The organism is Acanthopleuribacter pedis, from assembly GCF_017377855.1.
Taxonomy (GTDB): Bacteria; Acidobacteriota; Holophagae; order Acanthopleuribacterales; family Acanthopleuribacteraceae; genus Acanthopleuribacter; species Acanthopleuribacter pedis.
The window spans coordinates 1-57,671 of record NZ_JAFREP010000045.1; the positions used below are offsets into that span (position 1 = coordinate 1).

At 58.7% G+C, this 57,671-nt stretch carries 35 protein-coding genes; 20 read left to right on the forward strand and 15 right to left on the reverse strand.

Going from position 1 to position 57,671, the window contains the following annotated elements; translation table 11 throughout:
* Positions 1-1,575: 1,575 nt before the first annotated feature.
* Positions 1,576-1,974, reverse strand: a complete 399-nt coding sequence (locus J3U88_RS30740) for a YybH family protein (RefSeq protein ID WP_207862852.1) — start codon at positions 1,972-1,974, stop codon at positions 1,576-1,578.
* Between the two features lie 157 nt (positions 1,975-2,131).
* Positions 2,132-2,926: an RNA polymerase sigma factor gene (locus tag J3U88_RS30745; RefSeq protein WP_207862853.1), complete on the reverse strand. Its 795-nt coding sequence runs from the start codon at positions 2,924-2,926 to the stop codon at positions 2,132-2,134.
* Positions 2,927-3,377: 451 nt separating this feature from the next.
* Between J3U88_RS30745 and J3U88_RS30750 the strand changes: the two genes are divergently transcribed.
* The 10 genes from J3U88_RS30750 (at position 3,378) to J3U88_RS30795 (ending at position 20,301) form a co-directional block, all read left to right on the forward strand.
* Complete coding sequence (locus J3U88_RS30750) at positions 3,378-5,837, forward strand: hypothetical protein (RefSeq protein ID WP_207862854.1); 2,460 nt, start codon at positions 3,378-3,380, stop codon at positions 5,835-5,837.
* On the forward strand, positions 5,818-7,014 hold the full coding sequence (locus J3U88_RS30755; RefSeq protein WP_207862855.1) for an AAA family ATPase: 1,197 nt from the start codon (positions 5,818-5,820) through the stop codon (positions 7,012-7,014). Before J3U88_RS30750 ends, J3U88_RS30755 begins: the two co-directional genes overlap by 20 nt.
* A complete protein-coding gene (locus J3U88_RS35135) occupies positions 7,011-9,956 on the forward strand; it encodes an SUMF1/EgtB/PvdO family nonheme iron enzyme (protein WP_207862856.1) in 2,946 nt (981 codons plus the stop codon). The genes J3U88_RS30755 and J3U88_RS35135 overlap by 4 nt, the downstream gene beginning before the upstream one ends.
* A gap of 151 nt (positions 9,957-10,107) precedes the next feature.
* On the forward strand, positions 10,108-10,911 hold the full coding sequence (locus tag J3U88_RS30765; RefSeq protein WP_243436246.1) for a formylglycine-generating enzyme family protein: 804 nt from the start codon (positions 10,108-10,110) through the stop codon (positions 10,909-10,911).
* 450 nt (positions 10,912-11,361) lie between these two features.
* Entirely contained in the window at positions 11,362-12,402 is a 1,041-nt protein-coding gene (locus J3U88_RS30770; RefSeq protein ID WP_243436243.1) for an extracellular solute-binding protein, read from the forward strand.
* Positions 12,403-13,512: 1,110 nt separating this feature from the next.
* On the forward strand, positions 13,513-15,519 hold the full coding sequence (locus tag J3U88_RS30775; protein ID WP_207862859.1) for a ferritin-like domain-containing protein: 2,007 nt from the start codon (positions 13,513-13,515) through the stop codon (positions 15,517-15,519).
* Positions 15,520-15,665: 146 nt separating this feature from the next.
* On the forward strand, positions 15,666-16,568 hold the full coding sequence (bufB, locus tag J3U88_RS30780; RefSeq protein WP_207862860.1) for an MNIO family bufferin maturase: 903 nt from the start codon (positions 15,666-15,668) through the stop codon (positions 16,566-16,568).
* Positions 16,565-17,413: an HvfC/BufC N-terminal domain-containing protein gene (locus tag J3U88_RS30785; protein WP_207862861.1), complete on the forward strand. Its 849-nt coding sequence runs from the start codon at positions 16,565-16,567 to the stop codon at positions 17,411-17,413. The genes bufB and J3U88_RS30785 overlap by 4 nt, the downstream gene beginning before the upstream one ends.
* A 162-nt stretch (positions 17,414-17,575) precedes the next feature.
* The gene (locus tag J3U88_RS30790) at positions 17,576-19,210 is read left to right on the forward strand and encodes an ABC transporter permease (protein WP_207862862.1); all 1,635 of its coding nucleotides are present in this window, start codon (positions 17,576-17,578) and stop codon (positions 19,208-19,210) included.
* A gap of 5 nt (positions 19,211-19,215) precedes the next feature.
* On the forward strand, positions 19,216-20,301 hold the full coding sequence (locus J3U88_RS30795; RefSeq protein WP_207862863.1) for an ABC transporter ATP-binding protein: 1,086 nt from the start codon (positions 19,216-19,218) through the stop codon (positions 20,299-20,301).
* An 821-nt stretch (positions 20,302-21,122) separates the two neighbouring features.
* Here the strand turns inward: J3U88_RS30795 and J3U88_RS30800 are convergent.
* Both J3U88_RS30800 and J3U88_RS30805 read right to left on the reverse strand, forming a co-directional pair.
* Positions 21,123-21,524: a hypothetical protein gene (locus J3U88_RS30800; protein ID WP_207862864.1), complete on the reverse strand. Its 402-nt coding sequence runs from the start codon at positions 21,522-21,524 to the stop codon at positions 21,123-21,125.
* A gap of 102 nt (positions 21,525-21,626) precedes the next feature.
* Positions 21,627-22,433, reverse strand: a complete 807-nt coding sequence (locus J3U88_RS30805) for an ATP-grasp domain-containing protein (protein WP_207862865.1) — start codon at positions 22,431-22,433, stop codon at positions 21,627-21,629.
* A 103-nt stretch (positions 22,434-22,536) separates the two neighbouring features.
* Between J3U88_RS30805 and J3U88_RS30810 the strand changes: the two genes are divergently transcribed.
* Positions 22,537-22,809 carry a hypothetical protein gene (locus J3U88_RS30810; protein WP_207862866.1) on the forward strand — a complete coding sequence of 91 codons (273 nt, stop codon included), beginning with the start codon at positions 22,537-22,539 and terminating at the stop codon, positions 22,807-22,809.
* A gap of 1,443 nt (positions 22,810-24,252) precedes the next feature.
* Here the strand turns inward: J3U88_RS30810 and J3U88_RS35140 are convergent.
* From J3U88_RS35140 to J3U88_RS30830, 4 genes are all read right to left on the reverse strand, one after another.
* Positions 24,253-29,985: an FG-GAP-like repeat-containing protein gene (locus tag J3U88_RS35140; RefSeq protein ID WP_207862867.1), complete on the reverse strand. Its 5,733-nt coding sequence runs from the start codon at positions 29,983-29,985 to the stop codon at positions 24,253-24,255.
* Between the two features lie 867 nt (positions 29,986-30,852).
* Complete coding sequence (gene ribD, locus J3U88_RS30820) at positions 30,853-32,007, reverse strand: bifunctional diaminohydroxyphosphoribosylaminopyrimidine deaminase/5-amino-6-(5-phosphoribosylamino)uracil reductase RibD (RefSeq protein WP_207862868.1); 1,155 nt, start codon at positions 32,005-32,007, stop codon at positions 30,853-30,855.
* A gap of 188 nt (positions 32,008-32,195) precedes the next feature.
* Entirely contained in the window at positions 32,196-33,905 is a 1,710-nt protein-coding gene (locus J3U88_RS30825) for a gluzincin family metallopeptidase (RefSeq protein ID WP_207862869.1), read from the reverse strand.
* A gap of 69 nt (positions 33,906-33,974) precedes the next feature.
* Positions 33,975-34,295, reverse strand: coding sequence for a hypothetical protein (locus J3U88_RS30830; protein WP_207862870.1), 321 nt, complete (start codon positions 34,293-34,295; stop codon positions 33,975-33,977).
* A gap of 129 nt (positions 34,296-34,424) precedes the next feature.
* On the opposite strand from J3U88_RS30830, the gene J3U88_RS30835 reads away from it, so the two are divergent.
* The 6 genes from J3U88_RS30835 (at position 34,425) to J3U88_RS30860 (ending at position 43,346) form a co-directional block, all read left to right on the forward strand.
* Positions 34,425-35,417 carry a hypothetical protein gene (locus J3U88_RS30835; protein WP_207862871.1) on the forward strand — a complete coding sequence of 331 codons (993 nt, stop codon included), beginning with the start codon at positions 34,425-34,427 and terminating at the stop codon, positions 35,415-35,417.
* A 373-nt stretch (positions 35,418-35,790) separates the two neighbouring features.
* Positions 35,791-37,251: a RimK family protein gene (locus J3U88_RS30840; protein WP_243436248.1), complete on the forward strand. Its 1,461-nt coding sequence runs from the start codon at positions 35,791-35,793 to the stop codon at positions 37,249-37,251.
* The gene (locus tag J3U88_RS30845) at positions 37,248-38,513 is read left to right on the forward strand and encodes a carboxylate-amine ligase (RefSeq protein WP_207862873.1); all 1,266 of its coding nucleotides are present in this window, start codon (positions 37,248-37,250) and stop codon (positions 38,511-38,513) included. Before J3U88_RS30840 ends, J3U88_RS30845 begins: the two co-directional genes overlap by 4 nt.
* A gap of 291 nt (positions 38,514-38,804) precedes the next feature.
* Complete coding sequence (locus J3U88_RS30850) at positions 38,805-40,964, forward strand: M20/M25/M40 family metallo-hydrolase (protein ID WP_207862874.1); 2,160 nt, start codon at positions 38,805-38,807, stop codon at positions 40,962-40,964.
* Entirely contained in the window at positions 40,961-42,580 is a 1,620-nt protein-coding gene (locus tag J3U88_RS30855) for a gamma-glutamyltransferase (RefSeq protein ID WP_207862875.1), read from the forward strand. Before J3U88_RS30850 ends, J3U88_RS30855 begins: the two co-directional genes overlap by 4 nt.
* Before the next feature lie 10 nt (positions 42,581-42,590).
* Positions 42,591-43,346: an N-formylglutamate amidohydrolase gene (locus J3U88_RS30860; RefSeq protein ID WP_207862876.1), complete on the forward strand. Its 756-nt coding sequence runs from the start codon at positions 42,591-42,593 to the stop codon at positions 43,344-43,346.
* A gap of 161 nt (positions 43,347-43,507) precedes the next feature.
* Here J3U88_RS30860 and J3U88_RS30865 read toward each other — a convergent pair whose 3' ends face one another.
* The 3 genes from J3U88_RS30865 to J3U88_RS35145 form a co-directional block, all read right to left on the reverse strand.
* Entirely contained in the window at positions 43,508-47,284 is a 3,777-nt protein-coding gene (locus J3U88_RS30865) for a serine/threonine-protein kinase (protein WP_207862877.1), read from the reverse strand.
* A 216-nt stretch (positions 47,285-47,500) separates the two neighbouring features.
* Positions 47,501-48,868, reverse strand: a complete 1,368-nt coding sequence (locus J3U88_RS30870; protein ID WP_207862878.1) for a sigma-54-dependent transcriptional regulator — start codon at positions 48,866-48,868, stop codon at positions 47,501-47,503.
* On the reverse strand, positions 48,865-50,103 hold the full coding sequence (locus J3U88_RS35145; RefSeq protein WP_207862879.1) for an ATP-binding protein: 1,239 nt from the start codon (positions 50,101-50,103) through the stop codon (positions 48,865-48,867). The genes J3U88_RS30870 and J3U88_RS35145 overlap by 4 nt, the downstream gene beginning before the upstream one ends.
* 421 nt (positions 50,104-50,524) lie before the next feature.
* Between J3U88_RS35145 and J3U88_RS30880 the strand changes: the two genes are divergently transcribed.
* The 3 genes from J3U88_RS30880 to J3U88_RS30890 all read left to right on the forward strand — a co-directional run bounded on the left by J3U88_RS30880 (position 50,525) and on the right by J3U88_RS30890 (position 54,013).
* Entirely contained in the window at positions 50,525-51,889 is a 1,365-nt protein-coding gene (locus J3U88_RS30880) for a BamA/TamA family outer membrane protein (protein WP_207862880.1), read from the forward strand.
* A gap of 190 nt (positions 51,890-52,079) precedes the next feature.
* Positions 52,080-53,411 carry a POTRA domain-containing protein gene (locus J3U88_RS30885; protein ID WP_207862881.1) on the forward strand — a complete coding sequence of 444 codons (1,332 nt, stop codon included), beginning with the start codon at positions 52,080-52,082 and terminating at the stop codon, positions 53,409-53,411.
* Complete coding sequence (locus J3U88_RS30890; RefSeq protein WP_207862882.1) at positions 53,411-54,013, forward strand: hypothetical protein; 603 nt, start codon at positions 53,411-53,413, stop codon at positions 54,011-54,013. Before J3U88_RS30885 ends, J3U88_RS30890 begins: the two co-directional genes overlap by 1 nt.
* Positions 54,014-54,027: 14 nt before the next feature.
* Here the strand turns inward: J3U88_RS30890 and J3U88_RS30895 are convergent, their stop codons facing one another.
* From J3U88_RS30895 to J3U88_RS30910, 4 genes are all read right to left on the reverse strand, one after another.
* Entirely contained in the window at positions 54,028-55,092 is a 1,065-nt protein-coding gene (locus J3U88_RS30895; RefSeq protein ID WP_207862883.1) for an EAL domain-containing protein, read from the reverse strand.
* Between the two features lie 320 nt (positions 55,093-55,412).
* A complete protein-coding gene (locus J3U88_RS30900; protein WP_207862884.1) occupies positions 55,413-56,252 on the reverse strand; it encodes an HNH endonuclease family protein in 840 nt (279 codons plus the stop codon).
* Positions 56,249-56,794, reverse strand: coding sequence for an AAA family ATPase (locus J3U88_RS30905; RefSeq protein WP_481124210.1), 546 nt, complete (start codon positions 56,792-56,794; stop codon positions 56,249-56,251). The genes J3U88_RS30900 and J3U88_RS30905 overlap by 4 nt, the downstream gene beginning before the upstream one ends.
* Before the next feature lie 23 nt (positions 56,795-56,817).
* On the reverse strand, positions 56,818-57,603 hold the full coding sequence (locus J3U88_RS30910) for an ATP-binding protein (RefSeq protein ID WP_207862885.1): 786 nt from the start codon (positions 57,601-57,603) through the stop codon (positions 56,818-56,820).
* Between the last annotated feature and the right edge of the window lie 68 nt (positions 57,604-57,671).

The following is a 57,671-nucleotide window of genomic DNA, read 5'->3' on the forward strand; positions in this document are numbered from 1 at the left end:
ACACGCATAATAAAACCAACGGCTTACGGGTGTCTGTCCCCGCGGCTGTTGGCAAGGTGAAGCCTTGCCGGATTTCAGCCCATGGTTGGGCAGCGGGGCGAAGCATCCGGTGGCCAACCATGGGTTAAGGGTTATTTCGAACCACGTGCGCAGAATGCGCACCGGAGCAAGGCCCAGCAATGGCGGTGAGTGATGGACCGGTGCGCCTTCAGCGCACGTGGGTATGTCGGCGGTGGACCCTGGGTTGGTCGGTGGCAGCTTCGCGCCCCCGTCCAACCCAGGGCTGAAATCCGGCACGGCGTTGCCGTGCCACCGGTAGGCACGCCGGCGTCCCACGGTAGCCGCCGGGTATCGGGCCAGGGGGTGGCGGGCCAAGTCGATGGGTTCCAAACACGCATAATAAAACCAACGGCTTACGGGTGTCTATCCCCGCGGCTTACGGGTGTCTGTCCCCGCAATTTGTCGGGCCAGGGGGTGGCGGGCCAAGCCGATGGGTTCCAAACACGCATAATAAAACCAACGGCTTACGGGTGTCTGTCCCCGAAATTTGTAAATAAGCACGAAGAGCGTCCGCAAAAGCAGCTTACGGGTGTCTGTCCCCGAAATCCCCCATAGGTTCATGGGAAAATCGGATTTCTGTCTCCGCAATCCGTTGATTCATTCACAGCCCTATCTCGGCAAGACACGAAAAAGGACACCGCGTCGGCGGTGCCCCTTCCTCATGTTTGCCCAGCGTAGCGGGCAAACCCGGCCGACCGAAAGAAGTCGGCGTCGCCCCGATCAGGGGGAAGACAATCCGAATCGCAAGGGCGTCGCCGGTAACAGCGGGGTCTGAAGGAAGCGATAGGAAGTGAACAGCACATAACGCAAGTGAACCTGATTCGGCCCGGTGGGTGGGTAAGCGTGCATGAGAACGTAAAGCCCAATGCCTGATCAAACCCACTGAGGTGACTGAGGATGGCGTTGTTCACAGGGAGCCTGAGGTAACTGGGGAAGCCTTGCACCGTCCCCAACGGGTAGGTGACATCAAGAGGAAACTCAAGACGATCTGATGCGGTGTGAGGTGGCAGATGAACCCGTAGTAGTGATGAAGTCTCGGCCGACGAAAGCCGGTAACGGTCTGGAGGGTAAAACCGAGACGAGTCCTGATCTGATTCAGGGCGACCGCTGTCAGCCAAAAGCTACGGCGGGATGCGAAGGGGGGAAGCGAGTTAGAAGTTCTTTGGAACGAAGCCGAAGCGAACGTCGAGCACGAACGATCCGGTGGGATCGTGTCCTCTCGAACCGGTGACCGGTGAAACGGAAGCTGGACGTGTAGACAGCTCAAGGGAGTACTCATTGGCAAGCCGGGTAGATTGCCCATAGGGATAGAAGGCCGGGCGGCGGTGAGGAAGAACCCGAGGCGGAACGACCAGGCAAAGGAAAGAAGATGCGAGGAAAGCGCGGCTTTGAACCGGCATCCTTGTGCCCGTCTAGGGCGGATTACTTGCAGGAGCCGTATACGAGGTCCGTACGTACGGTTCTGTGAGAGGGATGAGACAGGATTAACTACCCCGTCTCACCCTACTCGATTAATTAATGATTCGCGGCGGTTTCGAAGTGATCGCCGTAGGGATTGTCGACCACCATGTACCAGCGGCCGTCGTCACCGCGTTTCAACACGGCGACGGACAGCCCGCGCATGGTGATCGGCGCACCGTCGGGCCCGGTGCCGGTCATGGTCCAGGGGGCGATGTGGACCGCTGCATCACCGGATACCACGACCTGATGGCCGGCGTAGGTGAAGCTGGGTTTCATTTTGAAAAAACCCAAAAAGGCTTGTTCGATTTGGGCGCGGTCGCTCACCGGTTGGTTGGGTTCGAAACATACCACCGCACCTTCGGCGTAAGCCGCCATCACACCCTTGATATCGCGTTGGTGGAAGGCCTGGGTCATGCTAAGTACCGCGTTTAAAACGTTTTGTTGTTCGTTCATCGTGTTCTCTCCGTTAGGCGTACCTATGCCGAGGCACAGGTAAATCAGTGCAAGTGTCATCATTTCCTCGTTGTGTAGTCTTGGGTTGGGCCGGTCTTCACAAGCTCCGCGCAATGGGGTTAAACCCGTGCGCGAAAACCCCGGTTGCCCCGGCGGATTAAGGCGTGTCGACCAGTTCCCCGATCACCGCCGCGAAATCGCGGGGGCTGGCAAAACGACGGGTTGCCTGTTGCAAGGTCAAGGTGCGTAGCCCCGATTCCAGACGTTTGGTTCGGCGCAATACGGCCGCGTAGGCCGCCGCGTCGCCGCCGCCGAAGAAGGTTTGGCCCTCCTGGATCCGGCCGACCGCCATCGCCGCGGGCAGGCGGCGGGGACAGCTACAGGCCGCCCCCGAGTTGACCAGCCCACAGGCACGCTGGGTGAAGGCGTTGACCTTTTGGCGGGCGCGCGACAGGCGTTGGCGGTAGTTGGTTTTGCTGATCGCGAGGATCTCGGCGGCCTCGTCGTGGGCGATTTCGAGGATGAACCCTACGATGTAGGCCGCGCGATGGGCGCGATCCAGGCACAGGAGCATGGCCATGGTGCAGGAAACCCGCAGCTCGTTAAGCAGGACTGGATCTTCGATCCGTTTCTCGCCGAGGCCGTCGGCCAGGTCCTGTTCGAAGCCGTCGAAGCTGAGGCCGGGATCTCGGGCCAGGCTTTTTTTGGCGTTGAGCAGGTAGTTAAAGGACACGCGGTAAACCCAGGTTTTGAAGGCGCTGCGACCCGAGAAGGTCGACAGCTTGGTGATCACCAGGATCAGGATGTCCTGCACCGCATCCAGCGCATCGTCGGGGTTGACCAACATGCGCATGGCGAGGTGATGGACGTCGTCCTGAATCGCTTGAACCACGCCTTCCAGTGCGTCCTTGTCACCGTTTTGCGCCTTGCTCACCAATGTTTCCAGTTCCATGGATGCCTCCTGTTCGTCGTTCAGAAAGGTTAGACAACACCGGACCGCGCGGTGTGACGAAAAAAATGAATTTTCCTCAGTCTCTTAGCTAATTTGTTGGAATGGAGAAGGTTATGGGCGGAAGTCTAAAGTTTTGTTGGCAAGCTTCCATTTACCGGTGCTCGGTTTTGAGGAAGTCTGCCGGGGGCGGGTCAAGCTTGAATGTTCGGCTGGTGCGAAAAAAAGAGTTTTCGGAAAAAAGTGTGGACCTTTTTACCTCGCGTTTACGCATTGCATGGTGAGTTTCCAAATCATTTTATGCTAAACCCTGCAACCGCGTCCTCTCTTGGGCGACTCGGGTGGATTCCCACTTGGATTCCGTTCTGAGAATGGATCGTGCGAAATGCGACCCCGTTTCGGGTCTTTTGGGTTTGGTTCAGCGTCGCTTGGTTCCGGTTCGGCTGGGGGTGCCATGAAAAAGATTCTCGGATTTTTGCGCGATGAACGCTGGAAGGGTTTTTTGGCGGGGGCCGGCACCGTTTCTGACGCCGCGACCAAAGGCGCCGCGGTAGTCGCCGTGTTCGAACCCTTCGTGGGTATTCCCTTGACCATTGCCACCCATGTGGTGAGCTGTTCCGCCAAGGGTTTAAAAGTGGGCTGTGACAGCCTCAAAGATGATGCGTTGCTCGAAGAACGCTTTGCCGCCGCCTATTCGCTGATTTTGCTCAAGGCCTTCTGGGGCGCCGTCGCCGAGGTTATCGACAAAAACCAATTCCCCAGCTCGGACGAGGCGAAGCACCGAGACCATGTACTCGATGCGATGGAACTCAAAGCGGAAGCCGCTTACTTATTAAACTATGGTGAATTCAGCCAAGCGCCGGTTTACAAACTGTTGGAGAAACAGTTGGCGGTGCTGTTGGTTGGTTCGGATTTGAGTGACGATCCGGTGGCACTTGGCGAAGCACTGGCGCTGATTCGCAAAAAAACCGCAACCACCTTCAACCTGTTGGCGGCGGAGCAATCCGAATGGGTACATCGCTTTTTGACGACCTGCTCGGTGCATCGCATCGAGGGAAAAACGGACGCGGTTTTAGAAGGCGTCACCGTTGTAAGACGAAGCGTTACGGATGTGAAACACCACCTCGCGACGCTTACGAGGGAAGTGCGTGATGGGTTCGCGGGCAGGCGCGGTGCAACCGCGACCGCCGCCGCGACCGACGGTGTGGCCGGGCCCCTGGATGAACGATTGGCGCAGCTTTTTCGCACGGATGCGGGTCGGCCCGGTGGTGACGCGCTTGCCATCGCCTACGCCGTAACCCATGAATTATTGCTCACCGTCGCCGCGCCGGTGCTTGGCGAAGACGGTGGCGCACTACCCGATTTGGTCGCGCAATTTGAGCGCGCGGACGGCCGCGAACCGCGGCGGGTCGGCCTGAGCTTGGCTTGGTCCGGCGGCGGCATCGTTTTGTTGCGGCTTGCCGAACCGGTGACCTTCGCACGGGAGGATCATACACACTGGTTACTGCCGGGAGAGAACGCCGTGGCGGAACGACTTGATGTTGCTGCTTTCACGCCGGGTGATGCCGGCGCGCGCGTGCTGCTCAAATCGCAACTAAGCAAGGGTGCGGGAGCGGTCGCGGGTCACTTAGTTTTGCCTAAGTCCGCCCCTTTCACAGCGGCGGATTGGGCCCGATTCTCCGGGGCGCCTTGTTTCGCGGGAAATCGGTTGCTTGGGCTGTTGCGCGCCGGCGCCGATTTTGACGGCAAGCTTGCAACGGACGCGGCGCAGGATATCACCGACTTGATCCAGCAAGGGATTTACAGCGAGGAAAACCTGATGATTCCGCTCGACCCCTTGCTGATGGATACAGACTTCTGCCACAAGGTCAGCTTGGAACCCGGCAACCGGATGGGTCCGCATCACCAGGTTTTAACAAGCCCTTTTTCTCAGGATTCGCCGCGAAGGCGTGCCAACCGGGAACACCTCCACGAGCAACTTTCCAGCCTTAACGAGGCGACCCGGCAACACCTGGTTGCGACCATACAGGGTCTCTTTGCCGCGGAAGACGCGCCGGCCCGCCCCGGTGGGCAACCGCTTAGCGCCGACCCGGACGTGCTCGGCGACGGGTTGCTGGCGATGTTCCCGCCGGATGCGTTGGCTGCCTGTAAGCGGACGATTGTGTGGCAGGATAGCAGCGAAACGTCATTATCCCGCCAAAAAGCTCCCTGGCAAGGGGTCTTGCAGTGCCTCCTGCTCCACGATCTCAGCGATGATTGGGCGCGGCTCCTCGATCATTTGTTGACCCACGATCCTGCCAAAGCCGTTCCGAGGGCCGCGAGAGCGCAAAGTGAACCGCGGCGCCAGATTTACCTGCTCAAGGCCGCGCTGCTCCATGCCGCCAAAAACAACATCGACCTGAAATTGATGCTCACCCAAACCAAGGACAAAGGGGTTGTGGCCAAGGTGGTCAACGGCATTACCTTGTCCCATGTCACCTCGGAAGCGGTGGGCATCGTCGACAAGAACCTACCCCAACACAAGGCCTTGGATCAGTTGCTGTTCCAGCTTCGTTCCATGGTCAAGCCCGAGGACAGTTACGAGGATCGCGCGTTTTGGTATGTAAAAGAAGAAATGGAAGCCGAAGATTACACCATCGCGGCCGGTGCCTTTGCCGAAATCGCCAAGGACCTCAAACGCGACCAGCGCTTGGTTCCGTTTATTTTGTTTGATCTCGCCACCGAGGTTTTTGACTTTAACGGGCTGTGTATGCTCAAAAAAATGTTGCCGATGGTGCCGATTTACCAGGACGACGGCTTACTGCACCGCAACCCTGTCCTGAAAACCAATCCCGGCTCAATGGCCGATCGCATTGTCGAATTTCTGGCCGCGTTAAAACCCAAGGAGCAACGCCGTGAATCAGCCCATTCTTAAAACCATCCTTAACAATAGGAAGCCCGGCGACCGCCTGACACTCAAGCAAATGGGTACCTGGCCGGCCAACCAACACCTGTTCGACGAGGACTCACTTTGGGCGATTCAGGCGGCTTGGGCGGCGCGGCGCCCGCTGCTGATCCAGGGCGAACCGGGTTGCGGCAAAAGCCAATTGGCGCGCGCGGTGGCTCAGGCCGAGCAATGGGCCTTTATCCCCACAGTGATTCACCACCGCAGCGAATGCACCGATTTGCAATGGCACTTCGACGCGGTGGCCCGCCTCGGCAGTGCCCAGTTGTTGGGCTTTCAAGCGGCGACGGCGGGCCGCCCGCCCGCGCCGGATGAAGCGCGGCTCGCGCCGGATGAAGCGCGGCTCGCGCCGCATGAAGCGCGGCTCGCGCCGCATGAAGCGTCGCCCAGCTCGCAAGGCGGGTCGCCCGCGCCGGCGGGAACAAGCGCCGTGGATGCGGCCGGCGCGGCCGCGGGAGCGTCGCCGGTGCCGACGGGGGCGCTGGAACAACAACTCAACCCGATGCGCTTCCTGGCCCCCGGCCCGCTGTGGTGGACGGTGAACTGGCAATCAGCCGCCGCGCAAATCGCGCGTTGTGAGGCCGGTTTGCAATGCGTGCAGCCGATCACCAGCCATTTGAACCAACCCAAGGCCACCCCCGCCGGACGTGTCCTGTTGATCGACGAAATCGACAAGGCCCATGTCGACCTGCCCAACGGTTTGTTGGAAGTGCTCGACAACGGCGGATTCTCCGTGCCCTACCGCCGCGCCGGTTACGTGGGGGCCGATGATGTGCAACCGCTGGTGATCATCACCTCCAACGGCGAACGCGTCTTGCCGCAAGCGTTTTTGCGGCGCTGTTGCGTGTACACCATCCAGGTGCCGGAGGATGAGGGCGCCTTCAAAGCCTGGTTGGTGACCCGCGCCGCCGCCCATTTCGCGGTGGACCCGCGCTTTTTCCCCGATGTTGCCGCCGAGGCCGCCGACTTCCTGTGGATCGTGCGTGAGGCGGCCCGCAGGGATCAGCATCCCAAACCGGGCCAGGGTGAGTTTTTGGACCTGATGCGGGCCTTGCTGGGTTTGGCCGCGACCGAGGCGGAACAACGGGAGAAATTGGAAAAAATCGCACCCTACGTGGTCGACAAAACCCAACAGGTGTCGGGGTGAACGGGCCGCGCCTCGGGCGTTACGCCGGTCTCGCCGAATTGTTGCTGCTGGCCGAAACCTTCGACGAAACCACGGCCGCGCGAATGGCCGGAACCTTGGGTTTTGCGCGTCGCAAAGGAACCGCCGCGCCGGCCTCGGAACCCGAACAGACCTTTGTGATCAACCTGGCCACGGATGGGTTGCAAAGCGAAGTAACAGCGGACGAAGGCGAAGCGCCTGAAGAAGACGAACCACAAGACGTGATCGATCTGGCTTTTTGGGTGGTGCAAAAGCGCATGCCTCTGGAAGTGTCCGCGAACCAAACCCTGTCTCAACCAAGCGATCCCGCCGTGGACGAAGCTGGGGAGCCCACGCGGGTGGCGGTGTCCGGTCTGCCGCCCTTCCCGGCGCGCGATCAACCTTTGGTGGCACCGCCGCGTTTGGACAGCGACCTGCTTTTGCCCTTGGGCGGGGTTGCAGCGGGCCGGATCTTGGACATCCCCGCCGCCGTAACCCGTATCGCGCGGGGGGAACTGTTGCACGAGGTACCGCGCCGTCGCGAGTTCTGCCGTCCCCACGAACTGGTGGTGGTCATCGACGGCAGCGCGCACTTACAACCCTATAAAAAAGCAGTGTGGGCCTGTGCGAAGGCGCTTTGTGCGGTTTTGGGGGCATCGCGGTCGCGCATTTGGTGGGTCGAATTCAACGGCGAGGATCGCTGGTGTGTGTGGCGGGGGGACAAGGTTCGCGCCTTGCCGAACCGTGCGCTGCATCCCGATACCACGCTGCTGGTCCTGGGTGATTTGGGGACTTTGGCCCCAGATTCCGGTGCCGTCGCGCGCTGGTGTGCGGTGGGTCGCGAATTTGCCGCAATGGGGGTTGCCACCGCGGCGCTGCTGCCGCACCGACCGCTGCGCACGCGGGCACTCACGCCTTGGTTTTGCCTGGTGCCGACGCCGGAAGCCGGCTGTGAACCCTGGTCACCGCTCGGCCGGGAGCAAGCCGAGGCGTTGCGGGTTTTGCGCGACAATGCCTTAACCCGATTGGTGGCTTTGGCTTCCCTGACGATTCAATTCAATGTGGCTTTGCTGTGGCGGCTGGCCGATCTGTTGCCGGAGGAAACACGCGGATTCGGCCTGCCCGCCTTGGTCTGGCACCACGAAGACGTGGAAGACAGTGGTTACGCAAAACGGGTCAAAGGGAGTGCCCGTGATGTGTACCGACATTACTGGCGCGCGGGTCGCACCGCCGCGGCCGAGGAGCACTTTTTGCGCCGGGCCGAGGCCCTTATCCAGGCCGCCCATCAGCACCTTAATTGGGCGCTCCGCGCTGAGGAAGCAACCTTCTTTCCGTTTGCCAGTGGTGCCACCGGCACCCTCGCGCCGGAATTTTTGGAAATGCTTGTGCGGCGTATGGCCGTCGCGGGCGATCAAGATACCGCCTATTATGTGCGCCGCTTGGTTGCCCGCCTGATCGATGATGTCGGCGTTTGGACCGCCTCCGAGGTGTGGCCGCGGCTGGTTGCCCACCAGCGCGCCTTGATGCCGGCGCATCGCCACGAGGCGATCCCACCGGGTTGTGAAGCCGAGGTGGCCGCGATGGAAGGCGGCTTGTCCGGACCCTTCAAGGGTTACGCGGTGATGTACCGTGCCGGGCGGCTTTGGCTCGAACCCGAGTCGGAGGACCCAACCGAGACGGCTTACCAACCACGGCGCCCGATAACGCGTTTCGAAACGGCGTTGGCTTATACGCTGCATGGCCCGGAACCAGTCGGGTTGAAGCGGACGGTGTTGGAAGAAAACCAAAGGGTTGCCCTGTGCGATACGGGCGCGGGTTCTTGTATCGTTCGCACCGAGCGCGAAGTGATCACCTTGGCCAAAATCCCGCTGCCGGAACCCGCGGCGACCATGGGCGAGGATCGGCTCGGGGTTTATTTGGATTTGAAACCCGAACACGGGGAACGGCGGCTGCGCTGGTTGCCGCCGGGCGCCCAGACGCTTCCCACGGGGGAAACCTGGCGGGTCCCCGAGGGGGCTTGGGTTGATGCGCGGGTGTATGCCGCGCTGACCCAACCTGATTTCCCCGTGCCGCCCTGGGCGCATCAGGTCGGGCGTGATGTCTACGGTGTGTTTGCCGATTTCGAAATCGGCGCGGTGACCCAACGCATGCGTTGGATCCTACCCGGCACTTTTTGGATGGGTGAATCGGAAGAGACGGCAGAATATGACGACGAAAAGCCGCGCCACCAAGTATGGATCACGCGGCCCTTTTGGCTGGCGGAAACAGCTTGTTCCCAAGCTCTTTGGCAGGCGGTGATGGGGGATAACCCCAGTTCCAATCAACAGCCGGACCATCCTGTCGAACGGGTAAGCCATGTGGATGTGGGTAAATTCCACGCGCGGTTATCGGGTCTGTGGTCAGGGGCCGACTTCGGGTTACCGAGCGAGGTCCAGTGGGAATATGCCTGTCGCGCGGGGACAACCACCGCGTTTTCCTTTGGCAATACCGCATCCTCCGAACAGGCCAATTTCAATGGCAACTATCCCTATGGCGGCACACCCAAAGGCGTTTATCGAAAACAAACCGTGCCCGTTCAGGGCTTTGACGCCAATGATTGGGGCCTTTTTCAAATGCATGGTAATGTCTGGGAATGGTGTCGAGACGGCCAACGGACCTACCATGGCCATGGGGTGGTGGATCCGCTGGGTCCTCTCCGCGAGGGCGTCAGACGCGTGGTGCGCGGTGGCAGCTTCGACGACAATGCGAGGTCCTGCCGTTCCGCCTACCGGAACGCGCTCGCGCCGGGTCTCACCTGGCTTCTTCAGGGCTTTCGGCTTGCCGGAAGTTCTTGGTATTTAGAAGAAGCCACGGAGCGACCCCAACAAGCCTCAAGGAGCGCTGGCGAACGGATTTCGGGGACCGACATCCATCCGTCAGCGCGGCACCACAAGGAATCCCGATGAACATCACCTTCTTTCGCATCCCCACCCAGGACGACGGCCGCGAAAGCGAAGCGCTTAACACCTTTCTCGCGGCTAGGTGGATTGTCTCGATTTCGGATTTGCCTCGCCAAAAGCGCGAAATGGTTGCAAAAGGGTGGGGGATGTCGTGGTGATGCGAATCAGGCACATCGCGCCGCCCGCCGCTTTTCCCTATGCCTGCACCACGGCCTATGGTTGCGATGCCTACGGAATTTGGCAAACGGTTGTGGTCCATGGCGAGGCACAGACTTTTCGCTGGTGTCCGCCCGGTAGCTTCACCATGGGTTCCCCTGTAACAGAGCATGATCACCATGAAGATGAAATCCAACGAGAGATAGTGCTTACAAAGGGGTTTTGGTTGGCCGACACTGCCTGTAACCAAGCGTTGTGGACGGCGGTGATGGGTGAAAATCCGAGTCAGTTCAAAGGCGAAACCCTCCCGGTTGAACGGGTTTCTTTTGGTCAATGTGAAGCATTTTTAGAACGGTGGCGTCGTTTATGCCCCGACTTTCCCTTGCGTTTTCCGTCCGAGGCCGAGTGGGAATACGCCTGTCGCGCCGGCATGCCGACGCCATTCTCATTCGGGGAAACCATTTCCTCCAACCAGGTTAATTTTGATGGTGATTTCCCCTACCTTTCCCGTGACCCGAAGGGAGAAGACCGGGGGAGTACGGTTGCGGTAAAAGCATTACCCTGCAATGCATGGGGTCTGTACCAAATGCACGGCAATGTTTGGGAATGGTGTGGCGATTGGTATGACGCCTACGATCCTAGTGACTTGGTCGACCCTGGCGGGCCTTTGCAGGGCAGCATGCACGTGGTGCGCGGCGGCAGCTTCAACGACTACGCAAGGAACTGTCGTTCCGCCTACCGGTACGCGTTCGGGCCGGGCTTCTCCTGGCAGCGCCGGGGCTTCCGGGCCGCCGGAGGTTCCTAACCAGAAAAAAAGTAAAGGAGCGATGGGGCGGGTGGCACGGACAGGCGCCGCGGGCGGCGACGGTCAGGGCCACCTACCCCATCGCGGCCGGGACCGAACCGCTTCGCGGTAGAACCGCGGTTCGCCCCACCCACCGCGCGCGGTCCCACCATCGAACTGCTTCCACGCGTGACGCCCCGCGAAAAGCCTCACAAAAAACGCTTGCGTGGGCGCCGCGCCGGCGCGATACTGGCCACGTTCTCGCCAACCCGTATTGCGCACAAGGATTTCAGCACCAAAGCAGAAACCCTTGTGCGCAATGCGGGGGAGACCCGTCCGCTCATCGTGCCAACCCACACCCGCCCGCGCGTGGTTGCCTTTTGCGCCGGGTTGCTCTATGCTGCGACTGAGTCTCAATGTGAGGCGGGGTGTCTTGCCGGCTGCCTGCACCGCCGGTCGCCCACTTTTATAATGAACAGGGGATTGTTTGTGAATCAGTTTTTCCCACGTCGCTCCCGCGCCTTCCTGCTCGCCGGCCTGCTGTGCCTGGCCCCCTTTTTTGCCGTCCTCCAGGCCGGTGAACAGGTCGTTGTTTACTCTTCCCGCAACGAACACCTGATTAAACCCATCTTCGAGGCTTTCCAACAAGAGACCGGCGTCGAAGTCGTGACCCACACCGACAAAGCCGGCCCGCTCCTGCAACGCCTCAAGGCCGAGGGCCGCCGCGGCCAGGCCGATATTTTTATGACCGTCGATGCCGGCAACCTGTGGCAAGCCAAAAACATGAAGGTCATCAAACCCATTCAGTCCGAACTGCTCGACGCCAAAATCCCCGCCCACCTGCGCGATCCCGACCACACCTGGTTCGGCTTCTCCATCCGCGCCCGCACCATCGTCTACAACACGAACAAAATCAAGCCCGAACAACTCGCCGGTTACGCGGACCTGGCCGATCCCAAATGGAAGAACCAACTCCTGCTGCGTACCTCCAAAAAAGTGTACAACCAGTCGTTGGTCGCCATGCTGATCGCCGAACACGGCGCGGAGAAAGCCCAGCAAATCGTTGAGGGCTGGGTTGCCAACCTCGCCCAACCCGTTTATTCCTCCGACACCAAACTCCTCGAAGCGCTCGCCGAGGGCGCCGGCAGCGTCGGCATCGTCAACACCTATTACCTGGGGCGCCTGCTCAAAAAGAACCCCGACCTGCCCCTCGCCGTGTTCTGGCCTGACCAAAAGGGCAGCGGCGTGCACATCAACATCTCGGGCGCGGCCCTCACCGCCCATCCCAAAAACGAAGCCAACGCGCTGCGCCTGATGGAATGGATGGCCGGTCCCAAGGCCCAAGCGATGCTCGCCCAAGGCAACATGGAGTACCCGGTCACGGATGAAGCCAAACCCGCGCCCGAGGTCATCGCCTGGGGCACCTTCAAACAAAACGAACTGAACCTGACCAAAGCCGGCGAACTCCAAGCCGATGCGATTCGTTTGATGGATCGGGCCGGCTACCGCTAAACGCCGAACCCGATTAGAGAACAACAACACCCGGTTTGGAACCATGTTCCAGCCGGGTGTTTTGTGTTTTGTGGGGGTCCGTAATTATGCGCGGGATGGTTGGTCGTGCCTATTTACGGACCCCGGCGGTGGTGGAAAACGGGTGGGATGGTTGGACTTGCCTTGACCCGGCGAACCCCGACGGGGTTCGCACACCGAAATTCGTGGACCCCAAAAAATTTGAACCGCGAGCCGGCGGCGAGCGTCCACCGGTCGCGGGGGGGGGGGGCAGGCGGCCCACGCGCCCCGGGTTTAGGACCTGACCAAATGGTTGTGGAACAACCGTTTGTTCTGGGTCCTCGGGGGTTCCCGTCGTGCAGACGCTGGAGGCGTCGGCCTCCCAACAATCAACCGCCACACCCGGTTCATCATTCCGATGTCAACCGATCGGGTCCCGGTGAACCCCGCGGGGTGATTATTCCGTAACCTATGTGATGTCAACGCCTTCAGCTCTTTTCTCGCGGGCATCCGCGAGAAAAGAGCTAAACGCAACCGTTGGTTGCGTTCGAAGCGTTTTCCCGTCCGTGAACCCCCAGCACCCAGGGTGCGACCATTTTCAATGGTCGTACCCGGGGCTAATATATGGAATCCCTTTAGGATTCGTCCAGGGAAGCCGGGTTTCACCCGGCGTTTAATCAAATTATGGTCCAAAGATGGTGTTGTGCGGCCCCAGTTGGTACCCGCACACGCGAATGCGTGTGCTCAAGTGGCGCGCCGGAACAAATCATGGTCCCGAGGTGGCGTTATGCGGGATTGGGCGCGCGGGGACAACCATGGTCCCGTGACGATGTTGTGCGGCCCGTTTCCAGGCACGCGGGGACAATGGGTTGTTTCATTTTTACATCCTTCTCCCCGAGCCAAAAAAATTCGGAAAAACTACGATTTTCCAAACAGCATGAATTCGCGATTGACAGGGTACCGCCCGCTATTTAATCTGGAAGCCTACCCAGCCCCCAAATTATCGAGAACCTTTGCTGCGCGGATCCCCACGGCCCCAGCCACGCCTCGCGACCCACACGCGTCGCCCGCGGCCTCGTCCGCTCTCGCGAAGGTTCCGGCGAGGAGCCCCCATTGCGTTTTCATGCTTTTGACAAAAGTCGCGTCACTAATCGCGACCCCAAGTACCAGCAAGCCGATATCGCCGCCGTCCGGGCCATGGTCCAGGCCGCCATTAACGTCGAACTCTTCACCATCCCCCTCTACATGACCTCGATGTACTCCATCCAAGGCCTTCACCAAATCAACGCCTCCGGGACCGACTTCTACCAAGGCCGCTGGTGGCCCGGCGCCGCCGCCCAGGTCGAACCCCAGGACGCCAACGGCCAAGTCTTTAACCTCATCTTCCGCGTCTTTATCGAAGAAATGCTGCACCTGCAGTTGGCCGCCAACGCCGCCTCCATCCTCGGCTTCAAACCCGTCTTTACCAGTCCCGCCTTGCAGAGCGAACGCGGCGCCTGGACCTGCTACCAAGGCACGGTCATCCCCCACGTCCTCGATTTCAAAGACGTCAAAGAAGACTCAGTCTTCAAAGGCGTGCAGGTCCAACTGCAAGCCATGAACGCCGAACAGGCCAAACTCTTCCTCGCCATCGAAGAAACCGCCGAGGCCGGTGAAAAAAACCTCAACAACCCCACCATCACCTACCCCGACGGCACCACCGGCCCCAAATACTTCGAAGAAGCACCCTTCAACTGGTTCACCGCCGACATGGGCGAAAACGACCTGCCGCTGTTCGGCTCCATCGGCCACATGTACAAATCGCTGTGGAGCTACCTGGAAATTACCTACGACGATGCCGACCAAACCAGCCTGCTCGACCTGCTGCTGCAACAACCGGAGGTCGGCGAACAACGCGACCAATTCAACCAAAACGCGGGCTACCGCGAATATCCCGGCGTCAACGCGACCCTGGCCCGCAAAGATACCCTGATGGAACAATTGATCAACATCATCGACGCCATCACCGATCAAGGTGAAGGGCGCGGCGTGGTGCCCCAAATTCGCCAACGCTGGAACCGGCCCGTGCTGATGCGCGCCGTCTCCGGTCAGTTCCAGGTCAATGCCGCCGCGCTCGAACACCTCTATCCCGGTTACGACGACCAGGGCAACCGCCTGCCCATCTCCGGCCCGGCCTTCGCGCGCATTCATTACAAAGACCTGGACCACTACGAATGCTTCGAGAAGGTGCAAAGCCTGATCCAAGACCCGGCCTTCCAAACCTGGGACCAATGGCACGCCAACCCCGAAAACCGCTGGACCGCCGCCATGCTCAACCCGGAAAACACGCCGTCCAAGTACAACATCCCCTCGGCCCAAGCCGTGGCCGATGCGCTCAACAACCTCAAAACCACGGACCCGGAAGAAAACTTCAAGAGCTTGAGCCTCGCCGCCGTCGGCACCATCCGCGGCATCACCTCGCAACTCGACCAGTTCTGGCTGACCGACGGCAAGGTCACCCAGTTCCCCAGCCCGGCGATGTACGGTTCTGGTGATCGCCTTTCGATCTGCTGGGCCATCATCGGGAAAACGCCGGACCTGGCCTTGCCCCTGGAATCGCTGGAAAAAGGCGTGATGTTCCATGCTTGCCAGGGGATGAGTTTGATGGGATCCACCTTTGATCCTGATGCGCAACCCGATGTGCGGATTTTCCATAGCTGTAAAGGCTCCAACGCGTGCCGTACCCAAGGCGGTTGTGGGTTTGTGCAGAATTCGCAAGGCGGCGGTAATTGCAGTCAGTCCGTCGCCAAACCCGAGGCCGGCTGCGGCCTGCAAACCATGAGCGCGCCCGCCAACAACAAGTGCAGCACCTTCGGCGGTTGTGCGGTACCGATTTCGGCGTCGCAACTGTTCCCGGCCGCGAAGGAGGGCGACAGTTATGTGATGCAACTGTTTAACTTCGGGCCGGCCCCCAATTTCCCCTCCGAACCCTTGGAGACCATGGCTTATGCCGAGGGCGATGCGGTCTACGACGTCGCTTGGCGGGCCTACCGCGAGGTTCAAGCAGCGCGCGGCGTGACCGTGCCGGAAGACCCGCCGCCGGCCTCCGACATGCGCTTGGCTTTTCCGCCGTCCACCTAAATCGGATCGATCCGCGCGGCCTTGATCCGCCGCACCGCACAGACCGCCGCCGCCGTTGTTGATGGCGGCGGGATCAGCCCGTGCCGCGCGGAGTTTACTAAACGCCTCTTCTCCGTTTGGGGAAGGGGCTTTTTCCAAGGCTGGTTATGAATTCACTGGGTTTACCGAACTTGGGTTTTGGGGTCGGCCTGCGCGCCACCCATTTTCCTTATTTAATGAGCCACGACGATCCGCTTGTCGATTGGTTCGAAATCATCAGCGAAAACTTTTTGCACAACCACGGCTACGCGCGCCACGTGCTGGCGACTTTGGCGGAAAAGCGCCCGGTCGTGATGCACGGCGTTTCCCTCAACCTCGGTTCCTATGATCCGCTCAACCGCGATTACTTGGCGGCGCTCAAGGATTTGGCGAACTGGTTACAGCCGGCCTGGATTTCCGATCATCTGTGCTGGACCGGCATCCACGGCGTCAACAGCCACGACTTGTTGCCGTTACCGCTCAACGAGGAAACGCTCCAGCATGTCAGCAACCGAATCGATCAGGTGCAGGAAGCGCTGGGGCGACCCTTGATTTTGGAGAACCCGTCCTCGTACCTGACCTTTTCCAGCTCGACCATCCCGGAAGCCGAATTCTTGGCGGCCTTGGCGGGGCGGACCGGCTGTGGTTTGTTGTTGGATGTGAACAATGTCTATGTGTCGGCGACCAATCACGGTTTCGATGCGCAAGCCTACATCCAACAATTACCCGCGGATCGCATCGTGCAAGTCCACCTGGCCGGTCACACCGATTGCGGTGATTGCCTGGTGGATACCCACGACCAGCCGGTGCCGACCCCGGTTTGGGAACTCTACCTTTTGGCGCAACGCCGCTGTGGCGGCGCGGCGACCCTGTTGGAATGGGACGCGGCGATTCCAGCTTATGAGGAACTGGTGGCCGAGCTGAACAAAGCGCGCGGGGTTTTGGCGGGTGCGATGCCGACCGCCGCCGTTCGCCAGGCCGAGGATGCGCTTTCGACGCCGATTGCGTTCCAGGTGGCGGTGGGTCGATGAAGCGCGACGATCCGGCGCGGATTCAGGCCTGGCTGAAAACGGTGTTGGTCTCGCGGGGTGATTTGGCCGGTAAGTTGACCACGGCCGCCTCGGCCCACGGCCTGGCTTTGGCGGAGGTGGTCGCCGGCGGGTACGGCGCATCCGCGGAGCGGCGTTTGGATGTGTACGCCGCCGGTTATGTGTTGCGCTTGGTGGCCTGTTTACAAGAACAGTACCCCGCCTTAACCGCGTTCATGGGTGAGGCGATGTTTGCCGTTTTTGCCAAGGCCTATGTGGTGACCCATCCACCCGATTCGTGGCGCCTGGAGCACCTGGGGCGGCGCTTCCCGGAATTTTTGCGCGAAACACGGCCGCGTCAGGCGGATGCCGCGGGGGAGACCTTCTACGCCTTGCCCGCGGAAATCGCCCGCTTCGAATGGGCCAAGAGCCAGGCCTTGACCGCGCCGGGCTTTGAGGGGGCGGCGGTTGGGGTAGTGCCGGGTTTGGGGCCGCTGGGTTATTTGGGCGAGGCCTGCTCGGTTGAGCTACCGGATTGCCTGCGGCTGGAAACCTTGCGCTACGATGTGCCGACCTTTTTGGCGGCTTTTGGGGCGGATCCGAAAACGCCGCTGCCGGCGGCGCGGCAAACCCATCTCGCCGTTTCGCGGGTGGATTACCGCCTGACCGTTTTGGAAGTGGCGGATTGGGCGCATGCCTTTCTGGTCGCGTGTCGCGGCGGCGGGTCGGTGCAAGAAGCCGTTGCGGCGAGTTCGCAAGCGACGGGTCAAAAAGCGAGCGCGATTCAGGCGTATTTGATGCTGTGGTTGCCGACCGCCATCCAGTTTGGGCTCCTCCGGTTGCGATGAGGGATGGGATGGTGGCGTGCCGGAACGCAGCATAGCCCGTTCCTTCTGGTGCGTCTCCAATTCTATTTTGGTCGTGATGCGTTGGGCTGATTCTGCTAGGCTTGGGTGTCCGCTGTACCTGGACGCGCAACCAACCCACACCAAGCCATACTAAATACCTAAATGCACATCAACCGTATCCTCGACCGCTGGAGTTTCGGCCTCATCCTGCTCGGCATTGCCGTGGTAACGCCCATTGCCGTGGTGCTCAGCGCCCTTCTTTTCCCCCCCGACGAACACTGGTCCCACATGCTCGGCCACGACATGGGCCGCCTGCTCGCCAACACCTTCGGCATCCTTGCCGGCGTGCTTTTTTTTACCACGGTGCTGGGGGTCGGCCTGGCTTGGTTGGTGGCGGCCTGTGACTTTCCCGGCCGCCGTTTCTTCCGCTGGGCCATGATCCTACCTTTCGCCTTTCCCACCTATGTGCTCGGCTACGTCTGGATCGATATCCTCGACCTCGCCGGCCCGGTCCAACAAAGCTACCTCCGCCTCTTCGGCGAACGCCCGACGTGGCTGCCCAACCCGCAATCGGTCTGGGGCCTGGTGTTCGTTATGAGCCTGGCCTTTTATCCCTACGTCTTTATGCTCGCCCGCGGCGCCTTCGAACAGCAGGGCCAACGCGCCATGGAGGTGGCCCGCATCCTCGGCCGCACCCCGCGCCAAGCCTTTTTCAGCGTCCTGCTGCCCATGGCGCGGCCTTGGATCACCGCCGGCCTGCTGCTCGTCGCCATGGAAACCCTCGCCGATTTCGGGACCGTCGCCACCTTTAACGTCGATACCTTCACCACCGCGATCTACAAAGCCTGGTTCGGTTTTTTCTCGCTAAACACCGCCGCCCGGCTGGCCGCAATGCTGGTGTTCTTTACCCTGATCCTGCTGTTCATCGAAAAATGGACCCAGCGCCGCAAACGCTTTTACCAGGTGGCCGTTTCCGACCAAGCGATGCGCCGTTTTGTGCTGCCCACCGCCACCGGCTGGGCGGTTTTCGCGTTGTTCGCGGCGGTGCTCGCCCTCGGTTTTGTGATCCCAATGATCCACCTGGCCTACTGGGTGTTTGAAACCTTTGGCGAGGAATTCGACGGCCGTTATTGGGTCTGGCTGCGCAACACCATGGGGCTCGGTATCTCCGCCGCCGCCTTGCTCGGCCTGCTCGCCTGTTTCGCCGCCTACGCCCAACGCCTCAACCCGCGCCCCTGGGTGCGGTTCCTGGTAGCGCTCTGCACCATGGGTTACGCGCTGCCGGGCACCGTTTTGGCCGTTGGGGTTTACATTCCCTTGGTGTGGCTGGACGATCAACTCTACGAAGTCATCACCGCTTGGACTTCATGGGAACCCAGGGTGCTGATCAACGGCACCGTCGCCATCATTCTCTACGGCTACGCGGTGCGCTTTATGGCCGTGTCCTTCCAGCCCGTCGAGGCGGCGATGCAACGCATCCGCCCCGCCATGGACGAGGCCGCGCGCGGGTTGGGCGCCTCGCGCCTGCGTATCCTGCACCGCATCCACCTGCCGCTTCTGCGTGGTGGGGTGTTGTCCGGGTGCCTGATCGTGCTGGTCGATGTCATGAAGGAAATGCCGATTACGCTGATGACGCGCCCGCTGGGTTGGGACACGCTGGCCGTGCGCATTTTTGAACTGACCTCCGAGGGTCACTACGAGCGGGCCGCCTTGCCCTCGATGATGCTGGTCTTGGCCGGTCTGCTCCCGGTCCTGTTCCTGATGTTTGTTGCGCCCAAAAACGCGGCGGAGGAGTAACAGCCATGGCTTCTGAAACCACCGAGGCGCCGATGCTGGTTTGGCGCGGCGTCTGCCATCACTACACCCCCGGCAAACCGATCTTGCGCGAGCTGGACCTGAGCGTCGCGGCGGGCGAGATTTTGTGCCTGCTGGGTCCCAGCGGGTGCGGCAAAACCACCGCCTTGCGCACCGTCGCGGGTTTCGAGCCGATCACGGCCGGTGAAATCACGCTGGACGGCACCGTGGTGAGCCGCCCGGGGATGGTGACGCCGCCGGAACAACGGGACGTGGGCTTGGTGTTCCAGGAAGCCGCGTTGTTTCCGCACCTAAGCATCGCGGAGAACATCGCCTTCGGCATCTGGCGCCGACCCAAGGCGGAACAGGCGCAACGGGTGGGCGCGTTGCTGGCGATGGTGGCGCTGGAAGGTCACGGTTCGAAACTGCCGCACCAACTGTCGGGCGGGCAGCGGCAACGGGCGGCGTTGGCGCGGGCGATGGCGCCCAGCCCGCGTGTGATCCTGCTGGACGAGCCTTTTTCCGCGTTGGACGCTGATTTGCGTCGGAGCCTGAGCCGCGAGGTGCGGCGCATCCTCAAGGACGGCGGGGTGACGGCCGTCTTGGTAACCCACGATCAGCAAGAGGCTTTTGCGATGGCCGACCGCACCGCATTGCTCCACAACGGGCGGCTGGAGCAGGTGGCGGGTGCGCGCGAGCTGTACCAACAACCGGCGACACCCTTCGTGGCGGGTTTTATTGGGGAGGGCGCCTTTTACCCGGCGACGGTTCGCAAGGGAAACTGCGACACGGGTTTCCACCAATGGCCCGCGCGGGACGATTGGGCGGAGGGCGACGCGGTGCAGGTCTTTCTGCGGCCGGAGGCGGTGCGGATTGCCCGCGAGGGTTCGCTCGAAGCGGAGGTGGTCGAGCTGGATTACCGCGGCGGGGTCAGCTTCTTGCGGGCGCGTTTGAGGGAGTGGCCCGAGGTGGTTTTGGACGTGCGCGATACGGGTCGAGGCCATCGCGAATTGGGCGAAAAAATCCACCTACACATGCCGGAGGAAACGCCCCCTGTTTTCAAACACAGAGGCGAGGTCGAAACGAAGCCATAAAACCAAAGGGCGCACCAGGGAAACGGACCAAAAAAACGAAGGGCGCGCCAGGGAATGGGCCGCAAATACCGAATGGCGCGCCAGGGAACGGGTCAAAAAAACCGAACGGCGCGCCAGGGAACGGGCCGCAAATACCGAATGGCGCGCCAGGGAACGGGCCGCAAATACCGAAGGGCGCGCCAGGGAACGGGTCAAAAAAACCGAACGGCCCGCAAGAGACCGGACCCGGCGCACCCCGAAGGGGTTCGCACACCGCGATTTGGGGACCACAACACATTAAAAAACATGAGCCGAAGGCGAATTTCATTTGGTTTCGCTGAAGGCGATACGGATTTCAGCCCAGATCAAAGGGTTGTGGAACAACCCTTTGCTCTGGGTCCAATGGGGTTCCCGCACCGTAAACCCCGCGGGGGTTGGCCTCCGAACAAAAACCCAAAACGCTCCAACGGGTTGGCCTCCGAATGGGGTTCCCGCACCGTAAACCCCGCAGGGGCGGGCCTCCGAACAAAAACCCAAAACGCTCCAACGGGCGGGCCTCCGAACAAAAACCCAAACCGCTTCAACGGGTTGGCCCCCGAATGGGGTTCCCGCACCGTAAACCCCGCAGGGGTTGGCCTCCGAACAAAAACCCAAAACGCCCCAACGGGTTGGCCTCCGAACAAAAACCCAAAACGCCCCAACGGGCGGGCCTCCGAACAAAAACCCAAACCACACCAAGGGTCCGGTCCCCCAACGGCATGCCGCGCGCCCACATCCGCAAGGTCAAACAGGCGATGCCGGCAAATGGTTTTTATCAGATCCTTTCGCGGCTGGGCCCCGAGTTAGCCAACGGGCATGTATGCACCATGTTCGGCAAGTTTGCTAAGGTCTATCGATGGTGAAGTGGGTTTTTCGGATACCGGCACGGTGATTTTTTCCCAAAGTTGGATTTTGCCACCGTCACCGAAAATGTTTTGGGATTCGCCCTTCTGCACACCAATGCGACGCACGCCGAAGGTGGAACCCTCGGTGACGAGCAGCGTGATGATGTCGCGGTGGACCTGTTGGAAAATGCCCTCGGTATTGCGTTGGCGGCGTTCGAAAAGGGCGTCGACGTAATCGGCTTGGAACAGTTGCGTGTAGCGCTGGATGAACTGGTGTGATGTGAACTGGTTTTGAAGTTTGGGAAGGACCTGGCTGCGAATCGCATCGGCGGATTCGCGCATCCGTTCTTTTATGAGCATGGTTCCTACCTTGTGTGTGAAATCGGATTTACGGACCCGATAGGTTCCTACGTATTTATCGGAGTATGAGCACAACAACAATATAGGGTCGTCACAGATTTTTCATAAGGAAGATGGTTTGACCCATTGGGTGACGGCTCGCACAATCGCATCCCGGTCGCAATGGTAGAGATCCGCGCCGCTGAAGGGATTGAGCTCGACCAGGCGGTAACCCTGTTCGGAACGGCCGATATCGACCACAAAAAGCGCGTCCTGCCATTCGGGGTGGGCGGCAACGGCTTGGGCGGCGGCCGCGGCTTCCCCGGGGACGGCGTCGCCGAGGGCTTGGCGGCCTTCTGCTTGGTAGGCGGATGCGGCGACGATGGTTCCGGCGCATGCCACAAAACGCCACTCGGCCGAGATGGTGATCGGGGCGCACACGACCACGGGCAGGTCGAGGTCGTCGTAATAGAAGCCGTGGTCGAGGCCGCGCGGCGTGAGTTGTTCAGGGGTCAGCACGCGACCGGAGAAGGGTTTCAGCGGGCTGTCGGGCCGGACGAATACCTTGGACGGGTTGCCGAGTTCGGCGAGGACGGCCGCGGGATGTTCGCAAAGCCTGCGCACCGTGGAGAAGGTAACCTGTTCTTGGATCAGCAAGGCTGGGAAGCGCGGAAACCAGTGGCTGCAGTGGAAGCGGGCCGTGTCGCAGAAGGCGCCAGGCTGCCAAGTACCCTCGCGGTGGAGTTGATCGGCGACGGCGAGTGAGCCGTGGAACAGGACGGTTTGGCCGTCAAAGCGGGGGCGTTCGGCGGGATCGGTCCACGATTCCCGCCAGGAGATGACCTGTTGATTGGCGGTTTGTACTGATTGAATGAGGGTTTGGTGTTGGTCGGGATAGACCTCGGTTTCCAAAACCCAGGTGATCGACATTTGGCCTCCGTCACGGGAATGTGGCGATCCCGGCGGGAAAATTGTCTTTAGGGACAGCACTAAAAAAAGGCCGAGGGAGATCGGCCTATGATGGAGAAAAGCGTTGTGTAGGGAAAAATACACGCTGCTTGATATGAATAAAAAATCTTTGAGAGATTACCGACGTCATGGTGTGACGCCAATAAGCTTGAGCTCCGGCAGGATTGGAGAATGGAAGACAGGTCCCGGTCTCAAAGCAACACGTATTGAAGCAGGAATCGAAAAAGTCTGCAAGGTGCGAAAATTAGGTTTTGTGATCGTCGTCAAAAAAGCGGCCGCTTATGAGGGTTTATTCTGGTGCGTTTATAAACATATTGTAAGTGAAAGGTTAGGTTAATGTAAGCAAGAGTTGTGTTGGGGATAGTTTTCCGGTTCAGGATTTTATGGATGGGGTGGAAAGGGTTTGGCTGGGTGTCTGGTGATTTGCTTGGGTGGTTTTTATTGGGCTTGGCTTGGTATTCGTTTTATTTCTGAGGATATTAGGATGGTTAGGATGGGCGATTGAGGGGTGCCTGCTTGGTTTGGCCGCTTCCGCCTTGGACGGATGGGTCCACCTGGATGGTGATGCTTTGTTCGCGGCTTGGCTTGGTTTTCGATGGTTTGTTGGTGATCCGGTCGAAAAGGGTGGTGCTTGGTTGCCGGCTTATACAGGTGACCACTTACAGGTGACAGGCATCATAATGTAGCTCCCTTTAGATCACTTACGGGTGACAGGCAGCAGGAATAGACTGTGTTTAATAGGGTTATAAGGATGGGGTGGCTGTAACCTAGATCATGTGGCGATTTCTCTCCGGAGTTGTGACGTTCCGGTGCTGGCGGGTAACAGGCCCAAGAAACGATTACCGGGAGGCTGGTCCCAGCGGATGAACCGCATCCTTGACCAATCGGCTTATGGCGCTGGGTAGGGCTGACGCCGACGAGGAATTACTGGAACCGCGAAACAGGACGTTCGTCGGCCACCTTGATGATAGCGCCAACGCCGATTCCTCAAGGACCACTCCAGGAAAAATAGGCCCCACCCGCCACCGCTTCACGGCGACGGGGCCCGCCCATTTTTCCTTCCGTTTGCTTCGTCCCCATGCGGGCGGTTTTCCGCCTCTGCTGGAACCCTGGATAAGGACAACCCGTGACCTGGCTTGTGTAAAACCACCACTTACGGGTGACAGGCAGCAGAAAGTACTTCTTACGGGTGACAGGCAGCAGAAAGTAGCTGTATTTAATTGATTTATAAACCTGAGGAGGCTGTAACTTATATCGTGCGGTGATAGCTCGATCTTATTGGGTAAGGAAAAAGCATGAGTGTGGCTTGTGAAAAATCACGGGGATGACCGGACCCCTAAGCGAACCGCCCGAAGCAATGACTCATCCAGAACGGGAATCAGTAACCAAGGGGTCGGCCGCCGATCCGCATCCAAAGAAAAACGAAGCAACGGCTCCATCCGCGTCGGGAACAAGAAACCAAGGGAATTCCCGCGGATCCGCATCCAAAGGACCCAACAAAACAGGGGAATTAAAGCGGCAAGGAATCACCCATCAAAGAAGGCGAACATTCGAGGCAACGGCTCCATCCACGTCGGGAAGCGGAAACCAAGGGCATCCCCGTGAATCCACATCCTGCGAAAAAAGTCGGAGCAACGGCACCATGGCGACGGGAAGCGGAAACCGAGGGTGACCCCGCCGATCCGCCTACCAAAAAAGCCCGCGGGGCGGGGTCCCGCGGGTCATTTGATGGATCGTGGGTGTCAAGCGGCCGCCTCGGCTGACGACCGCTTGCCACCCTCTAGCGGTTCACACCCGAACTAACGAATGGGTCAAGCAGGTTGAAGCCGTTGTGGTCGTACCAAACCAAGTCGGAACGACCGTCGCCGTTGAGATCGCCCGCCATCACCCCTGGGAAGCCGGCGACGCCGGCGGTATAGGTCCCGACGGCGGGTTGGCCTAATCCGTTCATGTGCCAAATGATCGGGAAACTTTCGTCGTCCCCACGCAGCAGCAGATCCTCGCGACCGTCGCCGTCAAAGTCGCCGACCGTGCGCAAGGTTTGATCGTTCGGTGCTTGATAGGTACGCGCCGCGGTGACGACCCCGCCGTTCATCAGCCAAACCGTGAGCTCACCCGGCTGTTCCCACGCCAAATCGTCCCAGCCGTTGCCGTCGAAATCACCTGCAAACACGGTATCCGTGGGTGCGTGGCTGGTTAGCGATTGGATCGACAGCCCGTGTTGGGTATCGAATCGCCACAGGGCAAGTGCGCGGGTGTCCTCGTGGACCACGAGAAGTTCGTCACCGGCCCTGCCGTCAAAATTACCCACGGTTAGGGGAGACCAGCCGTTGCTGCTTGCGACCAAGTTTCGCACCGGATCGGTGACACCCCCGCGTACCAAGGCCAGCGTGCCCACGCGGTCTCGGGTCAGCCAATCCGGCTGTCCGTCGCCGTCGAAATCACCGGCGGCCAGGACCTGGCTGTCGGCGGCGAGGCGGACGGTGCTCGCTTGAGTTGGCGTTTCGCTTAAGTAAACGCCCGTTTCAGCCTGGAAGGTCGCCAAGGTGCGGGTGTGGCGGTTGTAGGCGAGCAGGTCGTTGCGATTGGTGCCGGCAACCGGAAACAGGGCGACCGGACGGTAGCCCTTGCGGTTGTGGTCGGGGTTAAACGCGGATAAGGGTTCCCATTGGCCGTCGAATCCACGACGGCGCCAAAGGATGTCGTCGAAGCCGTGCGCGTGAAGGATGTCGCCGTCAACCACCTGCAATTCGCGCATGCGGGTGGGCGTGGCCACTTCCCGCCAGCGGTCAAACAACCAACAGTAGACGCGGTGTTCGTGGGTCAGGACCCAGGGTTCGCCCGCGTCGGTGAGCCATAACTGGGCGATGTTATCGAGCTGACCGAGCGCCTTGAAGGCGCCGGCATGACCGGCGAACACCCGGCCGTTTAAAGGCACATAAGCGAGCTTGCCGTCGCCGAGAATCGGCGAGAAACCGTCGTCGGTCCAGAGATCCAGGTGACGGTGTAGGGCCGAGCGCTGGAAATCCTGAACTACAATGCGCAAGGATGGGTTCTGGGTCGTGGTGATCACCAGGTCCCCGTGTTCACCCTCGAATGCGAAACGCATGTTGTCGGCGTGGGCACCAATCAGCGTCAAGGTGTCGCTACGGCCGTCCTCGGCAAGGTTGATCAAGCGTTTGGTTCCCTTTGCCTGGGCGATATTGACGGTGATGCGGTCGTGGCCGTTGCCGCCGCGGAAAACATCGTTGCCGTACGTGAGGATGAGGGTGTCGTTGCCGTCGTCGCCGTGGAACCAATCGTCGCCGTGGCTGTCCCAAAATTGATCGGCAAAGGGGCTGCCGTAAACGGCTTCGATACTGACCAGGTGGTCGCCGTGACCGTCGCCGCCGGAGACCCGGCCACTGCCTAAGAAGACCGAGACGCCTTGGGAATGGATGGGATCGCCGGCAAACAGGGCCGTATCAAAGCCGGGCCCGCCGTCCAGGTAATCACCGTTGTGGTTTTCGTTGCGATGGACGAAACCGCCGTAAAGGACATCATCGCCGGGACCCCCAAAAAGGTAGTCCGTGCCCCCGCCGCCGTGGAGTTCATCATCGCCACCGTCGCCGTAGAGGCGGTCGGAACCGCGACCCCCGGTAAGCAGGTCTCTGCCGTCGCCGCCGCGCAACAGATTGCCCTGGTTCCCGCCGGTGATTTGGTTGTTGCGCGCGTTGCCGATAATGGTGTTGGGAAAGGCGCGCGCGCCTTGCACCGCATCAACCTCGGGCATGAGGGTTAAATCCAGTGTTTCCGGTGCCTGGACGAGGCCCTCTTGATTGATTGACAAGACCGTGGTTTGAAATTGCTTGTTTTCATCGGTTTCCAACATGAAGTGGTACCCGTCACGGGATACCAAAACCGCATGATCCCAGCCGTCGAGGATTTGGACCGCAAAGTTGGGCATGTCCGCAAAGGTGAGGATCGCGCCGCGGAAGGGGTTGCCCCAGTCAGGAACATTGAGCCTGGGTAGGTGATCGTTGCCCGATACCTGAATGTCGGCGAAGTCGCGAGGAATCAGGATTTGGTCCACGGCCGTGTCCTGAGCGGCGTTGTAAATACCGATGATGGTCGGTGTGTTGGTCGGCAGCGTGGCGGTAGGGAACTGTAACAAGTAGGTGTCGGCGCCCTCATAGCCGGCCATCAATTCATGGGTGGGCTCATGGTTGTTCGTGCGCTGCATGTTGACGCCGCCACCGTGCAAAAAGTTGTCCTGGCCGTTGCCAAACAACCAATCGTTGTTGGCACCGGCCTGGATCCATACGATGTCGTGCCACCAGGCGCCTTGGTGGCCTCCCTCATGGAGCATGAAAGCCAGCGGCGTCACGGATGAATTGAGATCCCACGCGGTGACCTTGAAATCGACCTGCTCGTCGCCGAGAAAGACGGGTTCAATCAGAAAACCGTCCTCCGTATAAATGCCGATATGTTGGTGGGCGGGTCCGGCAAAGTAATCCTGCAGGGTGATGATGGTCGCCCCCTGGCGGAACGAGACGAGTTGATGGTGCAGTTGTTGGGTGTGTTTCAATTTACCAATCAAGGGGTTGCTAGGGAGCGGATCAATCGCTGCCTGGGTCGATAAACCGGCGGCGTTGAGCACTTGCAAATCATCCCCGTCCCGCAACATGCCGACTTGGCGCAGCGTCAGGGGCAATTGCAAGCGGTCTCTGCCGGGGTTCGCGGTTTCGTCTTCATTGACGATCGTGGTTCTGGCCAAAGCGTGGCGTACTTCGTAGTAGTCGTTGCCTTCACCGCCGACGACAAAGGTTTCCTGCGGCCCAATGATAAAGCGGTCATTACCTTGGCGACCGCCGATGACATAATGATATTGGGCCAGGTCGTAGCGGGGTTTATCACCTGGAAAGGGATTCTCTTGCAACATATAAAACGTATTGTCTTGACTGTTGCCGACATACACACCATGGCGCGTAGCGGCATTGTATTCGAGGTGGTCAATCATGGTGTAGGTATTAACCGTGATCAGGTTCATGAATTTGCTGGATACTTCTCTCATTTCAATTTTGTTAACTGCCTCGCCGAAACCCAGCACGATATCGTGACTGACATTGATATGGGCAAGTTTTTGGTAGTATTCATGCATCTGGCCGGTTGCTTTGTCGAACGCGAAAAAGCTCATTTGGGAAGCTTCCCCCGGTTCACCCAGTTGAAAGTGTACTTCACCGATATCATAGGCGTGTTCCCCGGCGGTGAAGTCGATGATGCCCTCCGGCCTTACCCTGAAGAAGGTATGGTAGTCGGCCATGCTGTCGATGTACGCGGCTTGACGGTCGGCGGTTGATTTGAGGATGGTGTCTTGGACGAGCATGTCACCGACTGCCATAAGGGGGTTGGTGGTGTTCTCAAAGTCATTGACGGCGTGGCCAAGTCCTTTCAAGACGGCCAAGGTTTTGTCGCCGAAGTCGGCGTCTGGGCCGAGCTTGTGGAGTTCGGCAGCCACATCGTTATAAACGATATCGTCGACGATTCGGACGGCAACCAGGGCCAGGACGACCACTTCGAGGCCCGGGTTGGCAAGGGCCGCCAACTGGAGTGTCACAATGGCGCTATCCAGTACGGCATTGACATCGCCGATGGTGCTGTTGCGCTCTAGATCTTGAATGACGTTGTAGACCCCAAAAGCGGTGCCCACAATGGGTAGGCGGCTCATGGCTTCGCCGGCGCCCACCAAGGTCGTGCCGAGGCGTGTGGCGGCGCGAACCAGCATGATGTCACCGTGTGCGCCGGCAAAGGCGGCCAAGCGCTGGGCGGCGGGACGAATGGCGGCACCCACGGCCCGCGCCGCGGCTGCTTCGGCTTTGGCGTTCAAACCGCTGAGCGAACCGGCACCATGCAGCGCCTGGCTTAGGTCGATGATGGCGCGGTGCCATTCGCCCTTTTGAAGATCCTGTATTCCGGCGGAAAAACCCATCATGACCCCGTAAACGCCCATGCCGCGCCCTATCATTTCCCGGGTTGAGTTGGTGGTGCCATGTTCCCGGACCTCGTGGATGAATTTGAGGGATTGGAGCTGTTCTTCGGGTACGGTGATTTCGTGCGCTCGGCTGATCGTTGCTTCCTGATCGGTGGAACGGAAGCGGATGGTGAGGTCGCCGTTTTCGGCGCGGGTGGTGACGGTCGATGTTTCATCAATGTAGAAGCCGGGTTCCACGACGGCTTTCATCGTTTCCGCAACCAGGTTGAGATCATGCTGAAGTGTCAGCGTTGCGCGAAGCCGCTGGGTATTCTCGGACAGTCGCCCGTTGCGGACAATGTCCGCGCTGAAGTCCGGTTGTATATCGAGTAAGGGTTGGTGTTTTTGCTGAAAGTGCTGAAATTGGCCCGCGACTTCATTACCGACGGCCGCTTCAAGGGACAAGCGTTCTTCGGGTGACACCTCAGTGTACCAAGGTTCTTGGTGGCGACCTGTTTGGAAATCCTCCTCGGGGCCAAGCCCCAGCGCATCCCGTTCAGGTTCAGATGGATCGTCTTCATCCGGTCTCGGATTGGATCGGGATTGATTGTCATAAACAACCCCCTCGTCAATGAGGTCTTGGGCAAGAGTTCCGACCAGGTTCTCCGGTAGGTTTTCTTTTAAACGCGTGACCATTTCCTCGTATTCATCTGTATCGCCGAATTCATGGTCTGCCGGAAAGAAGTATTCTTTGGTGTAATCCTCTGAACCGAGGTTTTGGACATGTTCATGCACGACCTGTTCAAGTCTTGCCAGGTATGTGAGCTTGTTGGGGATGTACTGCTTTAGGCGTAACCCGGAAAGATAGAGCTGATAACCCAGGGTGTTCAGTGTGATGTTTTTAAGCGGCGAGTTGGTTAATGCCTGGCCGAGTGACCTTGCGTCGGCAGGGGTGAGCCTGTCAAAGCGGTACCTAGATTTGCCAACCTGGTCAACGGGGTTATCATCACCGCGGATGAAATCAGGGTTGCGGAAGTCATGAACTCTTATAAAGTCATCGAGAATTTTGAAGCTACCAAGTCTCAGTTCTACAGTGGTTCCGTCCTGCGTATAAGGCTCAGGGAGAAGGCTGATCGGGTTTTTGAAGAAATACACATCCAGATCGTGGTTGGAACCGGGTGGTAGGTGGTCATTCATTTTAAGGTGAAGGTTTCTCAAAAAGTCTGAAACGTATTGCTCCGATAACTCACAAGAGAGAAAAGCCAACTCATGGGTGTTTTCAAAGAGGCCGGGGTTTGTGGTAAAGCGTTCCGCGAAGAGTTCGGCTAATTCCTCGGGGGTTCTTTTGGCAACATGGGTCAGGTGACCGTGCGCCTCATAATGCATGGTGCCACTGTATTCGTCGAGCGGTAGATTTGCAGCAACAGCATCGTGTTCCCAGTAGACCTGTGCCGTCTTGTGTTGGTCCCATCGAGCCGACTCAATGAGGCGTTGATGAACTTCGATTTGCTGTAGTTTGCGTAATTGGATGTTTTGGCTATCGGTAAAATGACGTTGTCTCACTTGCAAAACTTCTAGTTTTTTAATGGCTTTGTTTAACTGGTCTCCTGTTGTTCGGAGTCTTTCGAGGGCGCTTTTGATTTCTGATTCTGTAACTTGATCTCGATTCATCATCTCCCGATAGTCTTCCTGAGCATCGCTATATAGTTCCCCGTACTGCCTAACCAGACCTTTGAGCCGGGCGATTCTTTGTTCGAGTTTTAATGGTTTTCGGAAGGTTTCTTGATCTTCAGGCTCATGGTCTGGATTATAAAATTCACGTTCCAGAATGCCTTTGGCATCGATGAAGTGGAAAATTTTATCTTGTTGGGCAAAAAGGAACAGGGGGGACCAGCATAGGAGCATCGGCAAGAGCCATCGGCAGGCGCGGTGCGCATGGGAAGGTTTGCCGTCTCGGTGAGACGGGGAGGTAGGGAACATCATAGGTTTTCCTTGTTTGTTAGGTGTGACAACGCTGCAAGGGATTCTACTTGGCGCGTTCCAGCCAATCGCAAGCGGACGATGCCGTTTCGGTATCGAGGCCGGTAAGGCTGAATCCACCGGGATCCACGTTTTGCGTAAAAGTGTCAAATGCGGGAATTTCCGGGAAGGGCATTGGGTAACCAATGGATGCGCTTCGAGAAAAGTCGCTGAAAGATCTAAATTGCAATCCGTGTGCCCAAAGTGGCCCGAGCTTACGGTTCTCTTTTTCGTGTTTTATAGCTGGATATTCATAAGTGAAACTTAAATAAGTGGCTGGAATATATATGTTTATATTGGACGGGTGGTTTTCGAGCGCCGCGGCGAGGTCGGCCAGGAGCGCGGGTGGTCGCCGCGCGCCTGCATGAGTGGCACCTGCCTGGATACACCCTGAATCTCGGTGAGATGCACCTAAACTTCCCCGGTTTCCTTCTGGACCTTGGCCTGGATCAAAATATCGTCCTGGAGTTTTTGCGTGCTGAACACATCCAACCGCGGTGCATTTTCCAATTTGGCCACACCACGCGCGCCAATCGGGCCGGGTGCCTGATTGCCGCCGATCAGCCGCGCACCGACAAAGGCCCACACCTCGTTAATCAAATCCTCGGCAAAAAAGGAACCCAGCGTGATCGCGCCGCCCTCCACCATCAAACTCAGGACGTCGTGGTTCATCAACTTTTCCAGCAGGGGTTTTAGGCTGATTTCGCCTTCCGCGGTGGGTGGAACGGTCCACACCTCCACGCCGTTGCTCACCAGCTCGGAGCGGTGAAACGGGTCCATCGCGTTGGTCGTCGCCACCACGGTTTTGCCGGGAATCTCTTGGCGAAACAAACGCGCTTTGAGGGGCACACGGCCGCGGCTGTCCAGTACGACCCGCAACGGCTGCACCTTGCGGTAATCGGGAAAACGCACGGTGAGCTCGGGATCGTCGGCGATGGCCGTGCCCGCGCCGATCAACAAGGCATCGCATTGGGCACGTAGGTAATGGGTTTCCAGGCGGGCCGCGTCGCCGGTGATCCAACGACTGGCACCGGTATAGGTGGCGATGCGCCCGTCTAGGCTCATGCAGTATTTGGCAATGACGTAGGGCCGGTTTTCGGCCAAAACGTGGAAAAAGGCGCGGTTCAGATGGCGCGCCTCTTCTTCCATCGGCCCGCGACGTACTTCGATTCCGGCCGCTTCCAGCTCCAAATGACCCTCACCTTTGGTGCCCCGTGGACGCTCGGAACTGGCGTAAAACACGTGTTTGATGCCCGCCTCGATGAGTGCCTTGGTGCAGGGTGGGGTGCGCCCGAAATGGCAACAGGGTTCGAGTGTCACGTATATCGCCGCACCCTCGACGTCTTCCGTGGCACCGCGGATCGCCTCGATTTCGGCGTGCATGTCGCCCGCGCGACGGTGCCAGCCCTCGCCGATCACGCGCCCGTTTTTGACAATTACGGCGCCGACCATGGGATTGGGCGAGGTATATCCCGAACCCTTGCGCGCCAAATCCAAGGCGCGTTTCATGACACGAAGATCACCCGGCCGCCACTGATACGCCGCTGTGTCTGCCCCATCTACCATGCTTTAGGCCCCCGTGTTCGCTTGGTGCTACATTGTCCTTCGGCGGAATTTCCGTTTCCTAAAGAACAACGGTTACTAAACTTAGTCTCGTTACCCGCGTTTGGGAAGGGCGCGCGGGCCGCTGAACGAACGCTTACCCTAGCAGGGAAAACGCGCCGGGCAAAGTCCTACTGCGGCAAGAAGCTGACTCAGGTTCCCGGGTCGCGTCCTCGGCCCGGCGCCGCATCGCGTTCGCGCAGGTACACGGCCAAATCAGCGGCCAACTGATCCACGCTGAACAAGGGGCGACGCCACTGGCGGTAGAACTCGACCGCCGGGGTTAACCCGTTTAAACGCAGGCTTTTTTTGTAGCGTTCCAGCGCGTGTGCCCTGTTGTCCTGTTCGCTGATACGCCACAGCGAAAGCGCGGCAAGGTTGGCGCGCAGCCGGGCGCCGCTGCTATAGGGTGCCAAAAAGAGATGGCTGAAATTGTGCCATTCGACGCCGTGCAGGTGTTCGACACTGCGCCAGTCCAGGGCGCGCCCGAACTCGTTGTCCAGGCTTACCCATATATCGCAGCGGTCGTGAGCGTCCAGGTCGCGGTGGGTCAGCACCTCGTGTTCGAATTGGTCGACCGCGGCCAAGTGGTTGATGCGGTAAATGATTTGTTCAAGGTAGGCGCGCTGCGCTTCCTTCACGTGGTCGGGGTCGTTAAAGAGGTGGTTCCAGTAGGGGAGTGTCAAGAGTTCGAAGGCCGTTGCCGACGCTTCCAGGATCTCCAAGCCGGGGGCGCGGTTTGCCGCGTAGGGTTGTTGGCTGCCGATGCTGAGGTGGAAGGCGCGGCCGAGGTAGTGGAGCAGGCGGTGTAGGTCCTCGCGACTTGCGGTGAGGTTGAGCGAAAGGAAGGGCGGTTGGTCGGGGGAGCGCACCAGCAAATGGCAGCCGGGCAGTTTGTCGGCACGTGCTTCCAGATCGAGGCAATTCTGGTCGACCAAGTGGCGGAACCAATCGTGGAGTTCGCCGTCCATGGCGGCCAACAAGCGATCGACGATGGGGATCATGTCGCGCGGTCGGTCCGCGAGAAACGGCGGCCCTTTCAGCGAGGGCGCCTGGCTGTCCCAGGGGTGCAGCTTCTCGATGGATAACGCGTTGCATAGCAGGTGGTCGCGTTCGCGAGCCAGGGGGACCATCCAGGTTTTGAGGGCGTCGGCGGTGCGGTTCATCTCGCGACGACTGGGGAGGCGCTGGTGGGTTTTGGCCTGGAGGTAGCTGTAATAGGTATCGTGGTTGACCGATTCGGCGATGTCGCGTCGGTAGCCACACAGGTCGTCGAACAAATCTTCGCTGCGCGGGGCTTGGCGGAAAAAAGCCAGCGCTGCTTCTTGCCAAGCGTCCTTGCGGATTTTTCGCTGGCGCGCGTTGAGGGCGTCGCTCAGGGCGCTGGGGTGGCGCAGTTCTTTTTGCCAATCGACGCGGACCTGTTCGCGGGAGAGAGCGTAATCTTCTTTCAGTTCTTCCAGCTCGTGTTCAAGCCGTAAATTTTCGCGGCGATGCACGTTGTGGCGGGCTAGGACCTGGGCTTGCCAAAGGACCGCGCGGGTCGGCGCGTGTTCGGCGACGGGCCATAATGCGGCTTGGCAGGCGTCGAGCTGGTGCATGGCGTCGCGCCAGCGGCCCTCGAACTCGCTGCTAAAAACGCGGTGGTCGAACAGCATGCCGTGGAGCGAGGCCGAGTGGGGGATGAGGTGGTCGGCGACTTCTTGTTGGAACGCGGTTTCCAGTTCGGACCTTTTGGTGAGCCACGCGGCCTTTTCACTTTCGCGTTCGACGCGGCTACAGATCAACTCATTGACCCGTTTCAGCATGGCCTCGGCCTGTTTGGGCGATGTGATCGAAGGCTTTTTGGGAAGCTGTTCCATAGCGTGGGTGTTCCTTCCGCCGGCGAAAAACAAAAGAGCCCGGAAAATCAAGAGACCGGACTTGCTGGATCAATCGGTCATTTTAGCACTAAGTTGGGTTGAGGCGAGGGGCGGATCTTTAAGATTTACCAGATGCTTGCGAATTTGGGCCGCGACCTGGCCGAAAGCTTGCGCGAGTGCGCGATTCATGGGCGTTTCGCGGTGTTGCGTGCTGGATGAAAAAGCGTCGCGCGCCGGGGCGTCCTTTTTTTGGCCGCCTGGGTCGCGCACTTCCTGCGCGCCCGAGTCGCGCACTTCCTGCGCGCCTGGGTCGCGCACTTCCTGCGCGCCCGAGTCGCGCACTTCCTGCGCGCCTGGGTCGCGCACTTCCTGCGCGCCCGAGTCGCGCACTTCCTGCGCGCCTGGGTCGCGCACTTTTTAGGTAGCGCGGGCTTTTCCCAAGGGCTGGATAGTGATAGGTTTGCAAGAGCGACCCGCCGGTCATTTTTTTTGGTGGGTTAGCTTTGCGTTGGGGGGCGATTGACTTTGATCGAGGCGCAGTTAGATTCCATTCCGGGCATTTGTACCGTGACCCGCTACGGTTTTGATGAGACAACGAATGAGGACGATGTTCTTCCCATTTTTATTGAATTACCCCACGGGGCGACCGAGGCCGAGCACCTCTACGCGTTGAAACAGCGTATCGGCGACTACAAAAATGACCGCTACGACCGGTTCTTTTTCGTCAATACGGACCAGGGCTCGCCGGAATATGCGGCTTGGTTGGCGGAACACCTCATTGATTTGGGTTTTTTGGACGCCCATCTGGGTGGGGAAACCGATCCCATGACCCTGCGTACCCTGGTTGGGCGCATTCGGGTGGTCGTGTTGCGCAGTTTGTTGCCGCGAACCATCGTGGATGTGAACCGCAATTGGGCGATTGACGAGGCCGTGCGCAAGGCCGCCAATTTGACCGGAACCTGCGGGGCCTTCATCAAGTCTGAAGCCGATCTGACGTTGCTGCGCGATCTGTACGAGCAATACCAGGCCATGGCGCGAGCGGGCTACGCATGGGCTTGTGGCAACGAGGGTTACGCGTTTAACCTGCACACCTACGCACCCATCACCGTGTCCCTCATCGAGGGCGAGTTTATCGTCGATACCTTAGAACGGGCGTACCTGGAGAACTATGCCGATTACCCGTTGCGGCCCGGCATTCAGACCATCACCACGCCACCCGGCGAAGAGGCAATGTTGGCGCCGCGGCCCATGGTGGAAGCCGTGGAGCATGCCTACCACATGGCCGGTTTTTCGGTGAAACGCGACGAACCTTATCCCTTGCACCCGGCCGCCACCGGGTACGGGCACTGCGCGCGTTATCCGGGTCGCGTGTTCTCCATGGAAGTGCGCCGCGATTTGTTGGTGGACCACTTCGAACCTTTTGAAATTATGGCGATTAGCCCGGCCAAGGTCGCCCAGGTAACCCTGCCGTTTTTGCTGGGGGTTGTGCGGGCCTTGCTGCCGGCGGAATAACACGCGGGCAGGACGGTTTTTGGGGCCGGTGCAGGTTTTTTAGAGATTGTAAGTTGAATTTTTCTAGTGAGTTGGGTCTTTTTTTTGAAAAAGTTAAAAAAAAGGTTTGCACCTCGGGAAAATTCGATTACATTTCAGCCAGTTTCAACGCCGACCTCCGACCCTTTTTTCCGTCGGACAGCGTTTGGGACCCTTTTGCGTATTGGCTCAACCTGCACACCGCCCGTTGCGTTTTTCACCGTTTCTTCTTCCGTTAGGGACTTAAAGCCCACCTGACGGCTTCAAATAACGGCTTGTGTTTCTTATCGGTTACCCGCTGCAACCGCGGGGCCGCAAAACTTGTATAAGGTAGCGAGGTTCTACCGTGAGCGTGATGTTGATCAGCGATCAGGCTGCCCTGTTGGCGCCTTTGCTGAACGATGATGCCGGGGTGGTGGTGATGGATCCCTATCAGTACATCACCCAACCGCCGGATCTGAATGGACGCCGTCCGCGCTTTTTTAACCTGTGCGGCGATCTGAAGTACCAAAGCATGGGGTACTACGTCTCCCTGCTTGGTGAAGCACGCGGGCACCGCATGGTTCCCAGCGTGGCGACCCTGCGCGATGTCCACCAAACGCCGGTTCCCCATGTCCTGGGTGATGAACTTGTGCAACTGATCCAATCCTCGTTGGCCCCGCTGCGCGGTGAGACCTTCGAACTGAGTGTTTACTTTGGCCGCAACCCGGCCAAACGGTATGACCGGCTCAGTGCGCACCTTTACGCGTGTTTCCCAATGCCCTTGCTCCGTTTCTACTTTCGTCGCAAGCAGGACCAATGGCAACTCAACGCCGTTTCACCGCTTCAGCTTGACGCCTTAAACGAAGACCACCTCGGTTTTTTAGCCGATGCATTCCGAAAATTTATCGTTCGCAAACAAGTCAGCGCGCCACCGGTTCAATGGCGTTACGACCTTGCCATTCTGGTCGACCCCAAGGAAGATCAGCCGCCCTCCGACCGCGCGGCCTTGGCGGCTTTTGCCGAGGCGGCCCGCCGTCTCGCGATCCGGCCCGAGTTTATCGAAAAGAAGGACTACTCGCGCTTGAACGAGTTCGACGGTTTGTTCATTCGCACCACCACCTACGTGAACCACTACACCTATCGCTTTGCCCGTCGGGCCGCGCTTGAGGGTTTGGTGACCATTGACGATCCCGATTCCATCCTGCGTTGTACCAACAAAGTGTTTTTGGCGGAACTGATGCACCGGCATGCCGTCCCCACCCCGAAAACATGGATTGTGCACCGCGACAACGCCAAACAGCTTTTGGCGAAAACGGCCTATCCCTTGATTCTCAAAAAACCGGACAGCGCTTTTTCGCAGGGGGTGTACCGCGTCGACAATGAAAAACAACGCAACCAGTGTTTAACCAAGCTTTTTAAAACAAGTCCCTTGATTATTGCGCAGGCGTACATGCCGACCGAGTTTGACTGGCGTATCGGGGTGCTGGATCGCCGCCCCCTCTATGCCAACAAGTACTACATGGTGGACGCGCACTGGCAAATTCGGCAAGAAGATGAAGCGGGCCGTGTCTTTCACGGGCGCGACGAAGCGGTGCCCATCAATTGGGTACCCGAGGCGGTGTTAAAAACCGCGCTCAAGGCAGCCAACCTGATTGGGGACGGCTTCTACGGCGTCGATCTCAAGGTCGTCGACGGCCGTGTCGTTCTCATCGAAATCAATGACAATCCCAGCATCGACCTCGGTGTAGAGGACGGCGTGCTGGGGGAAGACCTTTACCGTCAGTTTATGGCAACCATGCTCCATCGCATTGAAGAGAGGAAAAAAGCATCATGATGCGCAAAAATCCCATTGGCCTGTTTGAAGCAACCGGCATCGAGCTGGAATACATGATTGTGGACCGCTTTACCCTGAACATTCGACCGATTTGCGACCAACTCCTCAAAGACCCCTCGGGTTTAACCGTTTCCGAATTGGCGCGGGGCGCCACGCGCTGGTCCAATGAATTGGCGATGCACCTGGTTGAAACCAAAACCAACGGCCCGACCGCCTCACTTGAATCCTACCGCCGACATTTCGGCAACGATGTCACGGCCTTGAACCAACTGCTTGCCGAATACCACGCCATGTTGCTGCCCACGGGCATGCATCCCTGGATGAACCCACGGGAAGAGAGTGTGCTCTGGCCCCATGAGCAAGGCGAGATTTACCAGCGTTTTGACAAAATCTTTAGTTGCAACGGCCACGGCTGGACCAACCTGCAAAGCATGCACATCAACCTGCCCTTCGCCGACGCACGGGAATTTGAACAGTTGCATCGTGCCATTCGCTTTCTGTTGCCGCTGATGCCTGCCTTGAGCGCATCCTCGCCTTTTGTGGAAGGGGAACAAAACGGCATTGCCTGCAACCGTTTGCGTTTCTACGAAAGCAATTGTCGCCGGGTGCCCTTGATCACGGCTCGGGTGGTGCCCGAGGATGTGGCCACCCCCGAGGATTACCGCGAAGACGTGTTGCTGCCCATGTACCGGCAGTTAGGCAAGCTGGATCCCGAGGGCATCCTCAAACACGAATGGCTCAATGCGCGCGGTGCCATCGCACGTTTTGACCGCGGCGCCATTGAGATTCGGGTACTCGACACCCAGGAATGTCCGGCGGCTGATCTCTTGATCGCCGGCCTGATCCGCGAAACCTTAATTAACTTGGTCAACGGGGTTTGGAGCGATTTGGACCGCACCGCGACCTGGCCGACGGAGGAACTTGCCGACCTTTACGACGCCGTGGTCGTCAAAGCGGAACACGCGGTGATTCGCAACCAGAACTTTCTGGATTTCTTCCACTATCCCGACAGCCGTGCCACGGTGACCGAGTTGTGGTTGCACCTCCTGGAAACCGGAACCTATTCCGAACCCAAGGCTTACGAACAACTCGTGACACGGGGGAGCTTGTCCTCGCGCATTCGTAGCCGCTACAAGGTGCGCAAGCCCGCGCGGGAAGCGCTGGCCGAAACCTACCGGGAACTCGCGGATTGCCTCGCGGAAAACCGTTTTTTTGTAGGGGCGCCGGTTCGTGAATCCTTGCTTGTCGGAGCGGGGGGTTAAGCAGGCGGGAGGCGCTTCGGCGCCTCTCTTTCGTTTGCTAACAAACCGGTGCGTTTTTCAGAAAAGGCTCACGCTTCGTTCTCACATTTGTTAGATTAGGATCAAACCTGAGAACAAAAGACCGTCCATAATTGCTGGAAGTAAAGCATTTATTCAACAGTTTCGACTGCTTGTTACCGGGCGAGGTTTCCCATGGATCAGGGGGTAGGCTGTTTGCACTGAATGGTTTACCCCATGTTGCCGAGGCGATTCGGTTCCCAGAAGCGATCCCAAATGCAGTGAGAGGTACGCATGAAAGTTGCGGTTATTTACAACAAAAGCACCCCTGATCCTTCCGATGTCGTTGATTTTTTTGGCCCTATTTCCCAAGAGCATTATGCCTATCACAATGTTGAGCGGGTCGCGCGCGCGCTTGAGTCCGGTGGTCACAATGTTCGCATTATTGAGGGCAACATCAGCTTGGCCGACAACCTGCGCGATTTCATGCCGAAGGTGATGAGCGGCGAACGGCCGGGCCTGGCGTTTAACATGGCCTACGGCATTCAGGGCCGCAGCCGCTACACCCATGTGCCCGCCATGTTGGAAATGTTGGGCGTGCCTTATGTGGGTTCCGGGCCCCAGGCACACGCCGTCGCCCTGGACAAAATCACCACCAAAATTATCCTGCAGGCCAACAACCTGCCGACCCCCGCCTTTTATGTGTTTGGCAGCGCCGACGTGCCCATGGACCACGTTGTTTTTCCCGTCATCATCAAACCCCGCATGGAGGCGGTTTCCATGGGGCTCAAGGTCGTTTACGACGTGGACGCGCTGCGGCTTGCCGTTCAAGAAGTCATCGATACCTACCGCCAGGATGCCTTGGTGGAGGCCTTCATTCCCGGCCGTGAATTTGCCGTGGGTTTGCTTGGCAACGGTCCCGATCTTGAGGTACTGCCCATTGTGGAATTTGACCTGCACGGCGATCCCAACGCCATTCAGACCGTGGACAACAAAAAGAAGCAACCGGTTCGCAAAGTGTGCCCCGCGCAAATCCCCGACGACTTAGCCGCGGAGTTGCGCCGTTTGGCACGTGAATCCTTCCACGCCTTGGGGGTTCATGATTTCTCGCGCATCGATTTACGCATGGATGCCGACGGGCATTTGCACATTTTGGAACTTAACTCCATGGCCAGCCTGGGCCGCACCGGTTCCTACCTCGAATCCGCCAAGGCCGCCGGCTATTCGGATCAAGCCATGATCAACCGCATGCTGGACGTTGCCGCCGTTCGCTATTTCGGGCGCGAATACCTGGATGTTCCCAAGGAGGCTGCCGACACCAAACAATCGCTGCGGTTTCGCGTGAGAACCTACTTGCGCACCCAAATCGGCACCATGTGTGATCGATTGAAACAACTCGCGGAAATACCCACCCATACCCACAACCTGGAAGAAGTCAACCAGGCCGGTAACTGGTTGGCGGGCCGACTGGTGCAAATGGGGTTCTCCAAAACCGTGATTTCCCAATCGGAGGTCGGCAACCTGTACCTGTTGCGCAACCACGATGAAGACCGCGACGATGTCCTGCTGCTCGGTTATTTGGATTCGGATCAAACCGCGGTGGATGTGGGTTACCGCGAGGAGCGCGGCCGCATTTACGGAACCGGGCTCGCGAGTGGCAAGGGTGGTCTGGTGGTGTTGCTCGGTGCGCTGGCCGCCTTGCGTTACACGCGACGTCTCAAAAAATGCAAGATCACCGTGATGTTGGTCAGCGACGAATACCTTGAGAACCGCTTTAGCCGCAACCACATCGCCGAGCAAGCCGGGCGTGCCGCTACCGTGATCGGTCTTTCGGGCGCGCCGCTCAGCGGGGCCGTTTTCTCTTCGCTTCCCGGCCAAATGCGCCTGGCGCTCGACCTTAAAAACCAGGTTGGCAAAGATCACGGCGGAGAATTGGCCGCGGCTTTGTGTCGTCGGGTCGGCACCCTGTGCAAACTCGATCTTGGTGCCGAATCGACGCTCACCCCACTGAGCATTGACGCCGTTGCCTCCGGCAGGGGACCGGCACAAAGCGGAAAAGCCACCTTCATGTTGGGTTACGACGACGGGGATCGCCGCAACAGCTTGCTCAAAACCATCGAAACCGCCGCCAAAAAGGGTTTGGACGCCAAGTACCGCGTCCAATTTCGCAAAGGGGTGGATCGGCCGCCGTGCGCGGCCGGCAAACGCAATCAGGAACTGGAAGCCTTGGTCTCGGACAAAGCCAAGGACCTTGAAGTGAAAGTGTTGTTTGAGGCCGCGCAACAGGGTCACGGCACCTGTTTCGCCAAATCCGCCCACGCTTTGTTAGAAGGGTTTGGCCCGTTAGGTGGTGACGCGGGCGGCACCAGTGAATTTATTTTACGCGACAGCTTGATTGACCGTGCCGCCTTACTGGCGTTGGTGCTGAACAGCGCCCCGGAGATGAGTTCGTGAAACTTGAGGCGGTCGAAGCCGCTTTTCAGCCGGACCAACAGGGGAAATGCAGTATTGCCGCGGGGGGAATGGTTGCATCCGCCCATCCCGCCGCGACCAACGCCGGCGTGGCCGTGCTCGCCAAGGGCGGCAACGCGGTGGACGCCGCGGTGGCGACCGCCTTTGCCCTTTCGGTTTGCGAACCCCAAGCCAGTGGCTTGGGCGGACAAAGCATTGGCATGGTTCACATCAACGGCGAGACCTACGGGCTTGACGGTTCGAGCCGGGTCCCCGAGGGCGCCACGCTCGCCGCGATGGCCCAAGGTGATCGCAAGCACGGGTATCGCGCGACGACCGTTCCCAGCACGCCCGCGTTTTTGGGTTACCTCCACTTTCGCGAAGGGCGGCTTTCCTGGCGGGATGTGCTCGAACCGGCGATCCAACTCGCTCGGGACGGTTACGCGATAACCGCGCTTCAGCATCGCCTGCAACATCGCGAACTGAAAACCATGTTGGCCCAACCCGGTCGGCGCGGCGCCCATTACTTTCTCCACAACGATCTGCCCATTCCCGAGGGACAGATGTTTTGCCAACCGGACTTGGCAGGTTTGTTGGAATCCCTCGCGGATCACGGGGTCAAATCCTTCTACCGCGGTGCCGTGGCCGCGCGCATCGACGCGGACATGCGCGCCAACGGCGGTTTCCTGACCGCCGCCGACCTGGCCCGTATCCCTTGGCCGGTGATTCGCAAACCGATTCACCGCAATTACCGCGGGTTACAGGTGGTGACCATGCCCCCGCCCGCCGCGGGTCGCGTGCTCCTGCTGGTGTTGATGATGCTCAACCACTTTCCCTCGCGCATGTTTCGCAAGATGGACGCCCACACCTTCCATTTGCTCGCCGAGCTGTTTCGCAAGGCCATGATTCAGCGGCGCGAGCGACCCTACGATCCCGATACCTATCCCTTGATTCAAAACAAGCTCAGCCGCAAAGCGGCCCGCGCCATGGCCCAATCCATTCGGGAAGACATCGATCCCAGCCTGCCCATGGTCGATCCACCCAATGAGTCGGGTGATACCACCCATCTGTCGGTGATGGACGCCGAAGGCGGTGCCGTTGGCATCACCCAGTCCATCGAGCGAGTTTACGGCGCCCAAGTCGCCTGTGAGGGCCTTGGTTTTCTCTACAACAACTACCTCATGGCCTTGGAAACCCAAGACCCCAAACATCCCTACTTCCTCAAACCGGGCGCCGTTCCCTGGTCCACCGTCGCCCCCACGCTTCTGTTCCACAAAGAACGGCCCTGGATGGTTGTCGGCAGTCCCGGCAGTGAACGAATTTTCTCCGCCATCAGCCAATTCCTGTTGCGAACTTTGGACGGCAAACAGGGCATGGGGGCCGCGCTCGCGGCGCCGCGTCTGCATTGTTCCGTTGGTGGAAAAGTGAGCCTTGAAGCGGATCGTTTCGATCCCGATGTCATCAGCTACCTTGAGAAAAAAGGTTACAAGATTGATCGGCGCGAGCCTTATGCCTTTTACCTGGGAGCCGTCCACGCCACCGTGCGATGCGTGTCTGGGAAAGGGTTCCAGGGCGTTGCCGAGGTTCGACGCGACGGCACCGCCGCCGGTCCCGATTGAGAGGTCGACCATGGGTTTACCTGTTTTGTTGTCCATTCCCCACGGGGGCACCCGGGTCCCGGATTGGCTTCGTCCCAAGTTGTGCTTGAGCGAGGCCGCGATGTTTTCCGACGGCGATCCGTTCACCCGCGAAATTTATGACCTCGGCGATGCGGTTGAGGCCGTGGTCGCGGCAGATGTGGTTCGCTCGGTGCTTGATCTGAATCGTGCCGCCGACGACCTGCCGCCGCAAAACCCGGACGGCGTGGTTAAATCCCACACCTGCCAGGGCATTCAAGTCTATCGTGAGCCCCTCGATGAACAACAGATAAGCGATTTGATCCATTCGGTTTATCGTCCTTACCACGACCGTATTGCGCGGTTGCTGCAAACGCCCGGTCTGCAACTCGGTTTAGACTGCCACAGCATGCTTCCCGAGGGGCCGCCCATCGGGCCCGACTTGGGGAAGGCCAGACCCGATATCTGTCTTAGTGATGGGCGTGGTTTGGCGTGTGCGCCCGAGATGACCGAGCGTTTCGCCCGTTGTTTGCGCCAGGCCTTCCAACTGCCCGATACGGCCGTGACGGTCAACCAACCCTTTTCCGGGGGCACCATCACGCGCACCTACGGTGGCAAACCCATCCCCTGGCTGCAGGTTGAATTGAACCGGCGCCTTTATCTGGAGGAACCGCCTTTTGGTGACGACGGTCCCCGCGTGCGACCCGGCGCCATCGCAAAACTGAACCGCTGTTTTCATCAAGCCCTGTTGCTTATGTTTGGGAATTAGGGCCTGGCCGGCAATTCTCGGCCTGTCGTGAATTGACGAACCCGTCCCACATGCGCGCGAGTCCTTCGTGGTCGCGTCCCTATTCTTCCCCGGCAACGGGCAACCTTGCCCGGTTTGGTACGGGTTTCGCCGCCCTCGGGCATTGGGCGGGAAGGGATCGGTTAGTTTTCGGGCTGGGGCGGCAACATCTGCTGTACCCTGGTGGTGATCTCGTGGTGTTGTCCCAGCTTGGTTTTGAGTTGTCGGTAGCCGGCTTCTAGAATTTTCGTCCCTTGTTCCCTTTGCCCGCGTTCCATCAAAATGCGCCCTTTGAGCGATGCCGTCACTTGGTGGAATTCATGGTTTTCGGCCAGGTGACGCTGGAAAATGGCGGCCGCCGCGTCGACGAGGGTTTCCGCCTCGCTGTAGTCGCCCGCGGCGACAGCTTGAAATGCGAGCAGGCACTGAGCCTCGGCCACGCGGGGGTGGGTGTCGCCGAGCAGGGCGCGTTTTTGGGCGAGGACGTCGCGCAGCAGGGTTTCCCCGGCCGCCGTTTTCCCCTGAAGCAAGTTGAGTCGCGCTTGTTGGAACGCCAGATCCACAAACACCATCGGGTTTTGGGTATCTTTTAAGGCTTGCGCCGCGTCGTCCAGCAAGGTTTGCGCGGACTCGGTCTGCTTTTGGTCGAGGTGCAGTCGTGCCCAGCGAATGCGCACATTGGCAATGCGGTAGTGATCGGCGGGGAGGCCGTCCTCTGCCGAATCCAAGGCTTTTTTGTAATAGGCATGGGCCCGTTCCTGCTGTCCCATGCCCTTGAAGAGATCGGCCAGCAGCAAATAACCCCGGTGGGTCCAGTCATGGGCGGTGCCTAAGTCCTGCTCCAAGGTGGCCACGCAGGGCCGGCAGGTTTCCTGGGCTTGGTCGTAATCGCCGCGCGCACCGAGGACCGCGGCGAGGGTGAGGCATGCCAGTGCGGCGCGGCTATTGGGCGCCGTGTCGACCTCGGCAAAAACAGCCTTGGCGCGGCGCGCCTCCGCCAAGGCTTCGCCGTAGTCGCCTTGCTGCAAGAGCAGGTAGGCAACCATGTCGCGCGCCTCGGCGGTCTGGCGGTGTTGTTCCCCAAAAAGTTTGATGCGTGAATCAAGGCTCTTGCGATAGCGTTCCGCGGCAAGTGCGAAATCAGCGCGTTCCAAGGCGACCGATCCCAAACTTCCATGAGTTCGCGCGGGGTAGATGTGGGGTTCACCGAAGGTTTCGATGACCTTGGTTAGCGCGGTCTGTAGGTAGCGTTCTGCGCTGTCCAACGCGCCCAAATCCAGATGGAGCAGACCCAAATTGTTGCTGATCACCGCGACATTCAGGTGTTTCTCACCGAAGCGCAAGATGTTGATGTCCAAACATTTTTGGAAATGAAACGCGGCCTGGTGAAGTTCGCCCTTGGCACGGAGCACCAGGGCTAAGTTGTTATGGGCAAAAGACGTTAAGGGATGGGTTTCCCCCAACAGGTCGGGGGCAAGGGCCAGGTTTTGGCGGTGCTCGCGTTCGGCCGCATCGTAATCGCCGCGTTGATAGGCGGACAAACCGAGGTAGTTGCGCACTTCCATGACGCCCTGGTGCGCCTCCCCAAATAACCCGATCCGAATGGCCAAGCCGCGGCGGAGTAGTGCCTCGGCTGCTTTGAAATCACCTTGGAAGCGGTATTGATTGCCCAGGGTGACATAACCCAAGGCCATTTGCGGATGGTCGGCGCCCAAATGTTTTTCGTGAATGGCGAGGGCTTGGCGATACAGGGTTTCGGCTTCTTCATAATCACCCATGAGGGTTAGAACCATGCCCAGCTCGCGGCTAATTTGCGCGACCATGAGCTGCTCTTCGCCCAGCCGTTCACGGGCCATGGTCAGGGCGCGGCGCAGGATGGTTTCCGCTTGTTCCGGGTCCCCCTTCTCGCGAACCAGTTCCGCGCGGCGTGAGAGGTGGCGGATCAAGATGGGATGGTCGTCGCCGTAAACCTGCAGGTCAATGGCCTCGGCCTGGGAAAACAGTTGGTCTGCTTTCCCATAATCGCCGGTGAACATGTATTGTTCAGCCAAGGTTTTCATGGTTTCCGCGAGTTGGGGATGGCTTTTGCCCAACAGCTTTTGTTGTTCTTCCAGCAGGTTTTCACATTCGGCGATGGCTTGATGGTGGAGACCCATCACACCTTGGAGTTCGGCCCAATCGCGGCGGAAGCGGTGCTGCTCCGCGATGGGCAAGGCCCCAAGTTGACCGACCATGTCTTGGAAGATGTCTTTGGCGCGAACATAGTTGCCCCGCTGGTACCAGGTCCAGCCGCGTAGATGGTTGAGACGCAGGTGTTCGCGGAGATCCGTGCTTTTGGACAAGCGTGCCTCGGCCGCGTTCAGTTGCCGATCGGCGGCATCGTAGCGACCATGGGCCAGCAGCGAGCGCACCAACTCCAGTTCGAGCTGGAACTGATCCGCCGGGGTTCCTACCCCGGCGGCCACCGCTTTTTCCAGGGAATCGACCGATTGATCATTGTGTCCCAATACCCGGTAGACCCGACCCATGGTGGCAAGAAGGCGGGCGCGCACCTCGGGTTCCTCGGCCAAGCGTTGTTCAATTTGGCGACTACCGCGTTCCATTACCTGGAGCGCGGTTACCTCGCCGCCCTCGGCCAGTTCGGGATCCACCTGTTCAAACATGGAAACCAGAAAATCAGTGACATGTTCCGCCGTCTGTTTCTCGCGTTTGGCCAGATCGCGTTCCCGCGCAATGTTGACGCGCTGAACCTGGGCATAGATCGAAAACATCAGCAGGAGCAAGGCCAAACCCGTTCCAATCGCAATCGGTTGTGGATTGCGCTGAACCATTTTGCGGAAGCGGACCTGGCGGGTCGCCGCCCGTGCTTCGATCGGCCTGCCGTTCAGGTAGTGGCGAATGTCCGCGGCCAAAGCTTCCACGCTGATGTAGCGCCCGTCCAAGTCGCGCGCCAGGGCTTTCATGACAATACTGTCGAGGTCCCCGCGCAAACGTCGCGGGTTGATCCCCGCCTTGTTGCGGGTACCCGCGCCCACCGTGCTGGGGTAGGGGATCTCAAGCTGTTCCATCGCCTGGATCAGGGCCGGCTGGGTGAGCATCGGGAAGGTGTAGGGGCGTTCGCCGGTCAGTATTTCGTAGAGCAACACGCCCAGGCTGTAGACATCGGAAGCGGCATTTAACGACATGCCGCGGATTTGTTCGGGCGAGGCGTATTGCGGGGACATGACGGCGGTGGCGCTCAGGGGGATGGTGAGCTGCTCGCCCGTATCCGGGTTCAGGGTGGCGGCAATGCCGAAATCCAGCAACTTGGGTTCGCCGTTCTCCATGACCATGATGTTGGCGGGTTTTAAATCGCGGTGAATGACCATCTGGCGGTGCGCGTGGCTGATGGTATCGCAAATTTTCAGAAATAGATCGATGCGTTTGCCCAGGCTTAACGGGTGGTCGCGGAGATAGGCGTTCAGGGTTTGGCCCTGCACGTATTCCATCGCCAGCCAGGGTTGCCCACCCGGCAGGGTGCCCGCGTCAATGAGATGGGCAATGTTGGGGTGGTGGAGCTGCGACAGTATATTGCTTTCCCGGTGGAACAGGTGTTTTAGCTGGGGCGCGTAACCCGACAGAATTTTCAGCGCAACCTTCATCTTGACGTCGGTGTCGCGTTCGGCAAGGTACACCGTTCCGCCACCGCCTTCGCCCAATTTGCCGATAATGCGAAAGGGACCGGGCCGGCTGCCGGGTGGCAGCGCGCTTGGATCGATCATCGCGTCGGGTGCTTCGTCTTGTTCCGTTTCGGGCGCTTCTGAGGCGGTCGGCGCGCCCTCGGCTAAGTCCGTCATGAAACGGAGCACGGCTTCGGGATCTTTGGCATAGGCACGATCCACGAGATCGGAAAGGTCGCTTGGTTTTTTTGGGTTCGTCATGAGAAGGACCAGAAAAGAGGGGGTGTGTGCGCTCAAGGGACGGCCTTTTTAACCGCGGTGTTGCGGCCCGGCCATACGTGGAGCTATACCCGGTCTATCGGTTTTTGTCGGGTCGTTACTAAATTTTATGCGGCGCGTTATGAGCAACCACAGGCTGGACCCGCTTCCTAAACGAGGCCTAGCTCGGCCGGCCGTGGGGATGCGCGACTCTCTGGTTTAATTGGGTTTCTCGATGCCTAGCGTTTGCGTTTTTTGGTACAAGTAGGTGCGTTGGATCGCCAACTTTTTGGCCGCTTGGCTGAAATTCCATGCGCAGGCCTTGAGCACCGCCGTGATGTAGTGTTTTTCGCTGTCGTTGCGGAAGGCGCGCAGCGGGATAATCTCAAAGGTTTCGCCCTCGGCCGGCAGCGTCGCCGCGCTGGGTTTTGGTTGTTGATGGAACGCCCCCGGCAAGTCGTCCGGTGTGATCGGATCGCAACCCAAAATCACCAGCCGTTCTGCTAAGTTTCTTAATTCCCTCACGTTACCTGGCCATGCGTAGTGGTCGAGTTTGTGGAGGAGGGATGCGTCGACCTGTTTTACCGCCAGTTTGTGGCGACGGCTGTAATGGTTCAAAAACCAGAAAAACAGCAGACGGATGTCGTCGCCCCGTTTCCGCAACGCCGGAATCTCCAACGGCACCGTGTTCAAGCGAAAGTACAAATCCTGGCGAAACGTTTTTTGGGCCACGGCCGCTTCCAAGTCGTGGTGGGTTGCGCAGACCACGCGCACATCGACCCGCCGTTCGCGCGTGTCGCCCAGGCGCCGCACCGTGCCGTCTTCCAAGACCCGCAGCAGCCGCGCTTGCAGGCTCAAATCCATGTCGCCGATTTCGTCCAAAAACAAGGTGCCGTTGTGGGCCGTTTCGAACAAACCCGCCTTGTCGGTGCGCGCGTCGGTGAAGGCGCCGCGCACGTGGCCAAACAATTCATCCTCGATCAGGTTGGCCGGGATCGCCGCGCAGTTGATTTTCACAAAAGGTCCGCCGGCGCGTTTGCTGTGTTGGTGCAGGTAACTCGCCACCAGTTCCTTGCCCGTGCCCGATTCGCCGCGGATCATCACGCGCCCGTCCGTCGGCGCCACCTTGGCGCATTGCTGCACCAAAAAGGTCATGGCTTTTGAATCGCCGATGATCGTCGGCGCCGCCGCCAAATCCGCTTCCAGTGCCGCCAGTTTGGTTTTGAGCTGCTGGTGTTCCAGGCAGTTGCGTACCGAACGGAGCAGGCGCTCGCGGCTAATCGGTTTCTCGATGAAGTCGTACACGCCCAGGCGCAAGGCCTCCACCGTTTCGCTGATCGTCGCCTCGCCCGAAATGACGATCGTGGGCGGTAAGGCGTCGCCCAATTCTTGGATCAGGTCCAAGCCGCTTTTGCCGGGGAGGCGGATGTCGAGCAGCATCAGGTCCGGTTCGTGGTGGGCCAGGTGGTCACCTGCTTCCTCCGCGCTTGCACAACCGACCATCGTTAGATCCGTCTGTTTTTTGAGCATCATCATCAGGTTGGCGCGAATTTTTTGGTGGTCTTCAACAATCAGGACGTGTTTCATAGGGGCTCCGTGGTGTCGCTGGGCGTTGGGAAAACGGGTTTTTCAATGGGGAACATCAGGGTAAATTCGGCGCCGTGTGTGTTGCGGCTGAGGCTGAGGTCGCCGCCGTGGTCCAGCATGATCTTGCGGGCGATGGCCAAACCCAGGCCCATGCCCTCGCCGAAGGCGCGGCTGCTGCGGTAGGGTTCGAACAGGTGGTCGACCATGTCGGGCGCGACGCCCGGCCCGTTATCCGCCACGCGCAGGAAGCATTCGTGCTCGCCGCGCTCCAGTTGGAAGCGGATATCGCCGGTACCGTCCTTGAGCGCCAGGGCGCTGTTGTTGCAAAGGTTGACCACCACTTGACGAACCATTTCGGGATCGGCGTGGACCTTTGCCGCCGGGGGAGGGGTGGCGAGGGCAAGGCTGAGGTTGGGCCAGGCCTCCGCAAAGAGCGTGCAAAAATCGGCTAGGTATTCGGCCAGATCGAGGGGTTCCAGGTGGGGGCGGCGCAATTTGCCGAAAGAAGTGAATCCCTGGGTGAAGCGTTTGAGGCGGTCGAGTTCTTCGAGGATCGAGGCCGTCGTGTGGCTGAGCTCATCCGGCCAGGTTTCTACCGGTTCTTCCCCGAGATGGCGCAACCGTTCCACTTCCATCACCGCCGCCGTCAGCGGGGTGCGGATTTCGTGGGCGTGGCGGCGCGACGCCTCTTGCCAGGATTGCAGGTGCTGCAGGCTGCGCAGTTGGTTTTGTTGTTTGGCCAAAACACGGCCCGTCGCTTCGATTTTATCCGCGACTGCCCGCAAGAGGCCCGTGGTTTTGATCGGCACCGTCACCGCGCTGTGACCCCGCGCCAGTTGTGCCAGCGGTTCGTCCAAGGCTTGCAGGCGGCGTTGGGCGCGCTGGTGCTGGAGCCATTGCCAGGCCAAACTGGTGGTGATGATCAGACCCAGCAAACCCGCCAGGATTCGTTCGTAACTTTTGGCCAAATCCTCGCGGGTATGCTGCAGGACCAGCAGGTTTTGGCGGACCTGTTGGATTTGGTCGAAGCGCTCGCGGTAAAGGCCCTGTTGGTCGGGGTGCCGCTTGGCGAGCATGCGCTGGTCCTCGGCAGCTTGTTCCAAAATCAACCGCACTTCCGGGTGCGTGGCCAGGTTGACCCAAAAACGACTGACCTGGCGTTGAAAGATCGCGAACAGCAGCAGGGCGACACCGATCATCAGGATGCTCGATAGAAACAGGGTACGAAGGTTCACAACGCGCTCCAGAGGGCGTCTTTGCGCGGCGCCCGTGTCCTCTTAGCAAATCCGACACCAACCTCGGCCGGCTGCTTCCCTGCATAGATAGCCTGGTCAATCGGGAAACAGGACCCGTGCCGGTTCGGGTTGGCGTTGTGTTGTCTGTTAAATCATACAACACCTGAACGGCTGTTAGAAAAAATCAGACAATTTGGGTGAGCAGGGTGGCGGGACGAACTTAATTCCCCATGGTTTGGGTTGTAAATTGTTAGTATTAATGTGTTTATCTGAAGATGGCTGGGGTGGCATTCCCCTTGCCTAAAGAGCGATGTCGGGTAAGTGGATCCTTTGAATGGTTGGTCGAATCTCAGGCAAAGGTACCAACCGGACCTTACTCAAATTTTATCCACCAATGATGACCATGCATCAGGAGTTGTTTATGCCGTCAACCAAACCGGTCACTGTTTTATGTTTATGTTTTCTGTCTGCTTTCTGCTTGCTTTTCGCCAACAACCGCCACCGCGAGGTCGTCCTGCAAGAAATCACGATCAACACCGAACGCGGCGTGAACCGCGGCGTGGTGCTCGGTGCCGCCCGCCTCGAGGAAGGGGCGCCCGTAACCGAGGCCGAACTGGCCGCCGCCGTCGCGCGTGTCAACCGCCTGGACTTTGTGCTGGCGGTTGATTACCGCATCGTTCCCCTCGAACAGGACCGCGTGCGCCTCGAAATGGACGTGGTCGCCAAGCGACCCTACGACTTGGAACTCACTAGTAATTGGTTCCGCTCCGACGAATTTTCGGGCAGCCGGCAACAAGATGCGATCAACCTCAACGGGCGTTACTTCGTCGCGCCCGCGCAAATGCTGTCGCTGTCGGTTTCACCGCAATGGCGTTGGGGTGGCGACAATGTCAACGATGGTTCGCTGACCTTGGCCTACGACCACTTTAACCTGTTCCAGCAGGGTGTTCGCCTTCATGTTGCGCTTACCCAGCAAGAATCACAAAACTATGGTTTTCCAGGGGTTAGTCAGGGAGAGCGGGATTATGACCCGACCTATGTGCTTGGGGTTAGCGTGCCCGTGTTTGGTGATCACAGCATTTGGGTGCGTGGCGAGAAAAGCAGCAGCCGCCAGAGCGAACAGATCCGTTACACCGATTACCCGCTGCCCGGCGAAGTTTTCGAACGAAACTTTCGCGGTAACCAAGATTCCGACCGTTTGGAATGGCAGCTCGCCTGGCGGTTCAATGCCTTGGACAGCGACTTCGCCCCACGGCGTGGTTTGTTTTTCGAAGCCGCTTACACCCGCGCGGATCAAGACACCGATTATGAGGAAGAAGAAGTCGGTGCCGGACGATTTTTCCTGTCCCGTAACGAATCGTCGAGCAATGTGTTGCGCATTGAGGCGCGCCGCCACCACGAACTCTCGCGCACCCGTTCCTGGTTTTACGGTGGTTCTTTCGAAAAAAGCGATACCGACACCTTTTTACGGTCCGGTTTGTTGTTGGGCGATCCCAATCGCACCAGCGTGCAACCTTTCGAATACGAGCAGGAACGCTACCGCGTGTTCGCGGGCCACGGCTGGGATTTGTTCAAACGCGGCGATCTAGCCCGATTCGGTAACTTGCGTTTGGATCTGTTGGGTTCGGTGGTTCACGACAATTTCGACCGAGTCGTCCTGCCCGGCGGCATGGTGTCAGATCGGTTCCGCGACAACTACACCGTTTACGAAGTTGAGGCGAACCTGGGTTACCGTATGTCCTGGGGTACTTTTGGGTTGTCCTTGTCCTACGCCGTGGATGAATAAGGGTTCGGAAACCGTCGGACCGATTTCGGTTCGGCGGTTTCTAACCCGTTGGGTCGTCTCGCCGGCCCGTGGTTTGCTTCCGTTCGGTGTGCGTTTCTCCTAAAATACCAGATGGTTTTCGCCCGACTCGGGGGCTTCTGAAAAGGGGCGTTTTTTGCTCGTCTGCTTGATACTTTTGATGTGGTCCGGTATGTCCGTGCCGGAATCCATGGGTCCGAAAGGGCCTTTTGCTGTTTCCCAGGTGGCGACGGCCGATCCCACTTTTGCCATTGAAACCATTGTGATTGAAGGGGAGAAGCAGGTACCCGAGGTCGTGATCCTCACTGAATCGCGCCTGATCGCCGGCCAAACCTACAGCGAGCAGCAATTGCGTCACGCCATCCAGCGCATCAACCGCTTGGCCTACGTGATGGAGTGCCGGTTCCGGCTGAAACGCGGCAGCAAACGCGGTATCTACCAATTGGTGATCACCGTGGAGGAGACCCGCTTCTGGTTTGTCGAAACCACCAGCACCTGGTCGCGGAGCAGTGAGGGTGGCCGGACCGGAAATTTCGACACCGGCGTCGTCGGTGCGCGCTGGTTCGTGGGTCCGGCCGATTTGTTGTATGTGAGCAGCGAATCCTTCGCCAATTGGCGCGCCGGTGAATTTGATCTGGGCGACCAACTGACCTTGGGTTATTCCCATTTCAACCTGCTGGACCAAAACATCTTTTTTGATGTGCAACTGGGTTGGCAAGATGGGGACCGCTCCATGGTGGTTACCCAATTCGGACCGGCCGCATCGGAAAACCGCGATTCTTGGCGGCTGAACCTGGTGGCCGGGGTACCCGTCGGCGAGAACCATTGGTTTAAGTTGGTGGGCCGTTACGCGTTGCGAAGTAACCGGCTGTGGGAGCGCGACCCATTGGGCGAGGAACGATTGAGCGCCGAAACCGATGTGCGTTCGGGAAACCTGACCTTCACCTGGGAATACAACACGACCGACGACAGTTTCGTACCGCGTCAGGGTCGGCTGTGGCGGGTTGGCTTGTTGATGGGCGGCTCGGAATCGAACTTGGAATCGGTGGCACCGGGTCGGGAAATCGGCTTGACCGATCAAGACTTTTACACCGCCGATGTTCGCTATGAACAGCATCACCCGTTTTGGAACCGCCACAACCTGAGTTACCAATTTACGGGTGAGGCGCGCCGCCAGGATTTGCGGGCCACCACCGCCGCGGGGGATCAGCCGGGGCCGGACACCGCGTTCGGTCGCCAACGCGAACTGCAAATGAATGTGTTTGGCGACATCGTTTACGCCGTCGACCTGTGGGGCAACCGCAAAACGCGGCGTTACGGTGATTTTCGATTGGAGTTGCGGCAACGACTGGGTTACCAACACGAAAACAACCTGTTCTCGAGCGAGTCGGGTGGGGTCCGCCTACGCGAAAGCGACCATGTCTCCCTAACCGTGATCGAGTTGAAATACCGCAACGCCTGGGCCGTGGCGCGCCTGCGTTTCGAATACGTGTGGCGGCCCTAATGTGGCTGTTGGTGTGGTTCGCCCTAACCTGGGCGCAAAACCCGGCCGCGGATGCGCAACCGCGTTTGGATCCGAGCCGCAACGAATTGCGGCTGTCCCTCAGCGGCGCCTTTTTGGATGAGGAAGAGGTGCGCGGTTACCTGGAGTCGGGGTTAACCACCAGCCTGCTGGTGCGCATCCAATTCCGCGACAAGGAGGGGCGGCTCAAAAAAGGCGCGGCGCGGGTTGACCTGCGTTACGAGCCGTGGGACGCGGTTTATTTCGCCGACGTCTGGGACCTCAACGGTAAGCGCACCCAAGAGAAGCTCACCGACCGCGACGCGCTGCACCTGTGGTGGCGTTCGCTGCAACTCGCCGTTTTCCGCGACCCCGCGGGCGTGGCCTGCCGCCAGACGCGGGTTTCCCTGGAAGTGCTGCCGTTTTCGGCCAAGGAACAAAATCACGCGCGCCAATGGATCAGCGAGGTCGGCTCGGGTAAGATCGCGGAGCGCGCGGGCGGCAGCGGCGACATCGAGCTGGTCAACGTCCTCGTCGCCACCTCCATGAAACGCAAACCCCTCATGCGCTTCGCGTGGCGAATCCCTTGTGAGGATGGTTTGTAAAAAGCTTGGAATATTTAAGTTACTTCAATTTTTGGTGCCGGGTCCGGCGAGGGTTTTCCGAAAAGAAAACCCTGCAAGAGCGGAATGCCCTGCGCTTCCAAATACTGCTGTTCCGCTCGTGTTTCGACCCCTTCCGCCAGCACCGTGATGCCGTTATCCCCCGCAATTTGGTGCAGGGCACCCATCACCGACTGCTTCGCCGGGGTGTGGTCGATGCCCGCGATGATTTCCCGATCAATTTTCATGAAGTCCGGTCGCAGCGCGAGCAATTGAAGGAGAGACGAGTAGCCGGAACCCACATCATCAAGGGCGATTTTGAAGCCCTGTTCGCGATAGTGGTTCAACACGCGGCACAAATGGCCCACATTTTTGACCTGTTCGGTTTCCACGACCTCAAAGACAATTTTTTGTGGGTCCAGACCCAGCTCTTCGACCCAGCGCACCGTGGAACGCAAACAATGGTTCGGGTTGTAAATGGCCGTGGGCAGGAAATTGATAAAAATGTGTTTGCCGGCGATTTTCTCCTTGGCCGTGCGAAGCGCGGCCTCGCGGGCGCTTCGATCCAACTCAAATAACAAACCGGAGGTGCGCGCTTGTTCAAACAAACGGGCGGGGGGGATTAGGGCGCCGTCTTCCAACAAACCCCGGCACAGGCATTCATAGCCAAAAATCTGATGGGTTTTTGCTTCAATGATCGGATGGAAATGGATGCACAGCCTTTTCTGTTGCAACACCTCGAGCAGTTCCCGGCTGCTCAAGACCCGCTTCCACCACAAGAGGGAACGTGCTTTTTTGAGGGCACGCGGTGAGAAGGGCGCATCCTGTTCGAGATGAACCAGCAACACCTCTTCCAAGGCATGGTCCGCGATGGCGGTTGGGCTGTCCGCAACCAAAAAATCGAGCACACTGAGAAAGGTTTGGGACTGAATTTCCAAATAGTCCTGCTCGAATTGCCAAGGCTCCTTCCAGTCGCGAAAGCGGTCGCACAATTCGCCGACCAGAACCTCATTGTCACTGGAAAGAAACACTTTACTCGGTTGGTTCAATGAATCGCTAAACCGGCACTGATCACAAAACATAAAACCTCTTTGGCGTCAAAATCCCGACCACGGCGTGTTCGAGGGCGCGCCGGCTCAGGTAGCCGTGGAACACCCTTCCCTGAGTCGGAAGCGCCCGCCTGATTTACCGGTGCGCCTCAACCTGATGAACACGCCTTCGGGGAAACGGACCAGGGTGTGAAACCTCAGTAGTGGGTTTCTCTTCGCTGCCGAAAAATCGCAAGAATTTGGAAGGAATAACTCATTATGCTTATCGGAAGGTTTTTTCGCAAATAAAGTTTTCCAATCGATGCCGGTAGAAATGCCGCACAAGAACCACACGGATCATCCGCGCGACGGGGTTAATGGGGCATAAGGATGTATTGGGCCTTCTGTTCCGCGAGCGCCCGCAACGTATGGGTATCCTCGGGGAAGTGTTTTTGGAGGGATACAACAACCGCTTGAAAAGCCGCTGATTGGAGCCACAACCCGGCAAGTGTTGCGGTTAGGGGCTCATGGGGTTCGATGCTGCGAAGATGGCCGCGAAGCTTGCGCAAGACGTAGCTCAAATCGGTGCAGGTTTTTAATTCGGCATATTCCTTATCAATCAAACGTTTGAGGTTGAGCCGGTGCGGCAACGCGCCTTTTATTTCTCGCGAAATGATCTTGCCGTCTTCATTCTCAAACCGCAGGATGGCTTTGTTGCAGTTGAGGGCGCGTTGTAGTTTGGCAATGGTTGCTGTACCCAGCTCGCTGAGGCCTTCCAACATCATGGTTTGGGGATTCATGCGCAAATGTTGTTGGATGGGATGGTCTTCATAAGGGTTGAGGATTTCTTTGCCTTCTTTATTAACATGGGAACCTTTGGCTGTGTTGCAAGCGCGGCAACAGAGCAGCATGTTGGTGAGTTCCAGGGCCAACGCGGGGTGTTTCCATTTTGGGAGGAAATGTTCGATTTCCTCGGGGCCGCCGCCCAAGTCCATGTAGCGTTCGCAGTATGCACATTTGCCGTGGCACGAGGCGATCAAGACCTTCATGAGTTCTTCGCGATGCCCGGCACGAACCCATTTAGCGCTGCTGTTTTTGTTCTTTTCTTTTTTCTCTAAGTACTGGGTAAAGGCGGCTTCTTCCGCTTCCCGGTGTTCCGTCCACCAGGTTTGGTAGTGTTGCAAGGCCTCCGGTGTGTGCCGCAGGTTGATCATGCGTCGTCCTCGCGGAACTCGGTACTCATGATATCGAGGTACTGTCGGTAGCCACTATCCGAGGGGATAACCTCGTGAATTTCGCGGTACCAATGTTGTACCTGTTCTTTGTTTTTTTGTTCCACGGCTTGATCAAAGTTGATGAGCATGTTGAAGAGTCGGTGTGAAACCGAAGGGATGTGACTTTCCAAGGCCAAGGCATGGTTAATAATGGCCTCGATTTCGTGGCCGAAGGGACGACCCTCGCCTTCCATTCGGCTGACGGTGACCTGGGAACCATCGGCTTTCAGAAGGAACACATTTTCGTTTTGCCAAGATTGCACGACAAAAGGACTGTGGGTCGTGACCAGAAATTGAACGTTTTTAAATTCTTGTTCAAGCACGGGCAGCAAGGTTCGTTGCCACGTAGGGTGGAGGTGCAGGTCAATTTCGTCGATGAAAACGACGGCGTGAATGTCGTGCAGATGGGCGATGCCTTTTTGGGCGGCGCGAACCAGCAAATCAAACAACCACACAAAGGTGCCGCGAAAGCCGTCCGACATGCCCTCTAAAGGTGTGATGCCTTCTAAATCGGTCGCTGTCTGAAAGTAAAAGCCGCGTGCATCGTATGATTTGATTCGGATACTAAATCGGTAGAGACGGGGATCGGTAAATAGTTTTTGAAGTGGGAGACAAACTCTTCTTCTTGTAAGAAGTCGAGGTGGACGATATAAAAAAGCCGATCAGATGCTTTGTTGTTTTTTACGAGATATTCGTGGTAACGGTCTTCCATGGTTAAAACAAACTGGCACGTGTTTGTTGTTCTGATAAGCGTATTGAGGTAGGCAAAAAAGTCGCCGGACTCTATTTGATCCGAAAAAATGTAAACTTTATCGTGGTGTTCATAGAGCCATGCAAGATATTCGTCCAAAGTGAGAAGGAGGTCATCGAGTATTTTCCCGAAATTTCTTGTTATGGCTTTTGATTTTTCACCAAAATTGCCAGGCTGTGCCGGCTTACCCATTAATGAGGAGAAGCAAGGGCTGTTAATTATGGTGGCAATGAGGTCTTCCAGCCTTTCTGTTCTTGCCTCACATTCGTGCCAGATACATGCAACACGCTCTTGAGAACTGCCTTTCTCATGGGTTCTAATGGTTTGGAAATTTTCATCCCCTGAAAGCGTTTTCATCAGATGCCAGGCGAAGGAGGTTTTGCCAATACCCACTTCACCAGTAATGATCATATGGCCCTGACCATAGCGAAGGGTGTCTAAAGCATCATTTAATGTTTCTCGTCGGCCAATAAATGGGTCTGGGTTTTCTCCCTTTAACGCACGATAGGGGGTAAAGAGTGAAGGAAGATCAACCGGCATGGTGGCTCCTGGAAAAAATTTCAAATCCGCCAGGCAGAAGAATGAAAAGCCGCGCTACGCGTAATGTC

Excerpts from the sequence above, each read along its gene's own strand:
- J3U88_RS30740 (WP_207862852.1), bottom strand. The coding sequence starts at position 1,974 with ATGAACGAACAACAAAACGTTTTAAACGCGGTACTTAGCATGACCCAG.
- J3U88_RS30745 (WP_207862853.1), bottom strand. The coding sequence starts at position 2,926 with ATGGAACTGGAAACATTGGTGAGCAAGGCGCAAAACGGTGACAAGGAC.
- J3U88_RS30750 (WP_207862854.1), top strand. The coding sequence starts at position 3,378 with ATGAAAAAGATTCTCGGATTTTTGCGCGATGAACGCTGGAAGGGTTTT.
- J3U88_RS30765 (WP_243436246.1), top strand. The coding sequence starts at position 10,108 with ATGCGAATCAGGCACATCGCGCCGCCCGCCGCTTTTCCCTATGCCTGC.
- J3U88_RS30770 (WP_243436243.1), top strand. The coding sequence starts at position 11,362 with ATGAACAGGGGATTGTTTGTGAATCAGTTTTTCCCACGTCGCTCCCGC.
- bufB (WP_207862860.1), top strand. The coding sequence starts at position 15,666 with ATGAATTCACTGGGTTTACCGAACTTGGGTTTTGGGGTCGGCCTGCGC.
- J3U88_RS30785 (WP_207862861.1), top strand. The coding sequence starts at position 16,565 with ATGAAGCGCGACGATCCGGCGCGGATTCAGGCCTGGCTGAAAACGGTG.
- J3U88_RS30790 (WP_207862862.1), top strand. The coding sequence starts at position 17,576 with ATGCACATCAACCGTATCCTCGACCGCTGGAGTTTCGGCCTCATCCTG.
- J3U88_RS30795 (WP_207862863.1), top strand. The coding sequence starts at position 19,216 with ATGGCTTCTGAAACCACCGAGGCGCCGATGCTGGTTTGGCGCGGCGTC.
- J3U88_RS30800 (WP_207862864.1), bottom strand. The coding sequence starts at position 21,524 with ATGCTCATAAAAGAACGGATGCGCGAATCCGCCGATGCGATTCGCAGC.
- J3U88_RS30805 (WP_207862865.1), bottom strand. The coding sequence starts at position 22,433 with ATGTCGATCACCTGGGTTTTGGAAACCGAGGTCTATCCCGACCAACAC.
- ribD (WP_207862868.1), bottom strand. The coding sequence starts at position 32,007 with ATGGTAGATGGGGCAGACACAGCGGCGTATCAGTGGCGGCCGGGTGAT.
- J3U88_RS30825 (WP_207862869.1), bottom strand. The coding sequence starts at position 33,905 with ATGGAACAGCTTCCCAAAAAGCCTTCGATCACATCGCCCAAACAGGCC.
- J3U88_RS30840 (WP_243436248.1), top strand. The coding sequence starts at position 35,791 with ATGTTGATCAGCGATCAGGCTGCCCTGTTGGCGCCTTTGCTGAACGAT.
- J3U88_RS30845 (WP_207862873.1), top strand. The coding sequence starts at position 37,248 with ATGATGCGCAAAAATCCCATTGGCCTGTTTGAAGCAACCGGCATCGAG.
- J3U88_RS30850 (WP_207862874.1), top strand. The coding sequence starts at position 38,805 with ATGAAAGTTGCGGTTATTTACAACAAAAGCACCCCTGATCCTTCCGAT.
- J3U88_RS30860 (WP_207862876.1), top strand. The coding sequence starts at position 42,591 with ATGGGTTTACCTGTTTTGTTGTCCATTCCCCACGGGGGCACCCGGGTC.
- J3U88_RS30865 (WP_207862877.1), bottom strand. The coding sequence starts at position 47,284 with ATGACGAACCCAAAAAAACCAAGCGACCTTTCCGATCTCGTGGATCGT.
- J3U88_RS30870 (WP_207862878.1), bottom strand. The coding sequence starts at position 48,868 with ATGAAACACGTCCTGATTGTTGAAGACCACCAAAAAATTCGCGCCAAC.
- J3U88_RS30880 (WP_207862880.1), top strand. The coding sequence starts at position 50,525 with ATGCCGTCAACCAAACCGGTCACTGTTTTATGTTTATGTTTTCTGTCT.
- J3U88_RS30885 (WP_207862881.1), top strand. The coding sequence starts at position 52,080 with ATGTCCGTGCCGGAATCCATGGGTCCGAAAGGGCCTTTTGCTGTTTCC.
- J3U88_RS30890 (WP_207862882.1), top strand. The coding sequence starts at position 53,411 with ATGTGGCTGTTGGTGTGGTTCGCCCTAACCTGGGCGCAAAACCCGGCC.
- J3U88_RS30895 (WP_207862883.1), bottom strand. The coding sequence starts at position 55,092 with ATGTTTTGTGATCAGTGCCGGTTTAGCGATTCATTGAACCAACCGAGT.
- J3U88_RS30900 (WP_207862884.1), bottom strand. The coding sequence starts at position 56,252 with ATGATCAACCTGCGGCACACACCGGAGGCCTTGCAACACTACCAAACC.
- J3U88_RS30905 (WP_481124210.1), bottom strand. The coding sequence starts at position 56,794 with ATGTCGGACGGCTTTCGCGGCACCTTTGTGTGGTTGTTTGATTTGCTG.
- J3U88_RS30910 (WP_207862885.1), bottom strand. The coding sequence starts at position 57,603 with ATGCCGGTTGATCTTCCTTCACTCTTTACCCCCTATCGTGCGTTAAAG.